This window comes from Brevibacillus antibioticus, from assembly GCF_005217615.1.
In the GTDB taxonomy this organism is placed as follows: Bacteria; Bacillota; Bacilli; order Brevibacillales; family Brevibacillaceae; genus Brevibacillus; species Brevibacillus antibioticus.
Genome location: NZ_SZNK01000001.1, coordinates 233015 through 290685 on the forward strand (window position 1 = coordinate 233015; position 57671 = coordinate 290685).

The following is a 57671-nucleotide window of genomic DNA, read 5'->3' on the forward strand; positions in this document are numbered from 1 at the left end:
CTCGATATGAGCGAGTACATGGAGAAGCACGCGGTATCCAAATTGATCGGTTCTCCCCCGGGCTACGTCGGCCATGAAGAAGCAGGTCAGCTGACAGAGCGCGTACGCCGCAATCCGTACAGCATTATCCTGCTGGATGAGATCGAAAAAGCACACCCGGACGTGATGCACATGTTCCTGCAAATTCTGGAGGATGGCCGTCTGACAGATAGTCAGGGCCGTACGGTGAATTTTAAGGAGACGGTCATCATTGCGACGAGCAATGCCGGTGTGAGCGAGCGTAAAATCTCCGTTGGCTTTGGAGCAAAAGCGCCCGAGCTTACTACCGTGCTGGATTCTCTAGGAGCGTACTTCAAGCCGGAGTTCCTGAACCGCTTCGACTCGATCATTTCCTTTGCCCATCTGGAAAAACAGGATTTGGTCAAAATCGTCGATCTGCTGCTGCAAGATGTTATGGGCAATCTATCTGAGCAAGGAATGGAGATCAGCGTGACAGATGCCGCAAAAGAAAAGCTGGCTGAATTGGGCTACAACCCTTCCTTCGGAGCACGTCCATTGCGTCGCGTGATTCAGCAATACGTCGAGGATGGCATTGCGGATCTGGTGATGGAAGGAGACAATGTGACAGCAATGCTAATTGATGTAGAAGAAGAAGGCATCCGTGTCAAAAAAGCATAACAGGCCAAAAAAAGAAACCCCAATGTGTGAATTGGGGTTTCTTTGCTATTTATTCAGTACTTTCTCATTGATGCCATTGCTGACACCAGCGTTTTCCATTTTCAGCTGGCGGCGCTTGGTAACAATTTTCTTCACCCATAATCCGACCAAGATGAGCGGCACCATGATGAGGAATATATAGAGAGAAACGTTATGGACCATATTTTCCGCCATTTTACCGTAAAAATAAAACAATAATCCGACTGCGTAAAATTTGACTGCCCGTCCAATTGCCGCATACCCAAGTAATTTCCACAACGGGAATTTCAAGCAACCCGACATGATTGTAAATACTTTAAACGGAATCGGTGTAAATGAACCGATGAAGATCGCGACTTCGCCCTTCTTTTGAAACATCTCTGTGGCAGAGTCAATCCATTCCTTCTTGAGGATTTTGTACAGAACGGATTTACCTAGTACTTTACCGATAAAATAACCGACGGGTGTCCCTATGAGACAAGCGATATAGCCTACCGTTGCAATCCACAATGCCTGAGAAGGATCAACGAGGCTAAGTGGCACTTGAAGAAAGAAGGCAGGAACGGGAAAGATGACTGCGTCTGCAAAAGAATGGATGAACATTCCCAAATAGCCGTATTCCATTAAGAAATCTAAAATGTTCTGAAGCATCTATTTCTCCTTTGTCATTCTATCGTTAACTGCCAGTCATCAATTCAATTAAGTATGTGTATAGATGCGATTCTACTTCAAACTGGCCGACTATGGAACGAATTTTTTTGAAATGGATTCACTTATTATACAACGAAATACCCCAATCCCTGCATCTTGAAACAATTTATACCAAAGAATCATCCGGGTAAACCATGTTCTTTGTATCTGATAATACGATGTAGATTGTTTTCTGGTTACTCAATAGTTCCATTATCGTGATTTCATTGTTGTCCAAAAACGCACCCCCGCCGGATTTTATCTACGACTTAAGGCGGATAGGTTAACGCTGCATGCGGCGTAACACATCCATTAACACGTCAATCCCTTGCTCAATCACTGCTTCCTTGGCATAGGACACATTCAGCTTCAACATATTTTCTTGAGGAAAGCCCATCAAGTAATTTTTGTCAGTAGCATCCACAAGGATCGAGCGTTTTTTGAGCTGGTTAATAACAGCAGGGACCGGGGTGGAATCGTTCAAAACAATGTGCGTATGAATCCCCGGATATGCAAGGGGCTGAAAGGTGAACAGATGCTCTTCATTCGCCGAGAAATGGTTCAAGGACGTCATCAGCAGGTTGGATCGCCGGTGATAGGAACTGCGTATCTTTTGCTTGTGGCGCTCGAACATTCCGCTTTTTAGGTAAATTTCCAACGCAGCTTGAGATAACATGGAGCTGTCAATATCCATGAGTCGTTTGTGTTGGTTGAAGGAATCCTTAAGCGCGTCAGGTAAAACAGCTACACCCAGACGGAGCCCGGGAAAAATAATTTTGGAATAGCTTTTTACATAAATCGTGCGAGAAAAGCGGTCATAGGTAAAGAGGGGATCGGCTTTGCTGTCATGCTCAAGGTCTGCCATGTAATCGTCTTCCACGAGATAGACGTCGTACTGCTGAGCAAGCTCCACAATGCGCTGTTTATCCTTTCGGCTGTACGACGTACCGAGCGGGCTATGATAGCGAGGCATTGTATAGAAAAACTTGATTTCTCCCGTTCGGAAAATAGACTCCAGCTCTTCTAAATCGATCCCTTGGGCAGTGCGCTTGATCCCCACGACAGGATGCTTGCGTACTTGCAAGCTGTCAATGAAAAGGTGGTAGCTGGGCTGCTCAATCAGAATCGTTTCTTTCCCATTTGGAAAAGGAAGACTGCACAGCAGGGTTAGAGCTTGTTGGACACCGGAGGTAATGAAAATATTGCCTGGGTCCGTAAAAACCTGATGGTTCCCAAGTAGCTTGGCGACGACAGCAATGAGCGATGGCAAGCCTTGCGTGGTTCCGTAAATGAAAAGATCGTTTTTATAGGTTTCAATCGCTTTATTGATGCAGTGTTGAAAGTCGATATAAGGAAAGAGGTCAGGATCGGGAGCAGAGGTCGCAAAATCGATTATCGACGTATCTGCGGGTTGTATCTTCCTTTGCTTTTTCACGACGTAGTAGCCACTTCGGTCGACCGAGTAGATAAGATGACGCTTTTCCAGCTCATCCAAGGTGCGGATAACGGTACTTTTGCTGCATTGGTAGCGAGAGGCGAGCTCCCGAATGGAGGGAAGTCGGTCTCCGTCTCGATAGGAGAGGCTTTCAATCAACGTTTCGAGTTCATTTTGAAGCTGCAAATATTTGTGCATTCCAAAAACATTCCCTTACCGCTGAATTTGTATCGGTACAGTTACTCCTTTTTTGCATTGTAGCACGATTGATCCCCCATTACTATTAACCTAAGACGGCCGTCTGTAAAAAGTCACCAGTAGGAGAGATAGATACGATGAAAGACCAACAAAAAGCGATTCTTGCGGCATTACTGAACGCAGGGATTACCGGCTTGTCGTTTTTGTTTTTGAAAATGGCACTCGCTGTAACCAACCCAGTTGATACTTTGGCACACCGTTTTACCGTGGCATTTATCGTTGCTTCTATCCCGATCGTGTTTGGGTGGATCAAGCTGTCCATCAAACCAAAAGACATGCTTACGATTATACCGCTCGCCATGCTGTACCCCATTCTGTTCTTTACCCTTCAGGCGTTTGGACTGGTGTATACCACTTCGTCTGAGGCGGGGATTATTCAAGCAACCGTTCCGATTTTTACCATGATCATGGCGGCATTCTTTTTGGGAGAGTCTTCTACGTGGCTGCAAAAGCTGTCCACGCTTTTATCCGTAGGAGGTGTCGTGTACATTTTTGCAATGAAGGGGATGGGTGTAAGCTCAAGCTCAGGGAGCAGTATCGGTACCATTCTCATCCTGTTATCCGCGTTTTCTTTGGCGGGGTATAGTGTTCTGGCGAGGAAAATGACAAAGTCCTTTCATTATATAGACATGACGTATATGGTGGCGTTACTCGGATTTTTGTTTTTTAACGGCTGGTCAGTCATTCGCCATAGTGCAGAGGGGACTTTATCGAACTATTTTGCCCCTTTCGCCAGCTCGGCATTTATCATCTCGATTGTATTTTTGGGGATACTGTCCTCGCTCATGACGTCCTTTATGACCAACTTTGCCTTGTCCAAGATGGAGGCATCCAAACTCAGCGTGTTTAACAATTTGTCTACGTTGGTTACGATCGTGGCAGGCGTTATCTTTTTGCAGGAACAACTGGCATACTACCATCTTATTGGCGCAGTAATGATTATTTTCGGGGTGATTGGGACGAATTTCCTAGGGGCAAAATTAAAAAAACAAAAGCACACGCCTCAATCGAAATCCACATCTGTGTGAGAAAAGATAGAAAGGATACGTAGCAGAGCGAATGTTTATTCATTGGCTCTGTTTGTTTTTGTGGAGGAATCGTTCGTGAAACTGTTTACAAATCGTATCATACACGATATAGTTACCTAGATTGTGAGTATAATGACATATGGTGAGATGACGGAATGAAAAAAATTATACATCTGGATTCAATTGAAAAGAGATTTGCAGATACTGTCGTCGTCCCCTCTTTTTCTCTCTCCATCGAAGAAGGGGAGTTTTTGACGTTACTCGGCCCCAGTGGCTGTGGGAAAACGACACTGTTGCGAATGATTGCTGGCTTTGAGCAGCCAACGACCGGGGAAATTTTCCTAGACGAAAAGCCCCTCAGCCATGTGCCGCCATATCAACGCGATATGAACATGGTGTTCCAGCAATATGCTTTGTTTCCACACATGACCGTGGAGCAAAACATCCTGTTTGGTTTGAAAATGAAAAAAGTGAACGCAGCTGAACAACAAAAGCGTTTGGAGGAAGTACTTCAGTACGTCCAACTGACAGAATTGCGGAAACGTACGCCAAAGCAGCTATCTGGCGGACAACAGCAACGCGTAGCAATCGCACGGGCGATTATTAACAACCCACGCGTTTTGCTTCTGGACGAGCCATTAGGTGCACTAGACTACCAATTGCGAAAAAGCTTGCAGCTTGAACTGAAAAACTTGCAGAAGAACCTAGGGATAACGTTCATTTACGTCACCCATGACCAAGAAGAAGCGATGGCAATGTCCGATCGAATCGCGGTCATGAACAAGGGACGAATTGAACAAATTGCTTCTCCAGCAGAGATTTACAACTCCCCGCAAACCTTGTTTGTGGCTACCTTTATTGGGGAAAACAACATTTTTCGGGAAAACGGAACGAATGCAGCGGTACGTCCGGAAAAGATCAAGTTGTACCCGGTTGACTCCGACAAGGACAAGCACAAGAAGCTGGGCACCATTGCTGACGCGGTGTTCCTCGGCAATTTGCGCAAGGTATTTATCCGCCTCGAAGGGCAGGATATGACCGTAATGGCACACCAGTACGCAGGTGACGGTCTGGACTGGCAGGTGGGAGATCAAGTGGCCATTGGCTGGGCACAGACGGACGAGGTGATTCTTCCTTGTTAAACAAGAAGCCGGTAAAACTGCTCGCGCTTCCCGCCCTTTTGTGGATGGGTGCGCTTTTCGTCCTGCCTATGCTTATGATTGCCATCCTGTCTTTTCTCAAAAGAGGCACGTACGGGCAAGTTGTCTATGAGTTTACGCTGAACAATTACATCCGTATTTTCGATCCGCTGTATGGCCAAATTTTTGGGGATACGCTGGTCGTAGCGGTTTTAACAACGGTATTTTCGATTTTGTGCGGCTATCCGTTAGCGTATTACATTTCACGACTGGAAAAATCGACTCAGCAAATATGGCTTTTGCTCGTGATGATTCCGTTTTGGATCAACTTCTTGGTCCGTTCCTATGCGTGGGTAATCATCCTGCGTTCGCAAGGCGTAATCAACACGTTCCTGCAATCGCTGGGCATTATTTCGGAGCCGCTGCCGCTTCTGTACAATTCAGGTTCTGTCCTGCTCGGGATGGTGTACACACTCATGCCGTTCATGGTCCTGCCGATTTATGTGTCACTGGAGCAGATGGATCGTCGCAAGCTGGAAGCAGCGTATGATCTGGGCGCAACACCTTGGAAAGCTTTTTGGCACGTGACTCTGCCGATGACCAAGACAGGTGTCGTCACTGGGTCGATCCTCGTATTTGTTTCTTCCATCGGGATGTTCGTCGTTCCGGATGTCATGGGAGGAGCGAAATCGGCTCTGATCGGAAACGTCATTCAAAATCAGTTTTTGTCTGCGCGTGACTGGCCGTTCGGTTCTGCCTTGTCCATCGTGCTGATGCTATTGTCCATGCTGTTGATTCTTCTTTATTTCCGCGCTACCAAAGCGAGTGAGACAAAGGAGGAATCGGCATGAAAACATTACGTCGAAACGCACTATCTGGATACTCGTGGCTGATGCTCGTCTTTTTGTATCTGCCAATCTTGATCCTTGTCCTTTATTCGTTCAATGATTCACGGATCAACGCTACGTGGACTGGTTTTACGTGGAAGTGGTACGTTTCTTTGTTTGAAAACAGGCAGGTCATGCAAGCGCTGATGAACAGTATGACGATTGGGGTTATCAGCAGCGTCATTGCAACCGTATTGGGTACGGCTGCTGCTCTGGCGGTCAAGCACTATTCCCTGCGTTGGAGCAATATCTTCAACGGGCTGATGTATTTGCCGATCGTCATCCCGGAGATCATGATGGGGTTGGCTATGCTCGTGCTGTTTAGCCAGGTACATATGGAGCTGGGGAAAGTGACCCTGATCCTGGCGCATGTTACGTTTAGCATGCCGTATGTAATGGTCATTATCTCTGGTCGTTTGGCTGATATGGGCAAAGAACTGGAAGAAGCGTCTCAAGATTTGGGAGCAACTCCATGGGAGACATTGCGCTATGTGACGCTGCCACTGATCATGCCAGGGATCATCGCAGGCTTCCTGATGGCGTTTACCCTGTCGCTGGACGATTTCATTATTTCGTTCTTCGTGGCTGGTCCGAATTCGACCACATTGCCACTCTACATTTATGGGTTGGTAAAACGAGGCGTCTCGCCAGAAGTGAATGCACTCTCGACACTTTTGATCGTGAGTACTGTGCTGCTGGTTGTGGTGGCAGAGATTTTCCGCCGTAAAGACTCGAAAAATAATCAATCTATCTTTTAGAACCATCATGGAGTTTTCATAAAGGTAATCCTATAACTGATTTGGAGGTTGAGAGGAAAAAATGAAACGTTTCAAGTCCTTGATGATCGGCGCTTTGACCGCCGTACTTGCGGTGACTGCTGTAGGTTGCTCATCGTCATCTAAGCAAGAGCAACAAGTATTGAATATTTATAGCTGGGCAGACAACTTCGACCAAGACGTCATCAAAGATTTTGAGCAAAAATTCAACGTCAAGGTTAACTATGATGTATACGGCAGCAACGAAGAAATGCTGGCAAAAGTTCAAGCAGGTGCATCCGGCTACGACCTGATTCAACCTTCCGACTACATGGTAGGCACCATGATTCAGCTGGGTCTGCTGGAAGAGTTGAACAAAGCCAACATCCCGAACATGGGCAATATCGTGTCTACGTTCAAGACACCTCCTTATGACAAAGAAAACAAGTATTCACTCGTATATACATGGGGCATTACCGGGATCGCGTACAACAAGAAATATGTAAAAGAAACTCCGACAAGCTGGAATGATCTGTGGAATGAAGCTTACAAGGGCCGTGTCATCATGCTGAACGACCCGCGTGAGGTTATGGGAATGGCACTGATCAAAAATGGCTTCTCCAATAGCACGACGAACAAAGATGAATTAGAAAAGTCCTTTGCTGATTTGAAAAAGGTAGTACCGAATGTTGTTGCTTTTGATACAGACAACATCAAGCAAAAGATGATTGCGGAAGAAGCATGGGTCGGAATGGTTTGGTCCGGTGACGCCGCTTTCATTCACGCGCAAAATCCAGATGTTGATTACGTCATTCCGAAAGAGGGCGCAACGATCTGGGCAGATACGCTGGCAATTCCAAAAGGCGCTAAAAACAAGGAAATGGCTGAGAAGTTCATCAACTACCTGATGGATCCAGAAGTCAGTGTGAAAAACTACGAATCGATTGGCTACAGCAATCCGAACGAAAAAGCATACCCACTGCATAGTGAAGAATATCGTTCCAACAAGATGGTCTTCTTGGATACAGCAGACATTGGCCGTGCGGAGTGGCTGGTGGATGTAGGAGAAACCTTGCAGCAGTACGACCGTTACTGGACTGAAATGAAGAGCGGCAGATAAATAGTGGTGAACGAACCGAGATGGAGTATTTCCGTCTCGGTTTTTTCTTTGGGAATAGACCGAGAGCTTTGGAAAAATAATAAGGGAACACCATATATTGGGGTAAACATAAGATGACAACCAACATGATTTCTGAATCCGTTAGCGAGACGCGAGAAAAATTATGGGATCACATGCGAAATCCGCGAATGGTGTTTCGTAACCTTTCGTGTGGAACCAATAGCTTGTTACTCGCCTACTTACCCTATCTAGTTGATACGGTTATTCTCCAGCAGGTGTTGCTTCCCTATTTCGAAAGGTTACCTGAGGAAAAGCTCGTTCCTGATACGATTTTGGGGAATGTTCCTGTTGCTCATGTCACCAAAGCCATGGATTACAGCCAAGTAAGCGATTATCTCGTAAGGGGATGGATTTATCTTCAAATAGAAGGAATGGCGAACGGGCTTCTTCTCTACGTAGCAAAATTACCGAGTCGTTCTTTGGGAGAGGCTCAGGTCGAAACCCAGATTTTCGGTCCCCAGGTTGCTTTTACCGAAGAATTGGAGACCAACTTAGGGGTCCTACAGGGATATCTGTCGACTGATTTGCTTACCAACGTGTCGATTACGATTGGGAAACGTAGCATGACGAATGTGGAAGTATGTTACATGGAGGACCTGGCTGCTCCTGAAAATGTTCAAACCGTCATTCAGCGTATACGTGATCTAGATATAGACGGCGTAATTGACAGCGGAAAATTGGTTCAACTGATTGACGACAATACGTTCTCTATTTTCCCGCAGCTAATCCTAACAGAACGACCTGATCATGTAAGTGAAGCCCTGTTGGAAGGAAAGGTTGTCGTGTTTGTGGAGGGGAGTCCGTTTGCTATCGTCGGTCCCAGTTCCTTCGTAGACTTTTTCAAGTCCAATGAAGATCTCTATATCCGATGGCAAATGGCTTCCTTCATACGATTGTTACGTTTCTCAGCCCTTTTTGTCTCCTTGTTTTTTACAGCTACTTATGTGGCTGCACTTACGTTCCATTATGAAATGATTCCATCTGCTCTCCTCGTATCGCTAGTAAAGTCTCGTTCCAAGGTACCTTTTCCCCCGTTGTTTGAAGCTTTGCTACTTGAGATGATTATTGAATTCTTGCGGGAGGCTGGAGCAAGACTTCCTTTTAAAGTTGGGCAAACGATAGGGATCGTTGGCGGTATCGTAATTGGACAGGCAGCCGTTGCAGCGGGTTTTACCAGTAACATCTTGATCATGATTGTGGCGCTCAGTGCATTAGCTTCCTTTACTTTTCCTTCCTACATGATGAGTACGGCAGTACGCATCCTCCGCTTTCCGATTATCCTGTTAGCTGGAATTTGGGGAGGTTTTGGTATTATGCTTGGCGCGTCTTTTCTATTGATACACATCCTGCGTCAATCAAGTCTGGGACGTCCGTTTTTTCTCCCCTTTTTTCCTTTTCGCTTGCAGGATTTTAAAAACAGTCTGATCCGGTTTCCTTTTTACTCTCTCGGCAAGCGTCCGGTTATGACACGTTCTCCTGACGATACCCGTGTGTCTGATGAAGCAGGGAAAAAAAGACCAGTTCAGTAGTTAGGTGTTGAATGTGAATGTCACTATCCACTTTTCGTCGGAATAGCCATATGGCTATCAGCGTCTCACTTGCGCTATTTATGGTTCATAGCAATCAGGTTGGAATCGGCATAGCGGGTGTACAACGTTTTATATATGATAGGGTGCAACAAGACGCTTGGATTGCGGTCATAATAGCAGGCATTATGACCCATATAGCCGCGTGGTTCATGCTAAAAATCTTAGCGAAATTCAAAGACATGGATTTGTATGACATTCATCAACGTGTGTTTGGAAAATGGCCGGCCCGCGTTCTTAATTTCATCTTTATCGTATATATCATGGGCTCTGCCTTAACGATTTTGAGAGGGTACATCGAGATCATTCAGTCATGGATGTTTCCAGAAGTGCCTTCCTGGATATTAAATGCCTCCTTGCTTTGCCTGGCCATTTATGGAGTGACGGGTGGCATTCGGGTGTTGGCTGGCATTAGCTTTTTTTCTGTCGGGCTGACGGTTTGGCAGTTACTGCTCTTGTTTTACCCCATGCAACACGCCGATTTTCATTTATTGCAGCCAGTCTTTCATCATGATCTTGTAGAGCTTATGGACGGTGCGAAGAAGATGTCTTTTTCCATCATCGGATTTGAGATTATTTTGTTCATCTATCCGTTTGTGAAGGAAAAGGAATTGCTACCGCGATATGTACATGGTGGGCTGTTTATGACCACCTTCTTGTATGTGGCAGTCATGCTGGTTACACTCTTGTACTTTCAAGGGGAACAGCTTCAGCATCTTATATGGGCAACGCTAATGATGATGAAAATTGTAGAGTTTCCGTTTTTGGAGCGTTTTGAGTTTGTGTCTATCTCACTGTGGATGCTCATTATGCTGGATAATTTGCTGATGAACTTGTGGGTAGCCATGCGGGGGGTTCACCATATTAGTGGGGTCAAGGAAAGAATAGCACTTTTCGGGATTATTGGTGTCATGTTTTTTGCCAGCAACTTTTTGGAAACGCGTCAGTCGATTAATTTCATCACGGATATTTTTGGTGGAGTAGGTTTCTATATCATTTTTATTTATCCGATCGTGCTTTATATAGTGATTCGGCTGTTTCGGAAGGGAGCGGTCCGAACATGAAAAGGTTACGGTTGCTTGTTCACTACTTATTAGTGGTCGTGTTGTTGAACGGCTGTGGGGAGCAGCATGTATTAGAAAAATTGGGACTGGCCGTTGCAGTGGGGTACGATCTTAGTAAAGACGGACGGCTGTTAGGTACCACGGTCTTTTATCAAATTGACCCGGAGGCACGTGAGTTAGTCACTGTGATTTCGGGCACAGCGCATACAAGCAAAGGACTTACCGTTGCACAGAACAGGGAGTCTTCCAAAAAAATTGTAGGCGGTCAAATTCGCGTCGTGGTCTATCACGATGAGTTAGCGCGCAAAGGGATCCTTTCTCTTGTGGAAAACTTAACCCGTGATGCCTCCATAGGAAGCAATGTCTATTTAACTGTAGCCAAAGGACGAGCGTATGATATTTTGACACATCGCTATCCAGAGAACAGTAATATCGGAATTTACCTGTATCAAGCCATACGACAGAACGTCGAAGGAGAGAATATGATCTCTTCAAAACTTCATGAGTTCATGAAAGATTATTATGCAGTCGGGAGAGATCCCGTGATGCCTTATATCGAAAGAGTAAAGAACGAATTGCATATTAATCAAATTGGTTTATTTCGAGATCAAAAACTGGTGGCGGAGATTACTTCAAGAGAGGGATTTTTCCTCAAGATATTACGGGAGCGTTACAATAAGGGAGAATTGGAAATAAACATTTCCCTTGATAAAAAGCGTCTTTTTACCGTCATTGAACATATCTCAAGCAAAAAGCAAATGAAAGTACTGGATTTGGAAAAACCAAGATTTTCTGTGAAAGTCAATATGACAGCGCAAATTCAGGAAATGGCTGAAAAAATCGATTTATCAAAGCCTGAGCAGTTAAAAAAGGTACAAAAAGCAATCGAGCTGGCGGTGAAAAAAGAGACGGAGCATTTGCTGGAAAAGTTAAGAAAGCACGATGTAGACCCGGTAGGATTTGGGGAAATCTACAATATAGCCAATCAAAAGAGTGGGAAAAAGAAATTGAGTAGAGATGAATGTCGGGAAATCATGAAAAGGGCGAAATTTGATGTAGATGTCGAGATCAAGATTTTACGTACAGGCGTCATTGGGTAATCGGTTCAAAAATACATAGACAAGCAACATCCCCGGGTGAGATAGTAAGGGGAAGGCGAACCGCTCTTATTGATCCACGGCTTCAATCTGGATACAAGGCTATGGGATGACCAGCTGCAAGCATTTGCACAGACGTATAAGGTCGTTCGCTTTGATATCCGCGGGTTCGGTAAAACACTGGCGACTGACGTTCCTTATACCTTGTACGACGATGTGAAAGCGGTTCTGCAAGGGCTTGGTATCGAAAAAGCGCATGTGGCTGGGCTTTCGTTTGGGGGAATGGTCGCGCTGGAGTTCGCACTTGCTTCTGGTCGCATCCGGCTTGTTTGGTCATCCAAGAAGTGAGCAAAGGCTGCACGATGTGGAACGATTCAATCAAGTGGATTATCCCGATTTTTTACAGATCGCTGATGTATTGACCGAACGGATTACAGGCGCACAAAAAGTCATCCTGCCTGACTCAGCGCATATCCCACCGATGGATCAACCAGAGGTATTCAACAAACTCGTCCTGGAATTCCTCGCACAAAGTACTGTAAGATCATCCTAATACCGTTTTCAAAAGGCATGATCGGAGAGAATTACCGCTCATGTCTTTTTTTGTTTTCAACACTTCGCCACATCAGATAGCCCGATGGAGCCATATAGATTCTCGTACTATTTTGATAGGATTAAGACGAAATAAGGAAGTAGGTGATAGGGTGACAGATAACATTAGACATTATGCGGTTGTGTTTTTGCTCGCCTTTTTACTTGTACTGACAACGGGTATGACAACTGCTTACGCCCATGCTGGCTTAATGGGCAGCTTCCCACAAGATGGTGAGGTACTGAAGGCGAATCCAGGAAAAATATCTGCGTTGTTTACCGAAACATTGGAGCCCGATCTAGTTAACGTGCGTTTATTTGACTGGAATGGCAAGGAAATAAAAGTGGAGCGGCCGACATTGCAGCCGGGTGATGCCTCGCAGTTGAATGTAAATCTGCCGAGCGATTTGGCTTGGGGGACGTATTCGGTTATCGTGTCTGTCGTTTCCGAGGACGGGCATCCGATCGAAGAGAGGCTCACGTTTTCCATCGGACAAAAAAGTGCGTTCGTGGTTCCTCCGAGTGAGCAAAAAGCAGATTCAAGCTACTTGATTATGTACCGCTATTTGGCGCAAGGAATTATTCTCGTCGGTGGCGGCTTGTATCTGGTAGCGTGGAGAGCACAGCGTCATGGCTTGCCTTCGCTTGCCCAGCTCATCGGGATTGGCAGACAAATCGGATGGAGTTTGGCGATCATCGGACTTATATTTTTGTGGTTCTTGTATGACGAATCGTTAACCGCTGTTTCACTTACACAAGCACTGTGGCAGATGGACGGGAACTTGCTCAGTCAGTCTCCGTTTGCGATCATGCTGCTGGTATCTTTTGCACTACTGTTATTGATGGCGATCCCCAATATGGTGTCCGGCTGGTATGTGGGAATCTGGGTTCTCGTGATCAGCGCGCAAGCTTTTGGTGGTCATGCATGGGGCATTGCTCCTGTCTGGCTGTCCATTTTGCTGAGACTGTTGCATGTATTGACGGTCGCCGTGTGGATGGGGGCACTTGTCTACTTGTTACTTACAGTCAAAGTGGCTGAAAGAGGACAGGAGTCGTTCAAGAGGTTCTTTTTGCAGACAGTTGCTGTGGCGGCAGTGCTTGCTGTCGTGACGGGTGTTGTCATGCTCATCGTGCAGACGGATGTCATGAATATTTTCCAGAGTGCAACAGCATGGAGCTATCTGTTATACGGAAAAATAGCAAGTGTCTGCCTCATGCTTCTGCTGGCCTTCAGGCAAACGAGACGCTGGCGGACGAAAAATTCTTTGCAGCCCGCTTACTTGCGTTGGGAAATCGTATTCGGTATTATTGCTGTTCTGGCAGGACTTTGGATGAGCCAGATCAACTATCCGACTGCTACGACAAATAATCAGGCCATGATTCAAACAGATTCAAACTAGGGAGGTTTTCATACGATGAAAATGACAAAATGGATGAGCAGTGTACTGGTAGCCGGTGCAGTTTTGACGTTGGCGACAGCAGCACAAGCACATGTGAACGTATATCCGAAAGAGACTACTACAGGCTCCTATGAAAAATACGCAGTGCGTGTCCCAGTAGAAAAAGACGTCAATACGACAAAAGTGAAGCTGGAATTCCCGGCAGGTGTGAAGGTAAATACTGTACAACCGATTCCGGGCTGGACCTACGAGTTCGAAAAAGATAAAGACGGTGTGAACACAGCGCTTGTGTGGACAGCCACAGAAGGCGGAATCAAGGCGCATGAGTTCCAAGAGTTCACGTTTGTCGGGGCAAACCCGAAAGAAGAGGGCCAATTGGCTTGGAAGGCTTATCAGACCTATGCAAATGGTGAGGTTGTGGAATGGACAGGGGACAAGGATTCTAAAACGCCAGCGTCTGTCACTACCATTAAGGCTGGTGTAGGCGAAGCAGGGCATGAGCATGGACAAGAACAAAAGCCGGCCACTGCTCCTGCTGGGGAAGCGGCTGGTGCAGGCAGCAACAATACCTTGCCATTGGTACTTTCTGGTTTGGCGTTGCTGATCTCCATCGTTAGCCTGTTTAGAAAAAAAGCGTAAGTGCTCCTTAATAAAGCTGTGCAGTGTGTTCAATCATGCTGCACGGCTTTTTTGTTGTGTGACAATTAAAAACATTCTATAATGGCAGTAATTACTTTCGGAGGTGTATATCACATGTTAAAAACACTATTCAGAGCAAGCAAGTACACAGGAAGGAAAAATAGAATGGCAGCATGACGCGTACGCATTTTGCATAGTAGAGGATTGTAGAATAACGATCAGTATGTGAAAACGGAACGCGTCATCTGCCTAAAAAAGGTGGATACTGCTTCCATGTTCATGAATGCGACAAAAGTATATACGATCAAAAGTTTTTTGACTTCCCTCGCCAATACGACCATGTTCACGACTTATGCGCTTTACTATATTGTGACACTGGGTTTTAACCCGTTTGAATTGCTTTTGATCGGGACGGTATTGGAGTTATCTGTGTTGGTGTTTGAAGGGATAACAGGAGTCGTTGCGGATACGTACAGTCGCCGTCGCTCCGTCATTATCGGGATGTTTTTGCTGGGTATCGGATTTGCAATGCAGGGGATCGTTCCCGTGCTTGATGCTTGGGTGCCGTTGTTTTCTATTTTCGGCTTGGTGCTGTTTTCGCAAGTAGTCAGTGGCTTCGGGTATACGTTTATCAGTGGAGCGGATACTGCATGGATTGTGGATGAGGTCGGAGAAGAGAAGATCGGTACGATTTTCATGAAGGCCAAGCGTTACTCCTTGTTTGGGAATCTGCTCGGGATTGCACTTAGTGTGGCGTTAGCATCACTCGCTCCTAATTTGCCTTACCTCATAGGCGGCCTCATGTATCTGGGGCTTGGTGTCTTTCTGATTCTGTTCATGAAGGAGACCGGTTTTGTTCCACGTGAGCGTGAGCAAGGTGCTTCCCACGTAAAGGAAATGATACAGACGTGGACTTCGGGTGCCAAAGTGATTCGCAGTCAGCCGATTCTCATGTTGATCTTGTTTGTGACGCTATTTACGGGTGCAGCTTCTGAAGGGTATGACCGTTTGTGGGAAGCGCATTTGATCGCTGAAATTGGCTTTCCGCAGCTCGCTGCTATTTCGCTGCCCATGTGGTTCGGGATCATTGCCGCACTCGCAAGCTTACTCGGTCTCATCGTCGTAGGCGTTGTGGAAAAAAGGCTGGATGTGAACAATGAGCGGGTTGTCCTTGTGGGCATGTTTACGCTGACAGGGCTCAAAATTGCAGCGATGATTGCTTTTGCCTTTTCCCCTAGCTTTAGCTGGGCATTAGTAGCATTGCTGTTGATCGGTGTGATCCAGTCATTAAGCAGTCCGCTGTATGATACGTGGCTGAATCTAAATATTCAGAGCAGTGTGCGAGCGACGGTTTTGTCGATGATGGGCCAATCCAATGCCTTGGGACAAACGGCGGGTGGGCCGGCTGTCGGATGGATTGGGACTCGTTTTTCGATTCGCGCTTCGCTAGTTGCGGCGGCCATCTTGTTGGCACCGATTCTGATTGTGTTTGGCCGTGCGCTTAGAAAGCGCTGAGTCACACACAGTGCAACAAGCATAAGGTATGTGTCCAGTTCTAGGGCGCATGCCTTTTTTTGTTGAGGCAATGGTTGAGTGATGTAAACGAACTTGCGAACAAATGTTCTCTTTTGGTATGATGATCTCAACAACTAGAAGACACATTTTATGGTGGTGACAGCATGATGATTCTGGAGTTGAGAAGGTACGCAGCCCGGCAGCAAGCAGTGGAGATTATCTATTTGAAGAAAGATGGAGAGGCTAGCAGGCGTACGATTCGTGTGGTGCATATCGATGAGAACAAAGGGAGCTTGAAAGCATATTGCTATATGAGGAAGGCGTATCGTGTATTTGTGTTGGATAACATTTTGGCGATCGCACCTGTGTCTGGACATTTTGCCGGATGAAAAGGAATCATTCCCCAAGCTCCAGCGTTCCAGCCGTACTATGGTATACTAAAGAGGTAAACAACTTCAAAAAAGAGGAAGGGCGGGACAACATTGGATTTCTTCATTGTCATCGTCATCATGTTTTTGATCGTAGTATTTGTCTTAGCGTCCAAAGCTGTAAAAGGCGGAAGTGGGCGCTCTCATTCCTCTTCAGACAGCGGGGGCGGAGCCTTCTATGTAGACAGCTCTCACAATCATCATCATCGAAATCACGACTATGACAGCGGCGATAGCAGTAGTGGTGGAGACAGTGGTGGTGGCGGGGATAGCGGCGGCGGCGGCGGCGGAGATTGACGCTGTTGCATTTTGTTTCATTATGGTACAATAAATGGGAAATATGATTCCAAACCTGAATGGTAGGTTTGCTAAAGGAGAGATGTTTTATGGTAGCCATCAAATTTGTTCAGAGTATTGTAGTCGGGGTCACAGGAATCCTCCTTTCAAGCGAACAGTAATACCGTTCACCAAAATGAGGATTCGACTGTGACTGGTTCTGGCTGATAGCCATATATTTAACCAATTGCAGGGGGAATCCGCAGTGAATCAACTAACCAATCAACAAGTATTGCAATCTATGGGCTGGAATGAGCATTTTGCTAATCATTTTGACCTTTATGCCGAGCAAGGTTACAGTGTGGGACGTATCACACTCGAACATAAACGTATTTATCGTCTGTGGAGTGAGCATGGCGAGCTCCTAGGCGAGGTAACGGGCAAGCTTCGTTATGAAGCCATCGGACGAGAAGATTTTCCGGCTGTCGGCGACTGGGTAGTGATCAGTGCCCGCCCAGAGGAAAAGAAAGCCTCCATCCACGGACTTCTTCCACGTAAGAGCAAGTTTTCTCGCAAGGTAGCTGGGGATACAGTGGAAGAGCAGATTGTGGCCGCGAACGTCGATACCGTTTTCCTCGTGAATTCCTTAAATAATGATTTGAATCTGCGGAGGATAGAACGCTATCTCATTCTTGCGTGGGAGAGTGGAGCCAATCCGGTGATTGTGCTTTCCAAAGCAGATTTGTGTGACGATCTGGATGCATGCATGGCAGAGATAGAATCGGTTGCGATCGGAGTACCTGTTCACGTAGTCAGTGCTGAGCAGGGAGAAGGACTGGATCTGCTCGCACCGTATTTGGGCGAGGGTCAGACGATTGCCTTGATGGGTTCCTCTGGTGTTGGCAAATCCACGTTGATCAATAAATTGAGCGGAGCGGAGAGGCAAAAAGTCAGTGGCGTGCGTGAAGGTGATGACCGTGGCCGCCATACGACGACACATCGCGAATTGTTCCGATTGCCGAGTGGTGCTCTGATGATCGATACACCGGGTATGAGGGAGCTGCAACTCTGGGAAGCAGATGAAGGCTTCCGCGGTGCTTTTGACGATGTCGAGTCTATAGCGGAAACATGCCGTTTCAATGATTGCAAGCATATGCGCGAGCCTGGCTGTGCTGTTCAGGTTGCGATCAATGATGGATCATTGGAAAAGGCACGCTTTGACAGTTACCTGAAGCTTCAACGTGAATTGGCACATCTGGCACGAAAAGAAGAAGCAAGGCTTGCAGCCGCTGAAAGAGATAAATGGAAGAAGATCAACGCTCAAACGCGGCAGAAAAAACCGAAGAGATAAGTAGGAGAGCCCTTGAGAAATCAGGGCTCTTTCCTTTGTTCGAACAAGTAAGCGCTTCCTTTTTCTTTCAAAAATTAACGCTTGCTCACAACGCGGGAGTTATGATAGATTTGGTCAATACTCGTTATTACACTTCGAAATAAATAGATAGGTAGCTCGTATAATTTTGGGAATAAGGCCCAACCGTTTCTACCAGGTGACCGTAAATCATCTGACTACGAGTGAAAGTGCGTCTAGGGTTCCGTCTCTTTCTTTCCTATTCCATAGGGTGAAAGAAAGCTGGTCCGAGCGACGCAGGCACAAATGATGTGCTACACCTAAGGGATAAAAGCCCAGAGGGACAGTTTCACTTGGCGTTGGTTTGTTACGTTTGTTACGTAGCCCGCTTGTGACACTGTCCACTCTGGGCTTTCTATATTTTAGTAGGCCGCATGTAAAAATGGCCGGAACGATATCCGAGGAGGAAAAACTGATGAAAGAATTACAAGAGCGCATCGTACAGGACGGCAAAGTACTGTCGGCATCCGTTTTGAAGGTGGATGCGTTTTTGAACCACCAGGTAGATCCACAATTGACGATGAAGATCGGACAGCGCTTTGCCGAGCTGTTTGCTGGTGAAAAAATCACAAAAGTCGTGACGATTGAGGCAAGTGGCATTCATTTTGCTATGGCGACTTCCTTTGCGTTGGGTGTTCCCTTTATCTACGCGAAAAAGAAAAAAGCTGTCACGTTGACAGAGGAAGTATACTCTGCTCCTGTTCATTCCTTTACCCGTCAAGAAACGTATCAAATCAGTGTTTCCCGTCAGTATTTGTCCAAAGAAGACCGCGTATTGATTGTCGATGACTTCCTGGCTACGGGAGCTGCTCTAGTGGGACTTACGAATATTCTCAAAGATGCAGGAGCTCATCTCGTCGGGGTTGGTGCTGTGATTGAAAAAAGCTTCCAGGAAGGCCGTGGTCTCTTGGAGCAAGCTGGCGTACGAATCGAATCATTGGCACGTATTGAATCAATGTCACCAGAAGGCATTCACTTTATTGAAGAAGAGCCTGCACGCGTATAATCAAAAAGTTAATAGGAGGTAAGGGTTCACTCATGCTAGCCAAACATAAGATTGTTACTTTGGGCTTACAGCACATTCTTGCCATGTATGCAGGAGCTGTCGTGGTACCGTTGATTATCGGTGGTGCTTTGAATCTGACTCCTACGCAAATCGCTTATTTGATTGCTGCCGACCTATTCACATGCGGAATCGCAACGCTCTTGCAAGTCCTTGGCACACGTTATACAGGGATTCGCCTTCCTGTTGTGCTAGGCTGTACGTTTACAGCAGTAGGACCGATCATTGCGATTGCATCTACGAGTAATCTAGCGACCGCTTATGGTGCCATCATCATATCGGGTATATTCGTTGTCTTGGCAGCCCCACTGTTTGGCAAGCTGCTCCGCTTTTTCCCAACCGTGGTACAAGGTTCAGTCGTTACGATCATTGGACTGTCGCTCATTCCTGTTGCGATGAACAACGCGGCTGGCGGACAAGGAATGCCGGATTTTGGACAACCGCACAATTTGCTCTTGGCTTTAGGAACGTTGGTTATCATTTTGCTTATTAATCGTTTCTTTACCGGATTTATTCGTGCGATTTCTGTATTGCTCGGGTTGATTGTCGGTACGGTTGTAGCTTACATGATGGGGATGGTCAGCTTCGCGAGTGTTGCGGAAGCCTCTTGGTTTAGCGTGGTTGAACCGTTTTACTTCGGTACACCACAGTTCAGTATTGTGGCCATTGTTACCATGATTCTCGTCAACATCATCAGCATGGCTGAGTCCACAGGTGTTTACTTTGCACTTGGTAAAGTGACTGGTACCAAAGTAACGGATCAAGATGTTGTCAAAGGATTACGCGGGGAAGGGGTCGCCATTGTACTGGGCGGTATTTTCAACGCATTCCCTTACACGGCTTTTTCGCAAAACGTCGGTCTGGTTTCCTTGACTGGCATTAAATCACGTGATGTGATGATTGGTGCCGGTGGGATCTTGGTCGTTCTCGGATTACTGCCAAAGCTGGCAGCTTTGACAACGGTCATTCCTAACGCGGTATTGGGTGGAGCGATGATCGCTATGTTTGGGATGGTAGTTGCATCAGGTATCAATATTCTCTCGCAGGTTGATTTGAACAAAAACGAAAATCTGCTGATCGCTGCTTGCAGTATCGCTGTCGGACTAGGCTCTGCTGCGGTTCCGGCGATGTTTGATCAACTGCCTACGTTGGCAAAAATGATGCTGCAAAATGGTATCGTGACAGGGTCTATGACGGCAGTCATCTTGAATATCTTGCTCGTTCATACGAATAAAAAAGCATCTCAGACTGCTCCGGCAAATGTAACGGTTTCGGAAGCGTCTTAACATCATCAGATAATGAACCGTCGTTTCCTGGATAGACAGGAGGGGGCGGTTTTCTTTTATCGTGGCTACGGTGGGGAGAAGAATATTTCCAGTCTAAGCTCAGTGCTCCGTCCCGCTGGGGGTTGGGACTGTCCGCTCTGAAGGAATTCGCGGGGAAACGCAAAAGTGGTAGCCGCTTCGTCGCGTGGGCACGGTTGCGTTTCTTTTGCCCGCGAATCCCTTCTCCGCTCGGTCGGACTCCACAAGTCGCTACGTCTGGAAATATTCTTCTCTGTCGTAACTGATCACTTTCTTCAATCTTTTAAGTCGTGAAAAGATCGGTAAACACGAAAAGCTCGTAGAGGAAACAGGAGAAAAAAGCGAAGATCTTAGGGACACCGACCGAGGCGCAATGAAAAAAAGAGAAACAAGCCCTTAGCGTCCACCTCTGAGACACCTCCTGAAAGGACGACTTTGGACGCGGGTTTCGCTTTTTTTCATGGAGCCGGGCAGTCAATCCCCCAGCGGGTGGCTCTAGAATCTGAGCGTTTTCTCCTGTTTCCTCCCCACCACTACAGCTGGAATAACGTGCTTTTTCAAATACGCAAAAAAGGCTTCCCCGCAATGACAAGCGTCCAACAGGGCTGGCCAAGTTTTACATACGATGACCATGTAAAACAAACGACCTCCAGAAAGGAAGGGGTGCCATGGCAACCTTTCAGGAAGCGCTCCTGGCCAAGAAACATTTGGTCAAAAGGTGGAAGCGGATGCCGGGCGTAACTGGCATCGGAATTGGCTACGCAAACGGAAAAAACAAAAAAGGCGGCGCCTGTATTGTGATGTATACCGTTAATGCAAGTGCCGCCGTGAAGAAGAGATGCCCGAGTTGCGTCCTTGTCAAAAGACAGGTAGCGACAGCCCATGTATCCGTTCCGGTGCGAACCGTCACCTCTGGACGGTGCCATTGTCATCCTGCTATACGTCCCTCTGCAACGAATTATCGCAGCAGAATCAGACCTGTGATCGCTGGGTATAGCATTGGCTACCCAGGGGCGTCCGGAACGGCTGGTTTAATCGTTGCCCGAGGGGGACAACGGTTTGTGTTGAGCAACAATCACGTTCTGAATCGTAACAATACGGGCGGCTATACCGAGACCATCCAGCCAGGTGGAGCAGACGGGGGCCGTTCAGGAAGGGACCGAGTCGGACGTTTGTATCAGTATGTTCGACTTCGGAGAAATGCAGTGAATCGAATAGATGCAGCGATTAGTATCCCTACTTCGAATCGACTACTTGCCCCGCGTTATGCAACAGTGGGCAGAGTACCAGGTGTGATTCGTTCGTATGGCATCGGGCGCAGATTGAAAAAGGTGGGCCGTTCATCAGGGCTGGCATGGGGAACGGTCGAGTCGATCCACACCGATATTAATGTCAGTTACGGGAACTACGGAGGACTGGGGACCATCCGTTTTCAGAATCAGACGGTCATCAGGAGTACGGTTCCCATCTCCTTGCCTGGAGATTCCGGCTCTGTTTGGCTGACTGCGGGCAATTATGCGGCGGCTGTGAATTTTGCTGGTTCAGCCAATGGCAGGCTCTCGATTTCGTATCCGGTTATCTGGGCATTGCAAGCGTTTGGCGTCGGGGTAGCAAGAGCAGCAGGGAGAGTCGACAGATCAGTTGCCAAAGCCAAAAGAGTCAGGAGAAACAACGCTCGTACGAGACCACTGTCTGCCACTGAGTTAAACCGTGTTCAAACAAAAAAAGCTGCCTCTAAAAGGCAGCCGGGCAAGAAAAAGACGAATAGATAATAGCGTTAGGAAACTTCTTTGGCTAACTGATCCAGTACGTTGAGAATACGTTGTGAGATATCTTCTAGCGTATCAAACGTAGCTTCTGCTTCCTCTAGTTTTCCTTGCTTGACGAGGTGGTAAATCCGCCGAACCGTTTCGTGGAACTGGCGATGAGGCGCTTCCAATTGCTTGAAAGAGGGCAAGGTGCTCACGGATGGATTGTTCAGGGCCTCGTCATACCAAATCCCCAAGCGGCATTGATGATGGTCGACGAGCTCTTTTTCATCAATGTGGTGATACCCAAGCATGAAGTTGTACAGCCACCATTTCCATAAGAGATGGTCGGTTTTAACGATTCGAAAGTAATGCTTGGTCTTAAAGTGGCTCGTTTGTGTGATGCTCAGCTTGTGCAGGCTGTTAATGCCCACGCCAACATCATAGACGTTTTTACCTACATTCGAGACGTGCGAAGAGACCTGCTCCATATTCGTCAGGACTTGCGAGATGCGCATCGAAATATCATCTGTGGCAGCAGACTGCTCTTGTGCCAATGCTGCGATGTGTCCGGTGGAATGCCCGACAGTCTCAATATTTTGCACAATATCTCCTAATATCCCAATCGCATCACGAGTCTGATGTACTTTATCGTTAAAATGGTCGCTCATGCGAGTGGCCGTTTCTTTTACCTGGACAGCTTCATTCTGAACATTATTGATTGTGGCTGTAATGCTTTGAACGGATTGCTTTGTTTGTTCGGCGAGCTTTCGTACTTCATCTGCCACGATAGCAAAGCCTCGCCCGTGTTCGTTGGCACGCGCTGCCTCAATCGACGCATTCAATGCAAGAAGATTGGTTTGATCGGCAATGTTGCGGATGACTTGGACGACCTGAGAAACTTCTGTAATGGACGTCATTAATTGAGAAGTTTTTGTTTGCATCTCTTGGAATTCATCTGCCATGGAAAGAAAGCTGGTTAATGACTCTTGGATAATATCTTTGCCCATCGTCGCTTGTTCGATCGTAGTAGAAGCACTCTCTGCGACAGAGACGGCTGATTGAGCCACTTTTTGCACAGATTCGCTTAGTTGCTCAGCAGCAGATCCCACATTGCCAGCTTCCTCAGTCGTATCCTCAAGCGTGTCCAGCACATGCTTAAATTTATCGATCTGAATCACTAACTCCAGAACTTCGCCCAGGCGATCAATGACTTTGTAATCATTGTCCTCCTGATATGATTGGAGGACAATTTGCGAATCAAGCGTAATGATTTTCACGAGTGCCAACAGGATAGAAGATAATTCCTGGGGACGTTTCGAATAGGTGCTGACGATTGAGGGAATCAAATATTCATAGACCCGCAAGTAAGAGCCCGTATACCACTCTGGCGCAAGTCCAATTTTGCTGTGGACCTCTCCGATTTTCTTGCGCCCGGCTACATAGGCATCGTCTAGCTTAGCATTTGGAAGCGATTGCAAATAGTGACGAAAGGATATAGCCAATCGATCAACCGTCGTGTGCGTTTCGATGATCTGCATAAGATGGGAGTATTTGTGAAGCATGTGGTAATGCCGCTCTGTAATGGCCTCTAGGTGTTGGGTTAGGAGTGGTTCAATTTGTTTCAACCGATCAAGGTCTGTCTGATTCATTTGCAAAAAATGAACCTTCTCCGTTAGCTGATCGGGCATTTGGACATCGCTTTTTTGAATTGAGGCGGTAACGGCTTGAGCGCCACGCTTACCAAACATAAAATCCCTCCATATTTTTACGAAAAACGGACCTATTCATAGTGGAATAGGCCATAAGTGCTTTATAGATTATAGCATTCACAAATGGAGTTGAATCTTTGGAACCATTGTGATTTTGTGAAAAGTATATTAAGAAATGGTCAACGTCATCGATTATTCAAAAAAGGTCATGTGATGCTTTGCGTCCCGGTAGTAAGCGAGACGGTCCTGGAGAGTGCCTGTATGTAATTCGAACTTATGCCCGTCAGGGTCGGTGAAATAAATGGAACGCTTATCCCGCTCCGAACGATCCCGTCCATGCAAAATGGAAACGCCATGCTTTTCCAAGTGAGCGTACCACTCATCAAATGACTCTTCTGTAACCGTGAAGGCCATGTGTGTATAAGAGTGAGCAATTTCATTGCGTGGGATGTCTGCTTCCTCATTCAGCGCCAACCAGTAGCCATTCAAGTCAAAGTAAGCCAGTTTGCGACCTCGTACAAGTGGTTTGGCATGCAGGACATCCCGATAAAAACAAAAAGATTTCTCCAGATCTGAGACAGAGAAAAGCAAATGATTCAATCCTTGAAGTTGCGGCAATACGTCCCCCACCTTTTTAGCAATATCTTGCAACTATTGCTATTGTATGGGGAAAACAGGCAAACCACCAGTCTATTCCGGGTCTGCCTGCCATTTGTTTAGGATTGACTTTGTTGAGCTTGCGCTTGGGTTTGCAGCGTGGATTGGACTTGGGATACCATCGTTTGCGCTTGGGCAATTTCTTGAGATGCTTGCTTCAAGGCTTCTTCGGCGAGCTGTGGATTGGCTGCAGATTGCTCGATCGCTTGCGTAATCATATTTTTTGCCAGCGTTGTGGCTACCTCTGCTTTTTTAAGCGAGTCGGTGTTAATTTGGCTAGGCATTGCTATACCTCCTGCGGGTTTTGATGGAACACCGTAATAATTTGCCCCGCACGCAATGGTTTATGTATATGGATACGCGTCCAACCGTTTTCCTCCCGCGATGCATAGTCTGAGTGGGGGAGGGGACGTCAGATGAAAAAACAATGGGTGCAGGTCATTCGATTGGCAGAGCAAGCATTCTTTACGATTATCTTTTCCGCACATAAGCGGGTGGGGGATCGCGGAGTCATTTTACCAAAGCGGTTCAATTCTAAGTTGAAAATTCGCCGTTTCCTGCAAAAATTCATGACCCCTTGTCTGGCTAATCGAGTGATCGGCAATCTTGATTTGCGGCGAATAAACGGACGACTCGCGATCCCAGTAGGGGATACGATAGGGGCGCCACCGATTGTAAAATCACAGGTACTGTCTTCGGGTAGCAGATGTGCGACGCTTGCCGTATGGTTTGCCTTCGATCCAAGTGATCGATTTTTCCGCGTGTACCAGTTGAAAAAGCTTCCGAACGGACGTTGGATTGTTGTAGGGCGTCATCCGCTGGACTATCCGTTTAACCTTCCACAAGATTTCTTGAAACGACAAATACCATGTGGGGAAATCTGTACACCATGGAGAAGGAAGGTAAAAACTAGGAAAAAATGACTATATTCCAAAAAAATCCGGTATTGCAATTGGTTCAATTTGCCTGTATAGTATGTAAGTGTTGCAATACTTATCGGAAATTGTCGAATGAGAGAAGATCCGATAGTGCTGGTAATCGGGAAGTAGCTCAGCTTGGTAGAGTACTTGGCTTGGGACCAAGGGGTCGCAGGTTCGAATCCTGTCTTCCCGACCATGTTTTATTTTGAATAGGCCGGTATGGCGGAATTGGCAGACGCGCGCGACTCAAAATCGTGAGGGAAACCGTGGGGGTTCAAGTCCCTCTACCGGCACCAGCAATCTATACATATGGTTTTCGTTATAAGGTGGGGAACAGTGAGTAGGCCTGTTTCTCACTTTTTTTTTTGTGCTTACAATCATTGTCCATTATACCGACAATAGATAGGGAAGATCGCATGAAAGCATCTGGACAAACAAAGCCTGTCAAAGGAGAGGAAGACAGTGATTAAGGTAATGATAGTGGAAGATGAGAAACCCATTCTTGATCTCATGAAGCATGTAATCGGTCAACACGATCACTATACGATCGTTGGAGCATTCACCCATCCACTAGAAGCTCTCGCTTGTCTGCCCGATCTGTGCCCTGATGTGGCGTTCTTAGATGTAGAAATGCCAAAAATGAACGGACTTGAGCTAGGCTCTAAAATAAATGAGTTATCTGAGTACACAAAGATTATTTTTACCACTGCCTATAAGCAGTACGCATTGGATGCGTTTAAGGTGTACGCGTTTGACTATATTTTAAAACCGGTTACGCCTGCTGCCATTGAACGAATTACGAATCGGTTAGTCAAACAGCTACAATTGACGCCCCCGACGAAACAACCCATGAAGAATGTATCCATCCAATGCTTTGGTGGCTTGGATGTGCGCAATGCAAAAGGTGAAGTTGTTAGATGGCCAACGAGAAAGAGTGAGGAGCTGTTTGCCTACTTTCTCTGTCATCCCAAGGAGGATATCAGCAAGTGGCATCTGACTGATCTTTTATGGCCGGAGATGGACGAGAGCAGAGCCACGCATAACCTGCACAATACCATGTACCGACTGAAAAAAATCATAAAGGAGCAAGAGCTCAGTATCGATATACAAAAAACGGGTGAAGGCTATTTATTTCACCCGATGGATCAGACGTATGATTTATTGGTATTCCAGCAATTCGATCTCTCTTCGTTACAGGATAGGCAAAGCACAGGAGGAGCCGAAAATTTGTGTGCAATGTACAAGGGGGCCCTTTTTGATCGCAAGGATTTCTTGTGGAAAGCTCCTCTGGAAGAACGGTATCGGAAAAAGTATACGGAGCTGGTGTGCAAACTGGTAGAGCTCGACATGGCCTCAACGGAGTTACCAAGGGCTGTGGGCAGGCTGGAAGAGTACCTGGCGGTGTACCCTTTGCACGAGGAAATGAATGTCGCTTTGATGGAGATATACGCAAGAGGCGAACAAAAACAGAAAATCGCCCAGCATTATGCCAAATTCGCTGATGCCTATCGCCGAGAGTGGGATATGGAGCCGCCTCGGGAGATAAGCGAGTGGGTAATGCGTGTGATTGGACAGTGAGACAGGAAGAGTTGATTCTTCCTGTCTTTTTTTACCCTCGTAACGATAGAACTCCGATCATGTGAGAAGTTTGGGAGAGCGAATTGCTATCATTTTAAGAAAAAGGAAGAAGGCGAGTTTCAGGCAATTCACCATTATCTCTGTGGGAAAAATCAAAAATGATATCTTGCCGCGAGTGGAAGCATACAGCAAACGCTTGGCCGTCTATTGCAAAATGAACATCGTCGAAGTTCCAGAAGACGACCGAATGGAAGAAATGAGCAGCTCCGAAATCGGACAAGTGAGGCAGTCGGAAGGACGAAAAATTCTCGCGCAAGTCAAACAAGAGCAGCATGTTATCGCCCTCACTGGAGAGGGAGAACTTTGGACCCCAAAGCAACTATCTGTGCAAATTCGGCTGGCACTCCCGAAGAAAGCATATCCGCATCAGTTGACGCGTTTAGTCGTATTGGAACGTTTGTACAGAGCACTGCAAATCAGCTTGGGGGAGCCGATGCGGTAGTCTAGTTCAATGGCATAAGGAATCTCGAAACTATGAGATTCCTTTTTTCTTTGTACATAAAAGCATTGTGAGATTTTTGTGAGGGAGAAATGGTACTCTTAAAACGAAAAGATCGTACATATTCGAGCTCTGTAGGGGAAGGGGATACATTTTTGGAACGAAGGAATTTCCTGAAGCCTGCCGGGATTGGATTGGTTTTTTTGCTTTCCATAGCGGTATTTATCGGGATCTATATACAAACCTTTCCTAGTCGGGACATGCCTATGGCGCAGCGGGGATTGCTCGATTTGTCGAGCTGGGATTTTCAAAGTCAAGGCTTGGTCAATTTAGATGGGGAATGGGAGATATATCCTGGAAAATTGCTTTCACCTGAACATTTTCGACGAGGGCAACATGCAAATCCCTCGTATCTGGTCGTGCCTGGAACGTGGAAGGGAGACAGTGTCATCGATAGTATTGACCGGAAAGGTGCAGCAACCTATCGATTACAAGTAAAGCTCCCAGAAGACGGACAAATATATGGATTAAAAACAAAGAGCATTCGGATGTCCCACCGATTATATGTAAATGGAAACGAAGAAGGTGCAAGCGGACAGCCAGCCGTAGAGAGTGAAGCCCATCGGCCAGGGAATACCCCGTATACCGTGTTTTTTTCCGCGGATGACAAGGAGCTGGAGATTGTCATTCAAGTGGCAAATTTCATGTTTTTTACCGGTGGGATTGCGAGCTCGATTCAACTGGGCTTTGATGAGGATATTGCCATTGTAAACAGCACCTTGCTCGGAACGGATATTGCCTTTGTCGTCACACTGGGGATCATGGCTGCCTACCATCTCAGCTTTTATTTTCTCCGCATGAGGGATAGAACCTATTTATTCAGCGGCAGCTATATGATTCTTCTTGGTATTTATCACATGGTTTTTGGTGAGAAGGTACTGTTGCAGCTTTTCCCTTCGATTCCTTTCGTGGTTGCCTACAAGGCTCAGGATGTATCCCTGTTCGTAAGCTCGATCTTGCTCGCCCTATTTTTCTGCTCCATCGATACGAGGGTCCTATCCCGCAACTGGCTGGTGAAGCTGACAGCGCCTATTTTTCTCTACATCCTTGTCATACTCATCTTGCCCTACTCCTTTTATACGAATCTGAAAGGGCCTCTTTTGATTTATGTGCAAATCTTTCATTTCTTCATATTGGGTAGGCTGCTTTATTTATCTAGCAAGAGTCAAAGGGACTCGTCGGACCGAAAAGAAATGCTGCTTTTCGTTGGTGCGAGTATTTCCTTGTCGGTGAGTCTCATTGATGGTCTGTTATACGCAGAGAACATCGTGCCCACTGATCTTGCGGGAAAAATCGGCATTCTGTATTTCATTACCTTCATTAACATTCTTTTGGCCGTTCGATTCACGAATGCCTATGAAAAGACAGAAATTCTATCTCATCAATTGAAAATTTCCAATCAGATCAAAGATGAATTTCTGACGCATACGTCACATGAGATGAAGACACCGCTTCACGGCATTATCAATATTACGTCCCATTTACTAGAAGAGGATAGTAATGCGTTTTCTTCCAAACAAAGACAAAATCTTTGGCTCGTCAAGGATACATCGATCAAGTTGTCTATGCTGGTTGGTGATTTGCTCGATGTTACTCGCCTGAAGCATGGGGAGCTGCGCCTCCATTTCTCGATTGTGGATATCAAGGTCATCACCCAAATTGTCTTTGACGTACTGCAATTCGAATTGCTGGGGAAAGATGTCCGACTTGAAAATCAGGTCCCCGCTAACATTTGGGTGCATGCAGATGAGAATCGGCTTCGTCAAATCATGTATAATCTCGTACACAATGCCATCAAGCATACGAGTGTAGGCTCGATTAAGGTAATGGCGGGCGTGGTGGGGGGGCAGGTTCGTATTTCTGTAGAGGACACAGGGATCGGGATTTCACCGGATAAGCATGAAGCCATTTTTGATTACTTTGAGCAGGTGGACCAGCTATTGCCACAGGATGGGTATACAGGCATGGGCGTAGGTTTATACATTAATCGCAAGCTGGTTGAACTCATGGGAGGGGAAATTTGGGTAGAGAGCTCGGAGCTTGGCAAAGGCACTCGTATGACATTTACGCTTGCGACGGGACATCAGCAGATGGTCACGCAGGAGCTCGCCGCAACCGCTCAGGAGAGGCATCGGGAGGCCAGTGAGCAGATTCCTCTCAATATTTTGGATGATCACCAATACACCATCATGATTGTCGATGACGAGGCATCCAACATTCACACCTTGCTGAGCATCCTTTCCAGGCATCGCTATAATGTCATTTCGGCCTTTTCGGCAAAAGAAGCCATGAAGAAAATCAAGGAGCAGCCACAACCTGATCTCGTCATTCTGGATGTAATGATGCCAGGAGTAACGGGGATTGAGCTGTGTCAGCTGTTGCGAACGCAGTATTCGATTCTAGACCTGCCAATCCTGTTTGCATCCGTCAGAGATACCCCTCAAGACATTGCGCTCGGCTATAGAGCGGGGGCGAACGACTATGTGACCAAACCGTTTGATCCGGAGACACTCATTGCCCGCGTGCAGACACTGATCTCGATGAAGACCTCCATTCAGGACGCAATTCGCAATGAACACGCGTTTCATCAGGCTCAAATCAAGCCGCATTTTCTCTATAATGCTTTAAGCAGTGTCATTTCTTTCTGCTATACCGATGGAGAAAAGGCAGCGTATCTCATCACTATGCTCAGTCAGTATTTGCGCTATATTTTAGATATGGATCGAACGACGCTGTTCGTTCCGTTATTTCGGGAAATGGAGCTCATCCATGCTTATGTAGAGATCGAAAAGGCTCGTTTTGGGGAAGGCTTCGACTTTGTATGTCACGTAGACGAAGGAATTCTTGAAAAAGAGATTCCTTCCTTGAGCATCCAACCGTTCGTAGAGAATGCGATCCGGCATGGATTGTTCGAAAAGGACGAAAAAGGTCACGTGACGCTAACAATTGTGGACGGAGGTCATTACATCAAGGTCATGATCGAAGACGATGGGGTCGGCATAGCAGATGATCTCTTGTACCAGATGTCAAAAGGCGAAAATCAAAAAGGAAGGATCGGCATCCAAAACATCCGCAGACGATTGGATACCATTCCTGGAGCTACCTTGAGTATCACCTCTGAAATGGGAAAAGGGACAAAAGTCGTCATGTACATACCTACACCTGAGGGGATGCATGCTACAATAGCGTAGTATAGAAGGAAAAGGAGGCGAGAACGTTGAGACTTGCAGGAAAACAAGTGGTTTGCTTCGTCGAAAGTGAATTTGAGGATCTCGAGCTCTGGTATCCAGTGATGCGACTGCGAGAGGAAGGCGCTACCGTCCATTTCGTCGGCCCGAAAGCGAATCACGTCTACATAGGGAAGTATGGTGTACCGTGTGAGGCTGACAAAGCGATGGCAGAGGTCAATCCTGCCGACTATGCAGGTGTACTCGTTCCAGGAGGGTGGGCACCTGACAAACTGCGTCGCTATCCAGAGGTGCTGTCGTTTGTGGTTGCGATGCACGAGGCGAAAAAACCGATTGGACACATTTGCCATGCGGGTTGGGTGCTTGCTTCTGCAAAAATTTTGCGCGGGGTAACCACGACATCGACGCCAGGCATTAAAGATGATATGGAGAATGCAGGAGCGATTTGGGTAGATGAAGAGGTCGTGGTAGACGGTCACATTGTTGGTTCACGTAGACCGCCTGATCTGCCTGCGTACGCCAAAGCATTTGCTGATTTGCTGGCACAACAATAGGAGAAGGTAAACAAGGGTTTGCTCAAGATGCTGAGTAAGCCCTTGTTTTGATGTTGATAGAGGGTTTTGTTACGAACTGGAGTTGTTCCTTTTCTTCCATGGTGGATCGCCTATCTCGTGAATTTTGTTATTGATTTTAAAAAAAAGATAGGGAATCAAAAACGCCATGACCGTCCCTGCGAAGGTCAAATAAGGAGGAACTACGCCTAAAAATTTGAACATGGGATCACCTGTTGTTTTGGCGTTCGGTACGGTTGATCGCACCGATATTGCGTAGATAGACCTTTGCTTGAACTGTTATCTCACTTTTTTCATACAGATGCTGCCCTGTTTCCCAATCCTGTCGAATCTTTTTCCATAGCGAGAAATGATGCTGCTTCAGATAGCTGCCAAGCTTGATAACATCCACTTTCATCTGCTTATGGACCTTCCTGATGGTGTCCTTACTCATTCGCTCGATTTCTTCGGCAAACACTTGTTCAAGCTTAGCCATCGCCATGTTATTCAGAGAATCCATTGTTGTGTAAGACTCGGCCAGTGTGCCTTCACACTCGATACTTACCGTGAATTTCATGTGCTGCCGATCTCGTAAATCTGCTTCAATGCTATGCTTGATCCCTTGGATGTTCATGGAGACAAGATTGTTTTTAAACTTGCCTTTTATCATACCTCCGCTAACTTTTCCCGTAAGAAAATTCAGTCCCTCGGTCTCTTCTTCCCCGAGAAAACCTAGCAACTGATTTTCATGAGAAAAAACAGCCGCACCTGCTAATTTTACCTCCTGATCTTCGGGTCTGATGCGTGGAACCACAAAACCGTACGAACTGAGAAGCTCCTCGTGGACATCGCCCAATCGGACCTCTGGAAGCATGCGGGAATTTTTATTGACGTTTTCTCCAATCGAGTTGACGTAAATAGCGGGCAGCTTCTCTGTTTTCGGTTTGACTTCCAGTACTTCTTTAGCGGGGCCATTTGAGATAAATACCTTGCTGCTTCGTCTGGAATCTGGATCACGCAGGTAGAAATCGAGTGCTCTGGCAAAACCATTTTTCGTACGGGCGACGTCTTCGGAAACGATCAGGATCTTCATATGCTGATAAAACGGAGTTCTGCTGGTCCGGGTAGCCAATTCGCGGGAAATCTCGAAAAGAGAATCCCCCTCGGATATGAGGTTGAGGTAAGCCTCATTGGCTGAGTTTTGACCACTGCCGCTTCCTTGGCCGCCGGAGATCAATCCACCGGGGACGACGAATTGATGGGTGACGAGAAAGCGTTCTTTTACTTGAGGCTTGTCTGGAGCCTCTTGTTTGGCTTGCTGCTCGGCTTCTTTTGTACGAGGTTTATCAACCGCTACGCCTACCACAAATCCTCGTTCCTCAATTTGAACCTGATCCCAACATCCAGCCAGCAAAGTCGAGAGAAGCAGGAAGAGGCAGAAAGCAATGAGCTGTCTATTCATGACCTTTTACACCTCTTATGACAGCGATAAGGAGCAGCAAAATCGGACATAAATAGACGACGATCATTCCGAAATAAGTGATGCTGTCTGCAAACGCGAAGAAATCAACCAGGTTTTGCGGGAGCATCGCGAGAAAATAAATCATGGGAGAAAGAATGAGCACCCAAATCGTTTTGTGTACCTTGTGGAACATGGACGACAAGTTGAGCACGGTAATATCAAGCCACATGGCACATGTGTTGAAGATCGTCATGATCCAGATGGTGAAGAAAATGGACTCCACCCGTTCAAAAAATCCGCCGGGGATTTCGACCTCTTTTGCCAGCTCGATGGTTGGATAGGTCAAGTTCGTCGCAACCTCCGCAGAGAATACTCCGATGGCGAACATGTAGATGGTCATGTAGAGCAAAATGGGGATCGAGAGACCTAACGTCACGGCCTTTGCCCCTTCTTGAGGCTTTTTCATCAGCATGGTGTAAAAAAGGATAATCTCAAAGCCAGAATAAGACAGCCCCACAACTCTGGTGCCTTCCAAGAGAGAGCGCCAGTCAGAAGAAAAGAAGGGGCGAATATTTTCGATCTCAAGCAACTGGGTAGTAAACAGCAGGACGACGAACATGACGACAAGAACCACAGGCAAAAACAGCAAGTTGAGCCGCAGCATGGCAATCCGTGATCCAACCACGGAATATTGAACGATCAAGAGAAAGGAGAGCGTGATCATTTCCACAGGGGTATTGTAGAACAGGTACTGCTTGGCGATGTTTCCGATTGCCCTGATTTCAAACGAGACAAATAGCATCGTGTAAATACAGACGAGAAAGGTCAAGATGTAGGCGATCGGTTTGCTCGCGATGATCGAGCTGTATTCAAAGAAGCTTTGTCTCGGAAACCGAGTCGCCAGCTTGGCAAGCAGCCAGCCAATCAGGCATGCACAAAGACCGCTGATCACGACGGAAATCCATCCATCGAATGCTCCGGTTGCCTTGGCTAAGGAACGGGGAAAAGTCAGAATGCCGACGCCGATTGTGACTGAGGCAATGTTAATCCCCATATGAGTTTTGCTGATCATTTTCTCCGCCAAGGTTTGTGCACTCACTTACGACCCTCCTGTATTCATTCTGTTTTCATTTTTCGAGTGAAGGGCATCTGGTCGGGTTTTCAAAAAGGTAACAGGTGCGCGCAAAATCATATCCTTCCAATCCCTCGGCATCTGTGGAGCAAGAGGTGCCAAATAAGGGTATCCGATGCTAGTCAGATTGGATAAATGAATCATGATGGCAATAAAGCTTAGCACCACCCCATAAATACCAAAAATGGCCGCCATGAACATGGCGAAAAAACGAATCATCCGAAAGGCGATGGCAAGGTGATAAGAAGGGATGGCAAAAGAAGCGATGGCAGTGAGGGCGACGACGATAACCATGACAGGACTGACGATACCCGCAGATACCGCTGCGTCACCGATGACGAGACCCCCGACGATTCCGATGGTCTGGCCGATCGGTTTCGGTAAGCGTATTCCGGCCTCCTGCAACAGCTCCATCGTCGTCACCATCATGATTGCTTCTACGAATGCCGGAAATGGAACCCCATCACGTGTGGCTGCAATGGAGAAGGCGAGATCAGACGGGATCAAGCCAGGGTGGAAGGTGACGAGAGCGATATAGAAAGCGGGCGAATAGACGGCCAGAAAGGCTGCCAAATACCGCAACAGCCTAGCTAATGAACCGACAATCCAACGCTCGTAGTAATCTTCTGGTGAATGCAGGAGCAAGCCAATCGTCACAGGCAAAATGAGCACCATGGGAGTGCTGTCCACCAATATCGCAATGCGGCCTTGAAACAATGCTGCACTCACTTTATCGGGACGCTCCGTGTTATGAATCTGCGGAAAAGGCGATAAAAAATCATCTTCAATCCATTGCTCGATAAAACCGGACTCTTCTATCTCGTCAACATCGATCGTAGAGATTCGCCGTCTCACTTCATCTAATAGCTCTGGATCAACGATGTTTTCCATGTAGGCGAGGATCACATCTGTTCGGCTGCGTCTGCCTATGATGGACCCTTCAAAGCGCAAGTTCGGGTCTTTGATACGTCTGCGTATGTGAACGGTGTTGTCCCGGATACTCTCCGTAAAGCCATCCCGCGGACCTCGCACTAAGCCTTCGGAGACAGGCTCCTCAATGGCGCGCGTTTTCCATCCCTTGCTGTCGACAATAATGACTTCGGTCGTTCCATCTACAAAAATGGCTGTATCCCCGGAAAGAATGCCTTCGAGTACTTTTGTCAAATCCGTTGCTTTCGATATTTCAACGACAGAAAGCACTTCCTCATAAAGCATCCGGACAATCTCATCTGGTTCAGTTGGTACTACTTTGGAAGCAGTTGAAATCATCAACTGGATTTGTCCGAGGACTTGCGTATCCAACATATCGCAGTTCGCCAATCCATCAATCGCAATAACGGCACAGGAATGTTTGGTGTTGCCGATCGTAAAGGAACGAATTAATAAATCGTGTGGGCTGCCCAGCACAGTCTTGAACGTCTCCATGTTTTGCTGCAAATTGGTCGATAGTGCAAGCGCAGGATCATTTCGCTGCTGCAAACGCTGTTCGATAAAAGAGGGAGTTTTCTTTTGGCGACGCTGTGACAAAAATCTTCGCATCATTTGAAGTTCCTCCCGTTCAGAATGCGAATATCATGTTAGTGCGATTTTTTCCAGATGAGAGGAAAATTATGCGGAAGAATAGGCGAATGCTAAATCTTTCATAGTTTTGAATTGAACTCATTTGTGACCTATGATACATTCGGCATGGTAGAATAGAGTGTAGTAAAAAGGAAGTTCAAAAAATCGTCTTTTGATCATGAAGTAGTCATGAAAGCTTATTCCACATCGAAACTGGCGTTCACCATCGAAGTCCGGTGCTCATGTAGGTCCCCTACACTCCGCTCCTCCTTCTTCAGGTTCTCGCCACTTTCTCGATGCTGAAAAGACGACTCTTTGAACACTTTTTGAACAGGTATTAGTAGAGAGAGTAGGAAAGATGGAGAAGGGTGGAATAGAAGTGCTTGACAGTCAAGTATTGATCCGGGAAACGGACTTTTCCCGACTGGCACATACATGGGAAGAACTCGCGGAAGTAATGAAATCGCAGGGAGACGAAACCACGCCTCACAAGCTTATTCAATTGGCGGCGAAAACAAAGCGCGCTGAACTGAATATTGCGTTTTGCGGACATTTTTCCGCTGGTAAATCAACGATGATTAACACGCTTTTGGGTGTCAATTTGTTGCCGTCCAATCCGATTCCGACAAGTGCGAATGTCGTGAAGATTCGTGGGGGAGAAAAAGCGGCTCGCGTCTTCACTATGAACAGCGGAGTCCTTACATTTGATCCAGATACGGAGATGGAGAAGCTCAAGCAGTTTGCAGTTGACGGAGATACGGTTGAATCCGTAGAGGTCTCTTATCCGGGAACATTCCTTGACGAATACGCCAGCTTGCTCGATACACCGGGTATTGACTCAACGGATGCCGCACACAAAATCGCTACAGAATCTGCTCTGCATTTGGCTGACGTCGTCATTTACATGATGGATTATAACCATGTTCAAGCCGAAGAGAACTTCAACTTTACGAAGACGTTGAAGGACCGTGGCAAGCCGGTTTATCTGGTTGTGAACATGATTGATAAACATATTGATTTCGAATTGGATTTCGATAGTTATAAGGAAAGTGTCGAGGAGGCATTCGCGACCTGGAACATCCATCCAGATGGGATATTTTACACGTCGCTTGCGGAACCCGATCATTCTGAGAACATGTATGCGGAATTTAAGGGCATGCTTGCGCAGTTGATCACTGATCGTGAAAAGCTGGTTGGTACGAGCGTTCGCAGTGCCGCCGAGCATTTGATCGATGAACACATCCAAGTAGTTAGAACAAGTCAGGCAGATCAACGCCAGCAGTGGGAAGCCCAGTTGGATGGTCTGGAAGTAGAAGGCATCGACAGTCGTCATGCAGCGGCTGTGCAAGAAGCTCTTGAGCAGGAGGAAGCGACAGCAGCGGCTTTAGAGCAGCGTGCTGAGGATGCCCGAATGCAGATGGAAAAAGAGCTGAGTGTACTTTTGGACAATGCTCGTTTGACTTATTTCAGCACGAACGAAGCAGCACGAAGCTACTTGGAGAGCCGCAAACCGGGCTTCAAGGTGGGGTTGTTGTTTGCAGGCAAGAAGACAGAGGAAGAGCGCGCACGTCGTGAAGAAGCGCTTCTCGTTGAGTTCCGCGAAAAAGTGGCGGGAAATCTCGACTTCCATTTCAAAGAATGGCTCGGCAAGCAACCGCAAGTGTTCGATTTGCGGAGCGAAGAATATCACGCCAGTGTGCACGCGACCAAGATCGAGATTACAGGCGAGTTCCTGAGCAAGCACATCAAAGAGGGTGCTGCTTCGGATGAGTACGTCCTGAACTACTGTGCGGATATTTCCAGCGGGATGAAGCTCGAATACAGACGAGTGGGTCTCTCCTTCATTGCACAAGTGGTTGAGATGATCAAGGAGCATGTGCGTGTCGAGAGTGCTGCTCAAGGCGAGCGTCTTGGCGTATTACGTGAAATGGCAGCGTTGCATCAAAAGCTGGCAGGACTGGCAGCAAGAGAAGAAGAAACCAAGGGTCGTCTGTTGGCGATTATGCGTGGAGGAGAACAAGTAGCATGAATCAACTACGAGACAAACTAATTGCGGCAGCAGAGCGTCTGCGACGCGCAAGTGAAGAAGTCGTTTCCGTACCAGGGATGCAAGCACAGGCACAGGCGATGCTGGATCGAGCAGATCGCCTGACTGCCAATCGTTTTACCGTTGCGCTGTTTGGCGCTTTTAGCGCAGGAAAATCCTCATTTGCCAATGCCTTGATGGGCGATCTCGTGCTGCCTGTATCGCCGAATCCGACGACAGCAGCGATCAACAAAATTATGCCGCCTACAGATGAACGCCCGCATGGAACTGTGCGCGTCGTTTTGAAGGAGCGCGAAGCAATCGAGCAGGATGTCATCCGTTCACTCGCTGTGTTTGGACTGGTTGCAACTGATCTGGATGGGGCGTTGGCTGAGCTCGGCAAGATCGACGTCGCCCAAATTCCGCCTACGGCAAAACCGCATTTCACCTTTTTGAAAGCTGTTACAAAAGGTTTGCCAGAGATGTCGGCTCATCTGGGTGGCGAACTGCTGGTGGATATGCAGGCATTCAAAGGCTTTGTGGCAAAGGAAGAAAAAGCTTGTTTCGCAGAGTACATCGAGCTGTTCTATTCCTGCCCGCTGACAGACCAGGGCATCGTTCTTGTTGATACGCCTGGTGCGGATTCCATCAATGCACGTCACACAGGTGTGGCGTTCGAATACATGAAAAACGCGGATGCGGTCCTGTTCGTGACGTATTACAACCATGCCTTTGCACAGGCTGACCGCGAATTTTTGCTGCAAATGGGGCGCGTCAAGGATACGTTTGAAATGGACAAAATGTTCTTTGTCGTCAATGCTTGTGACCTCGCAGCGAATGAAGAAGAATTGCAGGGTGTCCTTACCCACGTAGAGAAAAACCTCCTATCGTGCGGCATTCGCCTCCCACGTATTTATCCGGTATCCAGCCAGACTGCTCTGTTGGCACGGATGCATGAAAAAGGCAAGCTGGCAGCTTCTGCGGAGAAAGTATACCGCCAGCGCACGAATACGGCTGAAGGCGAGCCGCTGATGCCAGCAGATGAAGCATTCAAGTTCTCGGGAATGGCGTCGTTTGAAGCAGAGTTCCTCCGCTTTACCATTGAAGAGCTGACGCAAATTGCTGTGAATGCTGCAATCGGTGAAATCCGTCGCGCCCATGATACCTTGACAGAATTCATGCGTATGGCACAGTCCGGAGAAGACGAGCGTCAGTTGCGCAAAGAAGCAGCAAGCAACGCCAAGACACAGGCTCTATCAGCTGTTGAAGCACTGTCTACCGCTTCGTTCGAACGCGACTTGGCAAAAGAACGCGAAGAGCTGCTGTACTACGTTCGCCAGCGCTTGTTCTTCCGTTTCAACGAATTGTTCAATCTCGCTTTTAACCCGGCTGTCATCAAGGACGATGGACGCAACATGAAGCAAGCACTGCAAGGATGCTTGACTGATCTTCTGCGTTCGATCAGCTACGACTTGGCGCAGGAGCTGAGAGCGACTACACTTCGTTTGGAGAAATTCACGAACAAGCAGGGGACATCACTTGTTGCGGCGTGGCAAAAGGATGCACAAGGCTACGCAGCAGGGTTGACTTTGGCACCTTATCAGCAGCGACAGGTGGAAACACTGTCCTTTGCTAACGAACTGCCAGTAGCAGAATCTGCATTTGCATCAGCGATTTCCTTATTCAAAAACACCAAAGACTTTTTCGAGCAGGATGGAAAAGTGAAAATGCGTGAAGAGCTGGAGAAGCGCATGCAAGAACCAGTGAGCGCGTATGTAGAAATCGGAAACAAGCAGTTGGATGAGCAGTTTTCTACGCTGTTCCAAGAGCTGGTAGCGCATGAGCGCAATCGCGTCATCGACCAGATCAACGAGTATTTCACAGGTCTGTTTGCGGCGCTTGAGATGAACGTCGATCTCGACGAGCTGGCTGCAAAAGTGAGTCGTGTGGCGGCTGAGTTGGCGTAATACATTTTCCCACAAGTAAAAAGGGCAGTCCCTGTGTCTTATTCAGACCTGGGATTGCCCTTTTTCGGTAGAAGTGGGAGGAGCACATAACGAGTATGCCCATTCATCACTCTACCCGCAGCAAAATATGCTTGAATCCATCTTCGTCTCGTTCGTGCTGAAAAATAACTGTCCACGTCAATGACTCATCAAAAATGTACATATCCAAGGTGAAGCGCGTGTAGTTTTCTAGCAGATGCTTTGGGTCCATCGTCATTACTTTGTCACGGATCATCTCTTTACCAAACGTGCTGTACCCTTCCCAAAATACGAGTACCTCGCCTTTTTGGAGTAAAAATGTTGCAGCTTCATTTTTTGAAAGCCCTTCTCTGACGATACCCTTATCGTTGTTTTTGAATCTCGCTAATTCCCAGAGAAAACCTCTGTCCTGTGTAATATATCGCTTGTATACAAATCGGCGAAAGCTACAGCTTTCCGTATCAAAAAAGATGGAAACATAACGTTCTTTTAACGACTTAGAACGTTCTTTCTCTAAAGACGGAATCGTACGTGTATTCACAACACCAGGACTATACTGAACTGGCCGATAGGAAAATTGTTGTGTATAGCCGTTTTTTTTGGTCTCTTTGGTAAATAATCCATAGCTCATTTCTTCGATATAATTTGTCCTGGCAAACATATCTAGTTCGTACTGCAATTGACTCTTGTAAAGCTTGGCAAATTCTCCTGCGGGTATCTTTTTCACAAAGCACCCATCTGGAATGTGTTCAATATGACTCACTCTTTTTCCGATGATCGTACCATCTGAATCCCACGCCTCAAATATTTTTTCTGGCTCAAGTACATGCTCGATCTCAGTGAGGCGAGGATTGTAAAATTGTGCGTAATCATCGTCGTGAGAATCAAAATCCAAATCCTCTGGGACCCCAATGACGATTATCTCGTCGAGTTTACATATTTTCAGCCTCATGGTTCCTCCTGTGGTGTGCACGATTCGATTTAAAATGAACGAGTTGTAAATATTTATAGATTAGAACTTAGTATATCATTGAATATATGTAAAATATTGTTTTTAAGTTGATGTGAGTTTGATAAAATCATGCCGCGGTGGGAACACTGTCCTTTGCTAACGACGAACTGCCAGCAAAAGTGAGTCGTGTGGCGGCTGAGCTGGAATAGTTTCGATTTGGTGGGAAAATGAAAAGGGCAGTTCCCGGTCTTGTAATGACGAGGGGACTGCCCTTTTTGGGTTGTTAGGTGGCTCGTGTCACATGATTAATTGGTGCAGGAGCTACCAAATTCCGATCCTCCCATTCCTCACGCAAAATCCCCATCTTAATCGCATCGTAATATTCGCCGCGAACAATCCTTGCTTTGCGTACCCGCGCTTCTTCCACCATTCCCATGTGAGCAGCCAGTTTCATCATCCGTTCGTTGCCGGACCACGTACCAATGCCTAAACGGACAGTATCCATGTGGGTAAACAAGTAGTCGATCCACATTCGAAACGCTTCCCGGCCATAGCCATTCTGCCAGTAACGGGAGTCGTAAATGACGATTCCGATTTCGCACCAGTTCGTCTCCTCAGATACCCAGTAGCGACCGACACTGCCCTTTAGCTCGCCGTCAATCTCAATCATCAGCTCGGTTCTGGGGGCATCTGTCCCAATGAGAGCGAGAGACTCCTGGTAGCGTGGAAGGGCACGATACTCTTCTTTTGTGTACGGATCAAGAGGTTTGTAGGGGCCATTCCAATTGAGATGTTCACGATCTTCTGCTTCGTATTGCCAATAGTAGATCGTATCTATATCTTCTGCTCGAATATCTCGTAGAACGACCTTTTCTCCTTGCAAATGAATACGCATGACTTGTTCTCCTTTCGTTTGGGTGAATCTGGTACAATCATTGTAAAAGAGAACTGCTCCTATACATAGTGACAGTTTGGGAGAGTTGGATAGGGACAGAATGGAGGGCCGCTGATGGAGTACATGCCGGTCATGGATGCACAGAGCAAGGAACCTCTGTATCAGCAGCTATACAAGCAATTGAGCAAACGGATTGCATCGGGAGAGATACCGTCCGGAACCAAGATGCCGTCGATTCGTCAGTTGATGAAAGCAAGCGGCGTCGGAAAAAATACGATTGAGGCTGCCTATCAGCAACTGCTCGCAGAAGGCTACATCGTGAGCCGGGAGCGAAGTGGCTTTTATGCTGCCGAGATCGAGAGATGGTCAGAGCCAGTGGAGCAGGATGAGGAGATTGCCTTGTACTCATCTCTCTTGAAAAAGAAAAAAGGGGAGCATCTTACCTGTCGCTTCAACTTTCACGGTTCTGTCGTCGATACGAAGTCTTTTCCTTACGCTGCATGGCGTTCTTGCATGCTGGAAGCACTGGATGTCTATCCCGAGGATTTTTCTTTTTACGGGGATGATCAAGGAGAGTGGGAGCTCCGAGAAGAGGTCAGTAAATATTTGCGCAGAGCACGTACGCTCATTTGTCGGCCTGAGCATATCATCATCGGCACTGGATTACAGCAGGCTCTCAGCTTTTTATGTCTGCTCTTGGCAGATCGACATCGTGTGGTTGCGATCGAGGAGCCTGGCTATGCAGATGCACGAATCGTCTTTTCCCAGCACGGCTATGAGGTCGTGTCCATCCCGCTAGCGGAAGACGGACTGTCCATTGAAGCCTTGGAGAAAAGCGAGGCAACGGTGGTGTACACGACGCCTGCCCATCAATTTCCGTATGGGATGGTTATGCCAGTCGGTCAGCGTCAGCAATTGTTGCAGTGGGCAAAGAAAAGGAACGGAATCATCATCGAAAATGATTACGATGGTGAATTCCGCTACAATGTACACCCTACGCCATCTTTGCAAGGGATGGATCGGGACGGATGTGTGGTTTATATCGGCAATTTTTCTAAAGCATTTTCTCCAGCACTTCGCTTGGATTACACGGTGCTTCCGCGGCAATTGCTCGGGCGATATTTGGAAGGATTCCAGGCGTATCCTTCTCCGGTTTCCCGCCATTTGCAGCGGAGTATGCAGTTGTTCATGCAAAAGGGCTATTGGGAAAAGCATGTCCGAAAAATGCGCACCGTCTATCACCGCAAGCACGATGCATTGCTTCTGTCGATACAGACCTACATGCCCCGGGAAGTACGAGTTTTGGGACAGTCAGCGGGGCTGCATATTTTGCTAGAGGTAGATACTTCCCGAACGGAAAAGGAGCTGATCGAGCTAGCGCGTGCGTCCGATGTTCGCGTTTATCCGAGCGGCCATAACTGGGCCAACGATCCGACGAATGTGCGACCGCGAATCATCGTTGGATTTGGTGGAGTGGAGGAACAAGACATTGCAGAAGGAATCAGTCGTCTAGCAGAAGCTTGGTTTTCGTTATGATTGGCGCTTTTGCCGGATTTTCTCGTTCCGATGAGTGTCTCAAATAGTTTCAACAGAAAAAAGCAGCCTATGGCGTGGGACAGAGTAATTGTCTAGCGCATAGGCTGCTTGGCTTTTACCAGCAAGGATTATTTCATGCTTTTTTGGTACTCATCAAATTGAGCAGTTACTTCATTCGAAGGCTTACTAGTTAAATGGCTGACAACCACGATGGCGAGCAGGCTAATGGCAAAGCCGGGAACCATCTCGTAGAGGAAGTCCTTCAGCACATCAAAACGAGTCCAGATGATGACGGTAAATGCGCCAGCGACCATACCGGCGAGAGCACCCCATTTGTTCATGCGCTTCCAATAGAGGGAGAGCAGAATGACAGGCCCAAACGAAGCGCCGAATCCGGCCCACGCATATCCAACGAGATCGAGGATCGTGTCATTTTTATTCAAGGCGAGCAAAAAGGCGATGACAGATACAAGCAAGACGGACAAGCGGCCAAAGGTGACCAGCTCTTTGTCAGTTGCAGAACGCTTGAAAAAGGTTTTGTAAATATCCTCGGTCAAGGAGCTGGAGGTGACGAGCAGCTGAGAGGAAATCGTACTCATGATCGCTGCCAAAATCGCCGCCAGCAAAAATCCGGTAATGAGTGGATGGAACAGGATCGTACCCAGCTGGATGAAGATCGTTTCGGGATCGCTCAACGTCCAGCCTTGCTTGGAGTACAGGGCGATACCGACCAGACCTGTCAGCATGGCGCCAATGACGGAGAAAATCATCCAGCCCATACCGATGCTGCGTGCTTTTTTAATCTCACTCGTGGACGTGATCGCCATAAAGCGAACGATAATGTGCGGTTGTCCGAAATAGCCGAGACCCCATGCAAACAAAGAAATGATGCCGAGCAGGCTCGTCCCTTTAAAAATATCGAGCAAGGAGGGATCGACAGCGTGAATCTCGGTAAATGTTTCACCAAATCCGCCCGCTGTAAGAACGGTCACGAGCGGTACGAGAATGAGCGCAATGACCATGATGAGTCCTTGTACAGCGTCCGTCCAGCTTACAGCGAGGAAGCCGCCAAACAATGTGTAGGCAATAGTGACCAATCCAACAATCCATAGCCCCGTTTGATAGCTCAGGTGGAAGGTGTTTTCAAACAACACGCCTCCAGAGACGAGACCGGATGAGACGTAAAAGGTAAAAAAGATCATAATAACAAGGGCCGAGACAAGACGAAGCATCCGAGACCCGTCCCCGAAACGATTTTCCAAAAAAGCAGGAATCGTAATCGAGTTGTTGGCGACCTCTGTATACGAACGAAGGCGGGGAGCGACATACAGCCAGTTGGCATAAGCTCCGAGAGTCAGACCGATAGCAATCCAGGATGCGCTAAGACCTTGGGCAAACATGGCGCCCGGCAGGCCCATCATCAACCAGCCACTCATGTCGGATGCACCCGCGCTGAGAGCGGTTACAGTTGGACCGAGCGACCGACCGCCGAGCATGTAGTCTGTCAGATTGGAGGTACGTTTGTAGGCATAATAGCCGATCAGGAGCATACCTGCCATGTACACAATAATAGATGCGAGCAGCATATTCATTGTCATCACCTCGTTGTGTTTAGTATTTGTGAAAATTATATGAACATCTTACACATTATCATGCCCAATTATAAAAATCTATAAGGAAACACAGAAAATTTTGTAGAAACCCAATAAAAAGTTTTTTAATAACACGAAAAAGCCCGCGATGATGGATCGCAGGCTCTTCTTGAAATATTTTCCTGATTACTGAACTTGAACCTGACCGTTTCCGTCGAGTGTTACTTTGAATTCCTTTACGACAGTAGGCTCCGCACCTTGGTTGTTCAAATCGTGCTTGAGCACTTTGAAAGTACCATCGGCAGAGAGTGTGCCTGTATATTCAACACCAAACATGTCAGATTTGTAAAAGCTGAAGTTCGCAAGCTCGGTCTTTTGCAATTCGTTTACGAGTAACTGACCATCTCCACTGAACATGGCATTACGCAATGCTTCAGAGGATTCGTATTTTTGCTGGAGGTATGTTTGTAGCTGTTTGGCGACTTCAGACTCAGCCAGTTGCTTGCCAGCTTCGACAGCCTGTTTGCCTGTCTCAATCGCTTGCTGACCTGTTTCTACTGCTTGCTGGGCGGTTTGGACCCCTTCGGATAGATCGGAGCAGGCAGTGAGCAGCAGCGCGCATGCAACAATCCATGCTTTTTTCATGTGGTTCACTCCTTTCTAGCGTGACGATTCCTACTTTATTTATTTTACCGTATATCCACTGACTTCGCATCCGCATATGATGAGGTAAGCGTAAGAGCTGCACTGATTACAGGGAGGAAACACAATGATTCAAGGGAAAGTAAAATGGTTCAGCAAAGAAAAGGGCTATGGGTTTATTGAGCGCGATGGCGGATCTGATGTATTCGTACACTATTCTGCGATTACGGGGGCTGGTTACCGGAACTTGGAGGAAGGCGAGCAGGTGGTTTTTGAGATCGTGAATGGGCAGCGTGGGCTGCAAGCCGCCAATGTGGCGAGGAAAATCGTGTAAAAGAGGTAACCTCTTCTAAAAACACATGACGAAGGACTTCCTTCGATTCAAAAACGCCGTCATACCTGTACAAGGCAGACGGCGTCTTATTCATGTCACATAGCGTTCGAGATTGATCAAAGGTTGTTGTAGAGAAAGACGGACAATGCAATGACCAGAACGATCGTAATCATGCCGTAAATGATCAAAAGATTGCGGGAACGTTGTTTAAAGTCCCGCACTTTGGATTCGGATGGGTTCATTCCGATTTTTATGGTAACGACGAGACCTATAAGAACAAGTACAATGATAGCAATAATGAAAGGCAAAATACTCATAACAGCCAGTCCTTTCTGTATGGCACAGTCATCCTGCTGGATAGAAACGAGGATGCATGCGATAGCTTACCTCGATCATATACCGACCGCACAAAAATGTTGCCATCCACTTGGGGATTATTTTGACCATCCACTTGCTGTGAATGCATCCGCTAAGCGCGAGATTGCCTCAGGGATCTGATCTGTGGTAGCTCTGCCAAAGGTGAAGCGGACATATCCTTGCTCTGCCCCGAAAAGATGTCCCGGAACGAAGACAACTCCCCGTTTAACTGATTCTGTGAGAAGAGTTTCGCCGCTCCATTCCCCTTTGAAATTACACCACAAGTGAATGCCTCCCTCTGAACCGACCATTTCTACTTGATCACCGAACTTGTCTTGAAGCGAGGAGACAAGCTGATCGTGCCGTAAGGACAGCTCTGTTCGCAAAAGATCGATGTGACTCGCAAACTGAGGCGATCCGAGAAAGCGATTCGCCAGCCATTGCGGAAAAATGCTGTGTCCAAAATCAAACTGCTGTTTCGCGTCTGCCAGTCTTTCCATGACAGTAGGTGGCCCGACGATCCAGCCGATTCGCAGACCTGAGGCGACGATTTTGGTCAAAGAGCTGATGTAGAGCACTGTTCCGTGTTGATCGAGCGATTTTAAGGTGGGGACGGGCTCTCTCGAAAAACTGGTCAGGCTGTATGGATCATCCTCGATGATTGGAATCCCGTTTTTATAGGAGAACGCGAGCAATTCCTGGCGCCGCTCCAATGAAAGTAGTGTCCCTGTCGGGTTTTGGTAATTCGGATTTAGAAAAACCATTTTGACGCGGTGCTGACGGTGGAGCTGGGCCAAGTGCTTCGGGTCGATTCCGTCTCGGTCTACAGGCAGCGAGAACGTACGCAAGCCAGCAGAATGAAAAAGCGGCAAGGAATAACAATAAGACGGCTCCTCAATGGCAACCGCATCCCCTGGCTTTAACAAGCATTGAACGACGAGATGAAGGGCCTGCTGCGCTCCTGACGTGATCATGATCGAGGTAGCGGGTGCTTCGATGCTTCGCCATGCTTTCATATGGAGACTCAATGTCTCTCGTAAAGCCCAATTGCCCTGCGGATGATCATAGCCGAGATGGGCCGGGAAGTCATCGGGGGTCATGAGCTGCTGGAGCGTTTGATTGGGGACGAGATCGGTCGAGAGCTCGCCACTCGCCAAATCGATCAAGTCATTTTCCTGTGTTTCACGACGGATTTTGCGAATTAACGGTAAATTCGGGCGAAACGACCCCGACTCTGTCAAATGACGCCAGTTCGGAACGCGGGTCCGTGCCAGTCCCCAAATATCTTGGCTGACGATGGTGCCACTTCCTTGTATGCGCTCGATCATGCCTGCTGCTTGCAGCTCATCGTACGCAGCGACGACGGTCGAACGGTTAACGTTCAGTTCTTTGGCCAGCGTGCGCTCCGAGGGCAAATAGCTGCCAGGACCGAATTCACCACTGCTGATTCTTTGCTCGATTTGCTCTGCTATTTGTTTATATAAAGGCTTTGTAGGAACAGAAGATTTGCCATCCATCACGAATCCCGCTTTCTATATTTATTACTCGTGCCGTAAAACCCCTTGCTTTAGCTATGGGGATATAAGGTACTTTGCTCTGCATCCCCTGTAGGGGGTGCTAAGGAAGTGGTATAATTAACCATGGGTGATGGTTTTGAGTAGATCAGTGGAAAGTAACCACAATGTCGTATTTGACTGTAAATATCACGTTGTTTTCTGTCCGAAGTATCGTAAAAAGGTTTTGAAAGAGCCAGTAGACATTCGATTAAAAGAGTTGTTTCTTGAAAAGGCAGTGGAACTACGTGAAGTTGTTGAAATGGAAATCATGCCTGATCATGTTCATTTGCTCATTAAATGCGATCCGCATTTCGGAATCCACCGAGTCGTAAAACATTCTCTCAAAAGCAGACTTCCCTCGCTATGGACAAACTCCTACTTTGTTGCAACGGTTGGCACGGTGCAACTCGATGTGATTAAGAACTACATGGAGTCTCAAAAAGAAAGGAATGATTGAACTTGCATAGAGCCTACAAATTCCGTTTGTATCCAAACAAAGAACAAGCAACACTCATCAACAAGACAATTGGATGTACTCGCTTTGTATTCAATCACTTTCTTGCGAAACGAAAAGATGCTTACGAACAAGAAAACAAAACGTTGAATTACAACGACTGTTCTGCTTTGCTCACGCAACTTAAAAAAGAAATCGGATGGTTGAAAGAAGTGGACTCCACTGCCCTACAATCAACCTTAAAAGATTTGGATTCCTCCTACAAAAAGTTTTTCAAAGAGAAAAAAGGCTATCCCAAATTCAAGAGCAAGAAGAACCCAAAGCAATCCTATACATGCAAGATGAACATCAAAATAAAAAGCAATCGCATCAAACTTCCTAAGCTGGGATGGGTATCGTTTGCTAAATCCAGAGAAGTTGAAGGGCGAATCCTATCGGCTACGATTAGATGCAATCCTTCAGGTAAATACTTTGTATCCGTATTGTGTGAAACGGAGAGTCAATTACTCCTACAAGTGGAACGAACAGTTGGGATTGACCTTGGGATCAAGGATTTCGCCATTCTCTCTACTGGTGAGAGGGTAGCAAATCCCAAATACTATCGCAAGTATGAAAAGCAACTGGCGAAGTGGCAACGGATTCAATCTCGTAGACAAAAAGGCAGCAACAACCGGAACAAGGCGCGTACCAAAGTAGCTCGACTCCACGAAAAAATTGCAAATACCCGTAACGATTTTCTACATAAGTTGTCAACCAAGCTGATTAACGAAAGCCAAGTGATCTGTTTGGAGGACTTGCAAGTGGAAAATATGGTCAAAAATCACAAGTTAGCCAAATCCATTGCAGATGCTTCGTGGTCGATGTTTCGTACGATGCTGGAGTATAAGGCAGAATGGTATGGAAGAAAGGTCTCCATTGTGGGAAAACAATTTCCTTCAAGCCAGCTCTGCTCAACGCCAAACTGCGGATACCGCAACAAAGAAGTGAAAAGTCTTAACTTGCGCAGTTGGATATGCCCGCACTGTGGCGTACAACATGATCGTGACCAAAACGCTGCGATCAATATTGAGCAAGAAGGACTTCGATTGTTGGCGTAGTCAACTAAACTGTGGGACACACAGGGATAGCTTGGTAAAATTCATTCCGTTAGGAGTGACTACCTAAGAATCCCCCGCCTTTAGGCATGGGGAGTGTCAACCATTTATTATAACATGACATTCCGACCTTTCCTTTTCGTCTGGGTTAGGTAAAATAGATGAGATGGAAGGAGAGATGGACGATGAAACAATACCTGGATTTGTGCCAGCGCATATTAGATGAGGGTGTCACAAAAGAGGATCGGACAGGCACCGGAACGACCAGTGTTTTTGGGCATCAGATGCGTTTTGACCTGAGTGAAGGCTTTCCCATGGTCACGACGAAAAAGCTGCATATGAAATCGATCATCCACGAATTGCTCTGGTTTTTATCGGGTGATACCAATGTCCGCTACTTGCAGGAAAACGGCGTGCGAATCTGGAACGAATGGGCCGATGAAAACGGAGATTTAGGCCCGGTATACGGAAGCCAATGGCGTTCCTTTACGGGACGCGATGGCAAAACAGTGGACCAGATTCAATGGGTCATTGATGAGATCAAACGCAATCCGGACTCTCGCCGCTTGATCGTTAGTGCGTGGAATCCGGCTGAATTGGACAAGATGGCATTGCCGCCATGTCACCTGCTGTTCCAGTTTTACGTAGCGAATGGCAAGCTGTCCTGCCAGCTGTATCAACGCAGTGGCGACACATTTTTGGGTGTGCCGTTTAATATCGCTTCCTACGCGTTGCTGACGCATATGGTGGCGCATGTCACAGGGCTTGAAGTGGGCGATTTTGTTCATACGATCGGAGACGCTCATCTGTATCTCAACCATATCGAGCAGGTCAAGCTACAGCTCACTCGCGAGCCGAAACCACTGCCAAAGCTCGTGCTCAATCCAGATGTGACTTCGATTTTTGACTTCACATACGAAGATATAGAAATCGTTGGCTACGAATCCCACCCGCACATCAAAGGCGAGGTGGCCGTATGATCAGCCTGATTGTTGCCTATGCCCGCAACCAAGTCATCGGAAAAGATGGCGACATGCCATGGCATCTACCTGCTGACTTGAAAAATGTGAAGGAATTAACGACAGGCAAAACGATCGTAATGGGACGCAAAACGTTCGAATCGATCGGCAAGCCGCTGCCTAACCGCAGAAATGTCGTTCTGACACGCAGCCAGGAATTTCACCCTGAAGGTGTAGATGTCGTTCATACGAAGGATGAAGTGCTTGCCATGGGTGATGTCATTATCTTTGGCGGCTCGGAAATTTATCGCCAGTTCCTCGATGTCGTTGATCGTCTGTACATTACAGAGATCGATTTGGAAACAGAGGGCGATACGTTTTTCCCGGCATGGGATCGCAATGCTTATATCTTGGTGGACAAGCGTGAGGGTATCGTGGATGAGAAGAACGTTCATCCGCATGCGTTTTGCGTGTATGAGCGAAAAAATAGCTGATAAGCAAAAATGCCTCGATGCTGAGGCATTTTTTTTGTTCTTTTTTTACCTCTTCTACTAGGTCGTTCGTCATGTGAATACTCGACATATGTGTGGAGCCAAACGCATATATAACGATAGGAAATAGCAGGGACGAACCTAAGGAGGTGATCGGGTGAAGGTAGACTTTCACGTCCATCTGGAGGAAGGGCCGTATTCGCTGGACTGGTTACTTAAGCAAGCGGAATCATTGCGCCCCCTCGTGGAGAATGCCGAAGTGATGGGGAGCCGAAGATGGGCAAGCTTGCTGACCAATGGGTTGGTAGAACGCCTACAACAAGGCCCGTATTCACGAGATTGGCTTGAATTGTATCGATTACGTGCCAAACAGGCTGGGATTCAGCAAGTTTGCGTGGTCGAGCACTTATATCGTTTTCATGAGTATCGGTCGTACTACGAACAGCATATGCATATCGGCTCTGATCGTTTGGGGGCAGCGCAGCGCAAATGGCTGAGTCAGGTCGCAAACGATTCACTGGACAGCTTTGTTGTTTTCCTGCAAAAAGAGCGGCTTCGTTGGGCGGAGGATGGAATTGAGCTGCGTGTTGGGATTGAATTGGATTATTTTTCGGGTGGAGAAGAGACACTGCGGCATGTCATCAATCAATATCCGTGGGATGTGTGCATAGGAGCCGTGCATTTTCTGGAAGGCTGGGGCTATTCGATCCAGGGTGCACAAGAACGCTTTGGAAGACAGGAGCTAATCGGATTGTACAGCCTTTATTTTGATAAGCTGGAGCAGGCGATCGAATCGCAATTATTCGATGTGATCGCCCATATCGATGGCATCAAAGCGTTTGGTATGCGACCGGATGAGACTGCCCTATTGCCGTATTATCAGCGTGTGGCCCGGGCTCTTGGACGTATCGGGATTGCGACAGAACTCAATACAGGCTACGGTTTGGCGAGTCAATTCCGTGAATTTTCGCCCAGCTATCGTTTTCTGGAAATTTTGTTCCAGAATGGAGTGCCCATCACTTTGGCGTCTAGCGCTACTGCGCCTGATCAAGTCGGTCAGCAGTTGGACGAGGCTCGAGCGCAGTTGAAACGGGTAGGCTATACGAGCTTTGCGGTTTTTGAAAAGCGAAAACGCAGCATGCTCGCTCTGGATTAGTCAAGCTCCCCATTTGTCCCATGATTCTGCTATGATGGGACAAGAATAGTGAATCCAGGGGGGAGTAAGAACCATGGCCTTGCAGGAACAATTAAGAGAGCTGCTCAAAGAGATGGAGCCGCAAATCATTAGCTGGAGGCGTCATCTGCACCAGCATCCCGAGCTTTCCTTTCAAGAAGAGAAGACTCCAGCCCTTATTGCCGAAATATTGAGAGGACTTCACTTCGATGAGGTTCGCACAGGTGTCGGCGGTAGGGGAGTCATTGGCGTTTTGCGCGGAGGGCGCCCGGGTAAGGTCGTCGCGTTGCGTGCGGATTTTGACGCGCTGCCGATTCAGGATCAAAAAGAGGTACCGTATAAATCTACCGTACCCGGTGTCATGCACGCTTGTGGTCATGATGCGCACACTTCCCAGCTACTAGGACTCGCTTCTGTTTTGGCAGCACATCGTGACCAGTTTGCCGGTGAAATTCGCTTTGTTTTTCAGCATGCAGAAGAGGAAAATCCGGGCGGAGCTACCCAAATGGTTCAGGATGGTGCTGTAGATGGCGTCGATGCAATCTTTGGCGTGCATCTCTGGTCGATGTTCCCTGTAGGAAAGGTATTCATTAGTGGAGGTCCGCTCATGGCAAATACGGACGACTTTTCCATCGAGATCAAAGGAAAAGGGGGACACGGAGCTGTTCCGGAAGAAACCGTCGACTCTATTGTGATCGGTTCACAAATCGTCGGTCATCTTCAAACGATTGCCAGCCGCAACGTTAGCCCGTTAGAAAGTGTGGTCGTGACCGTGGGGACGTTCCACGGCGGAGACAGTACGAACATCATCGCAGATAGCTGTCGTTTGACAGGGACTGTCCGCACCTTTTTGCCAGACGTCCGCGATCGTGCGGAGCAGCGCCTGGCAGAAATTGCGGAGGGGACAGCTGCTATGATGGGAGGCAGCGCTACGGTTGTCTACGATCGGGGGTATCCAGCCGTCATTAACCATGAAAAAGAAGCAGCGATTGCACAGGAAGCAGCCATTACTGCATTTGGAGCTGGTCGTGTGGAATCGATGAAGCCGTTGATGGGGGGCGAGGACTTTTCGTACTATTTGGAAAAGGTGCCCGGCGCTTACTTGTTTGTAGGGGCAGGCAATCCGGAAAAACTGGCGACATATCCCCACCACCATCCCCGCTTCGATATCGACGAGGATGCCATGCTCATCGCAGGCGAGCTCTTGGGACGAACAGCGCTGCACTATTTGGAAACACAGCAACGATAAGAAAACGCATGAAAGATGCGCTTTTGCCTACATAGGACAAAGGCGCTTTTTTTGCTTTCAACCATAAGCTATACGAGGATAGCTAGAAAATCGAATAAGGGAGGGAGGGGCCTTTCGGTGAGAAAACGGATAGGCGTACTGACCTACCGAAGAGAATCAGGCTTTGTCGAGCCCGGCTATTTGCGAAGGCTGGTTGAGGCAGGGAGAGAAATGGGGGCAGAGGTTTTTTTATTTAGCCCACAAGATGTCCATTTTGAAGAAAAGCGGATTAACGGTTATGTACCAGATGGCACGAAGTGGAGACGAAAGCGTTTTGCCTGGCCCGATATCGTCATCGACCGTTATCGCTACTATCCATTACCCAAGCATAGCGCCTACTTGCCATTTCGCAAGCAAAATTGGTTCCGTTATGCGAATAATCGCTTCTCGAACAAATATGTCGTTCATCAGATTTTGATACAAGATCCACAGCTACAGCGCTGGCTTCCCGAAACACTCCCCTACGACAGAAAAACGCTTGCCACGATGCTTGCCGATCATCGTCTGGTTTATCTCAAGCCAACAAACGGCACAGGCGGCAGAAGCATACTGCGTGTGGAGAAACGAGCAGGTCGTTACCTTTTGCATGGCAGGACCAAGCAGCAAGCCAAAAGCTGTGAAAAACTGGCGACGCTCACAGAGGTGTGCGAGCGGCTGGAGCATTGGATGAAGAATGAGAAGAGCGGAAACGAGCAGTTTTTTCTTCAACAGGGGCTACAGTTGTCACTGGTTCCCAAGCGAACAGTAGATGCTCGCCTACTCGTGCAAAAGGACGGGAAGGGTCAATGGTGTTTGACCGGAATGGGCATTCGGGTTGGGCCGATCCAATCGTCCACCTCGAATTTGCATGGAGGGGGAACCGCTTTGCCTGCTGTTTCCTTCCTGGTCAAACGATTTGGTCAGGAAATGGCAGAGCGGATTGTACAGGAATGCAAGGAGCTCGCGATTAAGACAGTTACACGCATTGAAGAGCATTTCGGCCTGATGATGGAGTTTGGCTTTGATCTGGGGATTGATGTTAATGGGAAGGTTTGGATTATCGAAATCAATCCGAAGCCAGGTAGAGAAATTTTCAAGCAGATGCGTCAGCACAAGCGATATGCGACGGCGGTTCGACGGCCGTTGGAGTATGCGTTGTATCTTGTTAATAAAGACAATGCAGTGAACTAAAGAGGATCTTCCATAGAGGAAGGTCTTTTTTTGTTCTTTTCGTTTCTTTTAAGAGGGGGACACGGCATAATAATAAAAAAATGGCACAAGAGGTGAAACGCACATGCAAAAACAATCATTTTCCATCGCACTCGACGAGGAGTTAACACTACGCGGAGACATTCATACAGAGGAAGCGGCAGGCTCAGCACAGCCACTCCTGCTGTTTTGCCACGGCTTTAAAGGCTTCAAAGATTGGGGGAGTTTTCCCTACGTAGCCGATGAGCTGGCTAAGCAAGGCATTACCACGATTCGCTTTAACTTTAGCTGCAATGGCGTGGGGGAGAGCTTGACGGAGTTCGACGAGCTGGAGAAATTCGGGCGCAATACGTATGCGCGTGAATTGGCTGATTTGCAAGCGTTGACGGAACGGATTTTGTCAGGCGAGCTTCCTGTACCCGATTATGTGGACAAAACAAAGCTGTACGTACTAGGACACAGCAAAGGCGGCGGTGACGCGATTCTATTCGGAGCAAACAACCCACATGTGGCAGGGATTGTGACCTGGAACGGAATCGCTCACGTCGATTTGTTTGATGAGAAGCTGCGCAGACAAATAGAAGAGACAGGCGTCGGATACATAGCAAATGCACGAACCGGTCAAGACATGCCAATTACAAGAGTTGTGATCGAGGATGTAGACAACAATCGCCAACAATACGATATTTTGGAATTGGTTTCTACGATGGAGCAACCACTGTGCATCATCACAGGGGAAAAAGATTATGTCCGTCTGGTAGAGGGTGCAAAAAGAATTCATCAGGCTGCGAAAAACAGCGAGCTGCACTGGATAGAAGGCGGAGATCATACATTTAACACGCGTCATCCGTTTGCGGGTACATCGGCTCCGTTGGAAGCTGCGATCAAGCAAACCGTCGCATTTGTCCGCGCCCCACGGACATAGAAAAAACCTCAATTTTCCCGCGTTTTCTTTCCATTTGGGCTGTGGTATACTGGGAATCGTTCTAACGGTTCGAATGATGTGATTATTCAGAAAAACAACAGAACAGGTGGAGAAGAAACATGAATAGCAAGGTGTATCTGTATGATACGACCCTGCGAGATGGTACGCAGGGAGAGGGGATCAGCCTGTCGGTAGAAGACAAGATAAAGATCGCACTGCGGCTGGATCAGTTTGGTATCGATTTTATTGAAGGCGGTTGGCCTGGCAGCAATCCAAAGGACATGGCTTTTTTTGAGCGTATCCGGGAGATTTCGCTACAGCACGCAAAGGTAACGGCTTTTGGCAGTACCTGTAGACCGAATGTAGCAGCGGCGGATGATGAGAATTTGCAAGCGTTGATCTTAAGCGGAGCTTCGGCAGCGGCGATCTTCGGGAAATCATGGGACTTACACGTGACGGATGCTCTCAAGACGACGTTGGAAGAAAACGTGCGCATGGTCGCTGATTCGGTCGCATTTTTAAAAGAAAACGGACTGACGACTCTCTTTTTGGCAGAGCATTTCTTTGATGGGTACAAGGCGAATCCACGCTACGCATTGCGGGTGCTGGAAGCAGCAGAAGAGGCTGGCGCTGAATGGATTGTTCTCTGTGATACAAACGGCGGGACACTGCCGCATGAAGTCTATGATATTGTCAAAACGACTGTGGGCCATCTACGGACGCCTGTAGGCATTCATCCGCATAATGACAGTGGAGTGGCGGTTGCCAATGCACTAGCTGCGATTCAGGCGGGCGCACAGCAAGTCCAAGGAACGATTAACGGTATCGGTGAGCGCTGCGGGAACGTCAACCTAATCTCCGTGATTCCGAATTTGCAGCTCAAGCTGGGCTATCATTGTGTGAGCAGTGATCAATTGCAGGAGCTGACACAGCTGTCTCGCTATGTAGCGGAAATTGCCAACATGACGATGCCGAACAACCAGCCGTTTGTAGGCTACAGTGCTTTTGCTCACAAGGGCGGTATTCACGTAAGTGCCGTGATGCGCGATCCGAAAACGTACGAGCACATCGAGCCGGAAAACATCGGCAACAAACGTCGCGTACTCGTCTCAGAGCTCGCAGGACAAAGCAATTTGCTCGCCAAAATGGAAGAACTCGAGATTGACCTCTCGCTGGACCGCGAAAAGGCGAGAGAAATCATTACACATATCAAAGAGCGCGAATTCCAAGGCTATCAATATGAGGGAGCAGAGGCTTCGCTCACGCTGATGCTGCTGGAAGCCTCCGGCAAGCTAAAAAACCTGTTCAAGCTAGACTCCTTCAAAATTATGCTGGAAAAGGCAGCTATCCAATCGATCACATCGGAGGCAACCGTGAAGCTGCGGGTGAACGGGGAGTCTGTCCATACGGCGGCTGATGGCAACGGTCCGGTGAACGCGCTGGACAATGCGATGCGAAAAGCTTTGGAGAGCTACTACCCGTGCATAGCAAAAATGCAGCTAGAAGATTACAAGGTGCGTGTTTTGGACGAAAACGGCGCGACAGCCGCAAAAGTACGTGTCCTAATCGAATCCTCGAGCAACGGCGAAAAGTGGAGCACAGTCGGCGTCTCCACGAACGTTATCGAAGCGAGCTGGGAAGCGCTGGCAGACAGTATCCGTTACTTGCTGTGGAAAGAAGGCTGCGAGGAAGTCGGAAGCCTTGCTTCCTCCGGGACGCGTGTAGGAATTGTGAATCATTAACAAAGGAACCAGCCCGGGCAGATACCGCCGGGCTGGTTTTCCTTTGGTTTGCAAGTTTTAAAAGGTAACGATCAACGTACAAGGCTAGTGAGAAGAAAAAGCACAGGGCTCGTAGACCTTGACAACGCCTACCCAGTCGGAACTTCCAAAAGGGGACCACGCTTGTCGAACACTTCTTCCCTGAGAAGCATCCGCCCGTAGGGTGGCTTTGGCTCGACGGTCCCCTTTTGGAAATGGAGACGGCCAGTCAATCCCCCTGCTGGCGTGTCAGAGTCGAAGAGAACTGTGCTTTTTCTTCTCCTCCACCATGTTGACTCAACCCAGATTTTTAAGGTTGGACAGAAGAACCCGGCCGATCAATCAGCTGCCGCAGCTTTGTCTCCGTGGCAGAATTCGGGTCAGGCGTGTAAATGCTGCAACGCAAATCCGCATTCCCGGAGACTTGCAGCGAAGTCAGATCAAAGAGCATTTTCCCTACCTTCGCATGACGGAATTCCAGTAAAACCTCCGGCGCTGAGCTGACGCGACTCTGCTCCCACAGATCGTGAAAGTCGGGATGAACCTGCCGCATCTCGCTTAAAAACTGCTCGTACCACTCGTCCTCTACATACTGACCGTAATTGGCGCGAAAAATCGCGAGAAAGCCACTGACGAAATGCTCCCAATTGACGGCCAGCCGCCGTAATTCCTTTCGCGTAAACACCAGTCGGATCAAATTGCGCTCTTCATAAGGGATTTGTTCAAAATCAAGAAAGACATGTACGGCTGCCTCGTTCCAGCCCACAATATGACTGCGCCGATCTGAAATGATGGCTGGACACGAGCGCAACTCTTTTAAGATTCGTTTCAGGGCAGGATTGATCTGCGGTGGTTCATCTTTTTGCACGTCTTGCCCGACACCCGTGCCTGTATCCAGTGCCAGCGCATACAAATATTTGCGCTCATCGACAGTAAGCTGCAAGGCTCTTGCTACCG

The 57671-nt window shown here is 47.5% G+C and carries 53 protein-coding genes, 2 tRNA genes and 1 riboswitch (2 of these 56 running past the window's edge); of the genes, 40 read left to right on the forward strand and 15 right to left on the reverse strand.

Translation table 11 applies throughout. The annotated features are described in order from the left end of the window. Positions 1-678, forward strand: the end of a protein-coding gene (locus E8L90_RS01065) for an ATP-dependent Clp protease ATP-binding subunit (protein ID WP_137027622.1). The gene continues 1455 nt to the left of window position 1, outside the view; only the last 678 of its 2133 coding nucleotides appear in the window; the start codon falls outside the window, past its left edge; its stop codon occupies positions 676-678. Between the two features lie 45 nt (positions 679-723). On the opposite strand, the gene E8L90_RS01070 is transcribed toward E8L90_RS01065, so the two are convergent. Then, on the reverse strand, positions 724-1347 hold the full coding sequence (locus E8L90_RS01070) for a YqaA family protein (protein ID WP_137027623.1): 624 nt from the start codon (positions 1345-1347) through the stop codon (positions 724-726). Between the two features lie 322 nt (positions 1348-1669). Further along, positions 1670-3019: an aminotransferase-like domain-containing protein gene (locus E8L90_RS01075; protein ID WP_137027624.1), complete on the reverse strand. Its 1350-nt coding sequence runs from the start codon at positions 3017-3019 to the stop codon at positions 1670-1672. A gap of 137 nt (positions 3020-3156) precedes the next feature. On the opposite strand from E8L90_RS01075, the gene E8L90_RS01080 reads away from it, so the two are divergent. The 19 genes from E8L90_RS01080 to E8L90_RS01165 all read left to right on the forward strand — a co-directional run bounded on the left by E8L90_RS01080 (position 3157) and on the right by E8L90_RS01165 (position 22211). After that, complete coding sequence (locus tag E8L90_RS01080) at positions 3157-4107, forward strand: DMT family transporter (protein WP_137027625.1); 951 nt, start codon at positions 3157-3159, stop codon at positions 4105-4107. A 155-nt stretch (positions 4108-4262) separates the two neighbouring features. Further along, positions 4263-5249 carry an ABC transporter ATP-binding protein gene (locus tag E8L90_RS01085; protein WP_016743157.1) on the forward strand — a complete coding sequence of 329 codons (987 nt, stop codon included), beginning with the start codon at positions 4263-4265 and terminating at the stop codon, positions 5247-5249. A 44-nt stretch (positions 5250-5293) separates the two neighbouring features. Next, complete coding sequence (locus E8L90_RS01090; protein WP_208759453.1) at positions 5294-6097, forward strand: ABC transporter permease; 804 nt, start codon at positions 5294-5296, stop codon at positions 6095-6097. Further along, positions 6094-6891, forward strand: a complete 798-nt coding sequence (locus tag E8L90_RS01095; protein ID WP_137027627.1) for an ABC transporter permease — start codon at positions 6094-6096, stop codon at positions 6889-6891. Before E8L90_RS01090 ends, E8L90_RS01095 begins: the two co-directional genes overlap by 4 nt. Before the next feature lie 61 nt (positions 6892-6952). Next, entirely contained in the window at positions 6953-8008 is a 1056-nt protein-coding gene (locus E8L90_RS01100; RefSeq protein ID WP_137027628.1) for an ABC transporter substrate-binding protein, read from the forward strand. A 113-nt stretch (positions 8009-8121) separates the two neighbouring features. Beyond that, complete coding sequence (locus tag E8L90_RS01105; protein WP_137027629.1) at positions 8122-9597, forward strand: spore germination protein; 1476 nt, start codon at positions 8122-8124, stop codon at positions 9595-9597. A gap of 17 nt (positions 9598-9614) precedes the next feature. Next, on the forward strand, positions 9615-10718 hold the full coding sequence (locus E8L90_RS01110; protein ID WP_137027630.1) for a GerAB/ArcD/ProY family transporter: 1104 nt from the start codon (positions 9615-9617) through the stop codon (positions 10716-10718). Next, positions 10715-11818 (forward strand): Ger(x)C family spore germination protein, encoded by a 1104-nt coding sequence (locus tag E8L90_RS01115; protein ID WP_137027631.1) that lies wholly within the window; start codon positions 10715-10717, stop codon positions 11816-11818. The genes E8L90_RS01110 and E8L90_RS01115 overlap by 4 nt, the downstream gene beginning before the upstream one ends. A gap of 69 nt (positions 11819-11887) precedes the next feature. Beyond that, a complete protein-coding gene (locus E8L90_RS30525) occupies positions 11888-12163 on the forward strand; it encodes an alpha/beta fold hydrolase (protein WP_244297124.1) in 276 nt (91 codons plus the stop codon). A 16-nt stretch (positions 12164-12179) separates the two neighbouring features. Next, positions 12180-12368 (forward strand): alpha/beta fold hydrolase, encoded by a 189-nt coding sequence (locus tag E8L90_RS30530; RefSeq protein ID WP_244297125.1) that lies wholly within the window; start codon positions 12180-12182, stop codon positions 12366-12368. A gap of 151 nt (positions 12369-12519) precedes the next feature. Continuing rightward, a complete protein-coding gene (locus tag E8L90_RS01125; protein ID WP_137027632.1) occupies positions 12520-13806 on the forward strand; it encodes a copper resistance CopC/CopD family protein in 1287 nt (428 codons plus the stop codon). 15 nt (positions 13807-13821) lie between these two features. Then, the gene (locus E8L90_RS01130) at positions 13822-14445 is read left to right on the forward strand and encodes a YcnI family copper-binding membrane protein (protein ID WP_137027633.1); all 624 of its coding nucleotides are present in this window, start codon (positions 13822-13824) and stop codon (positions 14443-14445) included. A 273-nt stretch (positions 14446-14718) separates the two neighbouring features. Next, complete coding sequence (locus tag E8L90_RS01135; protein WP_167497569.1) at positions 14719-15960, forward strand: MFS transporter; 1242 nt, start codon at positions 14719-14721, stop codon at positions 15958-15960. Positions 15961-16124: 164 nt separating this feature from the next. Then, positions 16125-16349, forward strand: a complete 225-nt coding sequence (locus E8L90_RS01140) for a WYL domain-containing protein (RefSeq protein WP_244297126.1) — start codon at positions 16125-16127, stop codon at positions 16347-16349. Positions 16350-16442: 93 nt separating this feature from the next. Then, positions 16443-16685 carry a hypothetical protein gene (locus tag E8L90_RS01145; RefSeq protein WP_137027634.1) on the forward strand — a complete coding sequence of 81 codons (243 nt, stop codon included), beginning with the start codon at positions 16443-16445 and terminating at the stop codon, positions 16683-16685. A gap of 244 nt (positions 16686-16929) precedes the next feature. Beyond that, on the forward strand, positions 16930-18015 hold the full coding sequence (gene rsgA / locus E8L90_RS01150; protein ID WP_137027635.1) for a ribosome small subunit-dependent GTPase A: 1086 nt from the start codon (positions 16930-16932) through the stop codon (positions 18013-18015). 136 nt (positions 18016-18151) lie between these two features. After that, a riboswitch (purine riboswitch) is annotated at positions 18152-18253 on the forward strand. Between the two features lie 234 nt (positions 18254-18487). Further along, a complete protein-coding gene (locus E8L90_RS01155; RefSeq protein WP_137027636.1) occupies positions 18488-19078 on the forward strand; it encodes a xanthine phosphoribosyltransferase in 591 nt (196 codons plus the stop codon). A gap of 32 nt (positions 19079-19110) precedes the next feature. Further along, complete coding sequence (locus tag E8L90_RS01160) at positions 19111-20421, forward strand: nucleobase:cation symporter-2 family protein (protein ID WP_137027637.1); 1311 nt, start codon at positions 19111-19113, stop codon at positions 20419-20421. Positions 20422-21107: 686 nt separating this feature from the next. Then, positions 21108-22211, forward strand: coding sequence for a chymotrypsin family serine protease (locus tag E8L90_RS01165; protein WP_137027638.1), 1104 nt, complete (start codon positions 21108-21110; stop codon positions 22209-22211). A 5-nt stretch (positions 22212-22216) separates the two neighbouring features. Here E8L90_RS01165 and E8L90_RS01170 read toward each other — a convergent pair whose 3' ends face one another. The 3 genes from E8L90_RS01170 to E8L90_RS01180 form a co-directional block, all read right to left on the reverse strand. Continuing rightward, the gene (locus tag E8L90_RS01170) at positions 22217-23938 is read right to left on the reverse strand and encodes a protoglobin domain-containing protein (protein ID WP_137027639.1); all 1722 of its coding nucleotides are present in this window, start codon (positions 23936-23938) and stop codon (positions 22217-22219) included. Between the two features lie 153 nt (positions 23939-24091). Next, a complete protein-coding gene (fosB, locus tag E8L90_RS01175; protein ID WP_137027640.1) occupies positions 24092-24517 on the reverse strand; it encodes a metallothiol transferase FosB in 426 nt (141 codons plus the stop codon). Positions 24518-24615: 98 nt separating this feature from the next. Beyond that, a complete protein-coding gene (locus E8L90_RS01180) occupies positions 24616-24840 on the reverse strand; it encodes a hypothetical protein (RefSeq protein ID WP_007722024.1) in 225 nt (74 codons plus the stop codon). A gap of 132 nt (positions 24841-24972) precedes the next feature. Between E8L90_RS01180 and E8L90_RS01185 the strand changes: the two genes are divergently transcribed. The 7 genes from E8L90_RS01185 to E8L90_RS01215 all read left to right on the forward strand — a co-directional run bounded on the left by E8L90_RS01185 (position 24973) and on the right by E8L90_RS01215 (position 31355). Further along, the gene (locus E8L90_RS01185; protein ID WP_137027641.1) at positions 24973-25479 is read left to right on the forward strand and encodes a hypothetical protein; all 507 of its coding nucleotides are present in this window, start codon (positions 24973-24975) and stop codon (positions 25477-25479) included. A gap of 116 nt (positions 25480-25595) precedes the next feature. Continuing rightward, positions 25596-25672, forward strand: a tRNA-Pro gene (locus E8L90_RS01190). A gap of 17 nt (positions 25673-25689) precedes the next feature. Further along, positions 25690-25772: transfer RNA gene (locus tag E8L90_RS01195), tRNA-Leu, on the forward strand. Positions 25773-25938: 166 nt separating this feature from the next. Then, complete coding sequence (locus tag E8L90_RS01200; RefSeq protein ID WP_137027642.1) at positions 25939-27054, forward strand: response regulator; 1116 nt, start codon at positions 25939-25941, stop codon at positions 27052-27054. 61 nt (positions 27055-27115) lie between these two features. Further along, a complete protein-coding gene (locus E8L90_RS01205) occupies positions 27116-27556 on the forward strand; it encodes a 23S rRNA (pseudouridine(1915)-N(3))-methyltransferase RlmH (RefSeq protein ID WP_244297127.1) in 441 nt (146 codons plus the stop codon). 152 nt (positions 27557-27708) lie between these two features. After that, positions 27709-30804 carry an ATP-binding protein gene (locus tag E8L90_RS01210; RefSeq protein WP_482758292.1) on the forward strand — a complete coding sequence of 1032 codons (3096 nt, stop codon included), beginning with the start codon at positions 27709-27711 and terminating at the stop codon, positions 30802-30804. Between the two features lie 26 nt (positions 30805-30830). Beyond that, positions 30831-31355, forward strand: coding sequence for a type 1 glutamine amidotransferase domain-containing protein (locus E8L90_RS01215; protein ID WP_017250689.1), 525 nt, complete (start codon positions 30831-30833; stop codon positions 31353-31355). Between the two features lie 226 nt (positions 31356-31581). Here E8L90_RS01215 and E8L90_RS01220 read toward each other — a convergent pair whose 3' ends face one another. The 3 genes from E8L90_RS01220 to E8L90_RS01230 are packed head-to-tail and all read right to left on the reverse strand — an operon-like array spanning position 31582 to position 35488. Next, positions 31582-32814, reverse strand: coding sequence for a Ger(x)C family spore germination protein (locus E8L90_RS01220; protein WP_137027644.1), 1233 nt, complete (start codon positions 32812-32814; stop codon positions 31582-31584). Continuing rightward, a complete protein-coding gene (locus tag E8L90_RS01225; RefSeq protein WP_137027645.1) occupies positions 32807-33913 on the reverse strand; it encodes a GerAB/ArcD/ProY family transporter in 1107 nt (368 codons plus the stop codon). Before E8L90_RS01225 ends, E8L90_RS01220 begins: the two co-directional genes overlap by 8 nt. Continuing rightward, entirely contained in the window at positions 33914-35488 is a 1575-nt protein-coding gene (locus tag E8L90_RS01230; protein ID WP_137027646.1) for a spore germination protein, read from the reverse strand. It lies immediately after the preceding gene. A gap of 376 nt (positions 35489-35864) precedes the next feature. Between E8L90_RS01230 and E8L90_RS01235 the strand changes: the two genes are divergently transcribed. Further along, positions 35865-37535 (forward strand): dynamin family protein, encoded by a 1671-nt coding sequence (locus E8L90_RS01235; protein WP_137027647.1) that lies wholly within the window; start codon positions 35865-35867, stop codon positions 37533-37535. Beyond that, positions 37532-39499: a dynamin family protein gene (locus tag E8L90_RS01240; protein ID WP_137027648.1), complete on the forward strand. Its 1968-nt coding sequence runs from the start codon at positions 37532-37534 to the stop codon at positions 39497-39499. The genes E8L90_RS01235 and E8L90_RS01240 overlap by 4 nt, the downstream gene beginning before the upstream one ends. Positions 39500-39605: 106 nt before the next feature. On the opposite strand, the gene E8L90_RS01245 is transcribed toward E8L90_RS01240, so the two are convergent. Together E8L90_RS01245 and E8L90_RS01250 are read right to left on the reverse strand one after the other, a co-directional pair. Further along, complete coding sequence (locus E8L90_RS01245; protein ID WP_137027649.1) at positions 39606-40469, reverse strand: hypothetical protein; 864 nt, start codon at positions 40467-40469, stop codon at positions 39606-39608. Between the two features lie 283 nt (positions 40470-40752). Further along, positions 40753-41364 carry a GNAT family N-acetyltransferase gene (locus tag E8L90_RS01250; protein WP_137027650.1) on the reverse strand — a complete coding sequence of 204 codons (612 nt, stop codon included), beginning with the start codon at positions 41362-41364 and terminating at the stop codon, positions 40753-40755. A 114-nt stretch (positions 41365-41478) separates the two neighbouring features. Between E8L90_RS01250 and pdxR (E8L90_RS01255) the strand changes: the two genes are divergently transcribed. After that, positions 41479-42900: a MocR-like pyridoxine biosynthesis transcription factor PdxR gene (pdxR, locus tag E8L90_RS01255; RefSeq protein ID WP_137027651.1), complete on the forward strand. Its 1422-nt coding sequence runs from the start codon at positions 41479-41481 to the stop codon at positions 42898-42900. 128 nt (positions 42901-43028) lie between these two features. On the opposite strand, the gene putP is transcribed toward pdxR (E8L90_RS01255), so the two are convergent. After that, positions 43029-44492 carry a sodium/proline symporter PutP gene (gene putP, locus E8L90_RS01260; protein WP_425267095.1) on the reverse strand — a complete coding sequence of 488 codons (1464 nt, stop codon included), beginning with the start codon at positions 44490-44492 and terminating at the stop codon, positions 43029-43031. A gap of 186 nt (positions 44493-44678) precedes the next feature. Continuing rightward, positions 44679-45137: a hypothetical protein gene (locus E8L90_RS01265; RefSeq protein WP_137027653.1), complete on the reverse strand. Its 459-nt coding sequence runs from the start codon at positions 45135-45137 to the stop codon at positions 44679-44681. A 124-nt stretch (positions 45138-45261) separates the two neighbouring features. On the opposite strand from E8L90_RS01265, the gene E8L90_RS01270 reads away from it, so the two are divergent. Further along, positions 45262-45468 carry a cold-shock protein gene (locus E8L90_RS01270; RefSeq protein ID WP_137027654.1) on the forward strand — a complete coding sequence of 69 codons (207 nt, stop codon included), beginning with the start codon at positions 45262-45264 and terminating at the stop codon, positions 45466-45468. Between the two features lie 116 nt (positions 45469-45584). Here E8L90_RS01270 and E8L90_RS01275 read toward each other — a convergent pair whose 3' ends face one another. Continuing rightward, positions 45585-45785, reverse strand: a complete 201-nt coding sequence (locus E8L90_RS01275; RefSeq protein ID WP_137027655.1) for a hypothetical protein — start codon at positions 45783-45785, stop codon at positions 45585-45587. A gap of 117 nt (positions 45786-45902) precedes the next feature. After that, positions 45903-47342, reverse strand: a complete 1440-nt coding sequence (gene pdxR, locus E8L90_RS01280; RefSeq protein WP_137027656.1) for a MocR-like pyridoxine biosynthesis transcription factor PdxR — start codon at positions 47340-47342, stop codon at positions 45903-45905. Between the two features lie 136 nt (positions 47343-47478). Between pdxR (E8L90_RS01280) and tnpA the strand changes: the two genes are divergently transcribed. From tnpA to cimA, 9 genes are all read left to right on the forward strand, one after another. Further along, on the forward strand, positions 47479-47838 hold the full coding sequence (tnpA, locus tag E8L90_RS01285) for an IS200/IS605 family transposase (RefSeq protein WP_137027657.1): 360 nt from the start codon (positions 47479-47481) through the stop codon (positions 47836-47838). 2 nt (positions 47839-47840) lie between these two features. Then, complete coding sequence (gene tnpB / locus E8L90_RS01290; protein WP_137027658.1) at positions 47841-48932, forward strand: IS200/IS605 family element RNA-guided endonuclease TnpB; 1092 nt, start codon at positions 47841-47843, stop codon at positions 48930-48932. 182 nt (positions 48933-49114) lie between these two features. Next, positions 49115-49909, forward strand: a complete 795-nt coding sequence (locus E8L90_RS01295; RefSeq protein WP_137027659.1) for a thymidylate synthase — start codon at positions 49115-49117, stop codon at positions 49907-49909. Then, the gene (locus tag E8L90_RS01300; RefSeq protein ID WP_137027660.1) at positions 49906-50382 is read left to right on the forward strand and encodes a dihydrofolate reductase; all 477 of its coding nucleotides are present in this window, start codon (positions 49906-49908) and stop codon (positions 50380-50382) included. Before E8L90_RS01295 ends, E8L90_RS01300 begins: the two co-directional genes overlap by 4 nt. A 154-nt stretch (positions 50383-50536) precedes the next feature. After that, entirely contained in the window at positions 50537-51535 is a 999-nt protein-coding gene (locus tag E8L90_RS01305; RefSeq protein WP_137027661.1) for a histidinol phosphate phosphatase domain-containing protein, read from the forward strand. A gap of 73 nt (positions 51536-51608) precedes the next feature. Then, a complete protein-coding gene (locus E8L90_RS01310) occupies positions 51609-52802 on the forward strand; it encodes a M20 metallopeptidase family protein (protein ID WP_137027662.1) in 1194 nt (397 codons plus the stop codon). A gap of 117 nt (positions 52803-52919) precedes the next feature. After that, the gene (locus E8L90_RS01315; RefSeq protein WP_137027663.1) at positions 52920-54011 is read left to right on the forward strand and encodes a YheC/YheD family endospore coat-associated protein; all 1092 of its coding nucleotides are present in this window, start codon (positions 52920-52922) and stop codon (positions 54009-54011) included. A 103-nt stretch (positions 54012-54114) separates the two neighbouring features. Next, the gene (locus E8L90_RS01320; protein ID WP_137027664.1) at positions 54115-54954 is read left to right on the forward strand and encodes an alpha/beta hydrolase; all 840 of its coding nucleotides are present in this window, start codon (positions 54115-54117) and stop codon (positions 54952-54954) included. Between the two features lie 119 nt (positions 54955-55073). Further along, positions 55074-56696, forward strand: coding sequence for a citramalate synthase (cimA, locus tag E8L90_RS01325; protein ID WP_137027665.1), 1623 nt, complete (start codon positions 55074-55076; stop codon positions 56694-56696). Between the two features lie 328 nt (positions 56697-57024). Here cimA and E8L90_RS01335 read toward each other — a convergent pair whose 3' ends face one another. Further along, positions 57025-57671: the 3' portion of a helix-turn-helix transcriptional regulator gene (locus tag E8L90_RS01335; RefSeq protein ID WP_137027666.1), read on the reverse strand. It continues 217 nt past the right edge of the window; the window shows 647 of its 864 coding nt (coding positions 218-864); its start codon lies off the right edge, out of view; its stop codon occupies positions 57025-57027.

What these genes read in the sequence shown, in the direction of transcription:
- E8L90_RS01070 (WP_137027623.1), bottom strand. Translation starts at nt 1,347, where the DNA reads ATGCTTCAGAACATTTTAGATTTCTTAATGGAATACGGCTATTTGGGA.
- E8L90_RS01075 (WP_137027624.1), bottom strand. Translation starts at nt 3,019, where the DNA reads ATGCACAAATATTTGCAGCTTCAAAATGAACTCGAAACGTTGATTGAA.
- E8L90_RS01080 (WP_137027625.1), top strand. Translation starts at nt 3,157, where the DNA reads ATGAAAGACCAACAAAAAGCGATTCTTGCGGCATTACTGAACGCAGGG.
- E8L90_RS01085 (WP_016743157.1), top strand. Translation starts at nt 4,263, where the DNA reads ATGAAAAAAATTATACATCTGGATTCAATTGAAAAGAGATTTGCAGAT.
- E8L90_RS01090 (WP_208759453.1), top strand. Translation starts at nt 5,294, where the DNA reads ATGGGTGCGCTTTTCGTCCTGCCTATGCTTATGATTGCCATCCTGTCT.
- E8L90_RS01095 (WP_137027627.1), top strand. Translation starts at nt 6,094, where the DNA reads ATGAAAACATTACGTCGAAACGCACTATCTGGATACTCGTGGCTGATG.
- E8L90_RS01100 (WP_137027628.1), top strand. Translation starts at nt 6,953, where the DNA reads ATGAAACGTTTCAAGTCCTTGATGATCGGCGCTTTGACCGCCGTACTT.
- E8L90_RS01105 (WP_137027629.1), top strand. Translation starts at nt 8,122, where the DNA reads ATGACAACCAACATGATTTCTGAATCCGTTAGCGAGACGCGAGAAAAA.
- E8L90_RS01110 (WP_137027630.1), top strand. Translation starts at nt 9,615, where the DNA reads ATGTCACTATCCACTTTTCGTCGGAATAGCCATATGGCTATCAGCGTC.
- E8L90_RS01115 (WP_137027631.1), top strand. Translation starts at nt 10,715, where the DNA reads ATGAAAAGGTTACGGTTGCTTGTTCACTACTTATTAGTGGTCGTGTTG.
- E8L90_RS01130 (WP_137027633.1), top strand. Translation starts at nt 13,822, where the DNA reads ATGAAAATGACAAAATGGATGAGCAGTGTACTGGTAGCCGGTGCAGTT.
- E8L90_RS01135 (WP_167497569.1), top strand. Translation starts at nt 14,719, where the DNA reads ATGTTCATGAATGCGACAAAAGTATATACGATCAAAAGTTTTTTGACT.
- E8L90_RS01140 (WP_244297126.1), top strand. Translation starts at nt 16,125, where the DNA reads ATGATGATTCTGGAGTTGAGAAGGTACGCAGCCCGGCAGCAAGCAGTG.
- E8L90_RS01155 (WP_137027636.1), top strand. Translation starts at nt 18,488, where the DNA reads ATGAAAGAATTACAAGAGCGCATCGTACAGGACGGCAAAGTACTGTCG.
- E8L90_RS01160 (WP_137027637.1), top strand. Translation starts at nt 19,111, where the DNA reads ATGCTAGCCAAACATAAGATTGTTACTTTGGGCTTACAGCACATTCTT.
- E8L90_RS01165 (WP_137027638.1), top strand. Translation starts at nt 21,108, where the DNA reads ATGGCAACCTTTCAGGAAGCGCTCCTGGCCAAGAAACATTTGGTCAAA.
- E8L90_RS01170 (WP_137027639.1), bottom strand. Translation starts at nt 23,938, where the DNA reads ATGTTTGGTAAGCGTGGCGCTCAAGCCGTTACCGCCTCAATTCAAAAA.
- E8L90_RS01180 (WP_007722024.1), bottom strand. Translation starts at nt 24,840, where the DNA reads ATGCCTAGCCAAATTAACACCGACTCGCTTAAAAAAGCAGAGGTAGCC.
- E8L90_RS01185 (WP_137027641.1), top strand. Translation starts at nt 24,973, where the DNA reads ATGAAAAAACAATGGGTGCAGGTCATTCGATTGGCAGAGCAAGCATTC.
- E8L90_RS01220 (WP_137027644.1), bottom strand. Translation starts at nt 32,814, where the DNA reads ATGAATAGACAGCTCATTGCTTTCTGCCTCTTCCTGCTTCTCTCGACT.
- E8L90_RS01230 (WP_137027646.1), bottom strand. Translation starts at nt 35,488, where the DNA reads ATGATGCGAAGATTTTTGTCACAGCGTCGCCAAAAGAAAACTCCCTCT.
- E8L90_RS01235 (WP_137027647.1), top strand. Translation starts at nt 35,865, where the DNA reads ATGGAGAAGGGTGGAATAGAAGTGCTTGACAGTCAAGTATTGATCCGG.
- E8L90_RS01240 (WP_137027648.1), top strand. Translation starts at nt 37,532, where the DNA reads ATGAATCAACTACGAGACAAACTAATTGCGGCAGCAGAGCGTCTGCGA.
- E8L90_RS01245 (WP_137027649.1), bottom strand. Translation starts at nt 40,469, where the DNA reads ATGAGGCTGAAAATATGTAAACTCGACGAGATAATCGTCATTGGGGTC.
- E8L90_RS01250 (WP_137027650.1), bottom strand. Translation starts at nt 41,364, where the DNA reads ATGCGTATTCATTTGCAAGGAGAAAAGGTCGTTCTACGAGATATTCGA.
- pdxR (WP_137027651.1), top strand. Translation starts at nt 41,479, where the DNA reads ATGGAGTACATGCCGGTCATGGATGCACAGAGCAAGGAACCTCTGTAT.
- putP (WP_425267095.1), bottom strand. Translation starts at nt 44,492, where the DNA reads ATGAATATGCTGCTCGCATCTATTATTGTGTACATGGCAGGTATGCTC.
- E8L90_RS01265 (WP_137027653.1), bottom strand. Translation starts at nt 45,137, where the DNA reads ATGAAAAAAGCATGGATTGTTGCATGCGCGCTGCTGCTCACTGCCTGC.
- E8L90_RS01270 (WP_137027654.1), top strand. Translation starts at nt 45,262, where the DNA reads ATGATTCAAGGGAAAGTAAAATGGTTCAGCAAAGAAAAGGGCTATGGG.
- E8L90_RS01275 (WP_137027655.1), bottom strand. Translation starts at nt 45,785, where the DNA reads ATGAGTATTTTGCCTTTCATTATTGCTATCATTGTACTTGTTCTTATA.
- pdxR (WP_137027656.1), bottom strand. Translation starts at nt 47,342, where the DNA reads ATGGATGGCAAATCTTCTGTTCCTACAAAGCCTTTATATAAACAAATA.
- E8L90_RS01295 (WP_137027659.1), top strand. Translation starts at nt 49,115, where the DNA reads ATGAAACAATACCTGGATTTGTGCCAGCGCATATTAGATGAGGGTGTC.
- E8L90_RS01300 (WP_137027660.1), top strand. Translation starts at nt 49,906, where the DNA reads ATGATCAGCCTGATTGTTGCCTATGCCCGCAACCAAGTCATCGGAAAA.
- E8L90_RS01310 (WP_137027662.1), top strand. Translation starts at nt 51,609, where the DNA reads ATGGCCTTGCAGGAACAATTAAGAGAGCTGCTCAAAGAGATGGAGCCG.
- E8L90_RS01320 (WP_137027664.1), top strand. Translation starts at nt 54,115, where the DNA reads ATGCAAAAACAATCATTTTCCATCGCACTCGACGAGGAGTTAACACTA.
- cimA (WP_137027665.1), top strand. Translation starts at nt 55,074, where the DNA reads ATGAATAGCAAGGTGTATCTGTATGATACGACCCTGCGAGATGGTACG.